Below are 57,671 nucleotides of genomic sequence, written 5' to 3'. Positions count from 1 at the left end.
AGCAAGAAACTTCTGGTAGAGCAACTCATTAAGCGGGCAGAAAAATTACCTTTAATTATTGAGGTAAATACTGAGCGCGAGAAATATATTATCGCTCATGCTGATTATCCTTCAGATGAATACGTCTATGGTAAACCTGTCAGCGAGCAATTAGTGTTGTGGAGCCGTAAGCGGCTTAACGCGGCGATGGAAGGGGATAGTCGCAAAATTGCAGGGGCAGATAAATTTATCTTCGGACATACGCCGTTGGTGAAACCGTTACTGTTTAAAAATCAGCTTTATATTGATACTGGCGCGGTATTTGGTAATACGCTGACCGTGATTCAAATCCAATAGCCTGTGTTCGGGTTGTCGTTTTTTGCCTACTGTTGTGGTTTAACCGCTTTAAGTCGAGTGACGAACAGCCAGGGTTGCAGTGAGGACTTTTGGTAAAGCTATCGGCTGGCCTTGTGTACTGATCTGTCGGCCAGCCGCTATCAATTAAAATGAGATAAAACGGGACGTATACTTATTCAGTAATAGAATACGCGACAATAATACAGAGGCAGCGAATACTGATAGTAGCAATGTAAATCTTAGTGTGACGTCTGACAGATTATATGCGCTGGCAATGAAATAGAAAATACCATCATGCAGTATGTACACCCCGATCATTGAGGGGCTGATATAGGCCAATGTTTTCTTTATCCATTCATGTTTAGTGTCAAAGTTATCAAATATGACAAATAAACATAAACTGAGTATTAAAACGTGCAAGTTATCGAGGAAATAACCGGCATTAACGGTTTTATACACATGTATCGACATAAAACTTTCGTAAAAATACATTGAGATCGCGGTTGGCAGCAGTAGCACCTTAGCGGCGAAACGTATTCTTGGTAACTTTGTTATTTTCTGGCATATCTTCGAGCAAAGGAACCTACCAGCCATATAATAGAAAACCCAAGTCCATAATCTAAAATATTGTGGGAAATCAATTAAATATGGTCTTTCAGTGAAGGCACTGATCAGGTCAATCGTGACAGAGAAAATAACCAGACACGAAAGCGTTATTATGGCCGTTCGGTTACTTTTCAAAACCTTCGAGATTATCGGATTCAGCAGGTAAATAATGGCAATGCTGAACAAAAGCCAACTTTGTAGGAAGTATCCTCGTTTGAAACCATCCTCATTGATAAAATAGAAAAGGACGTTCCAGAAGATAATAATAGTTATTATAGACTTCAGCTTACGCAGGATATCCTGTTGATCTATCTCATCATTAGAGTCGATATAGCCAATGATCATGAAAAATAATGGAGTGGCAATAATTGATAAAAAGTACAGAACACTCATTACTTCTCCGCCAAGAAAACACTGGTCAGTACAGGTTTTACTTGCAGAGTAGAAAGTAACAGCAGAAAAGCAGCTTAACGTTTTTAGGGCATGTAAACCGACGTTTCTCATAAAGTAGTTTGACTTAAAATAAGGTTAACTGAGGGATGCAGCTTCATAGGGCGTATGGTTTGCATCGGGACCTTCCTATTCAGACTACTAATATATCTATATTTTTGCATACAATCCTGATGCTGTCACGTTTGTAAAACTTAAACAAAAATGAATAATAAGGAAATATTTCACAGAGAAAAAGACGTTTCCTACACCTTCCGGTGTTGACATCCTATATATATCTACACCCCCCTATGTTCTACTAACAAGTAGGGAAAAGTGCCGTGTTATCTATTTGTTTTGTAACGATATTAAATCGTATTCCAAACAGATATGAGTTAATTATTCATGGGATGCTGAAGCGCTAACGGGTGTGGCCAATATGATAAGCTGTATGATAGTCGATAACGATAAATATCAAACACTGGGTATGGTAACTGTCGTAAAAAAAATATTTGCATCGTTAGGTTTTAAAAAAGAGATTAAATTCTATCGAAAAGCATTTTATTCAGCAGATGCTATTTTTATTGGTGTTGATGAATTCAGTTTTTTCGAAGCGCTAAAGCGTTTGGATAAGGCCCCTTCTGAAGCAGATGTTTTTTTGATTTGTGATGCCAGACTGAATAGCTTTTTACAAGGTATCCCCAGATTCAGTAATGTAACTATGATTTTCAGAGAGGATTCGGTTGATACAGTGATCAACAAGATTACCGCTGTATTTAAACGAAAATTTCGTGGGCTTAAAGATAATTTAGTTGAACGGAAGGCCACTGCGGTGTTGGGGGTGGCGTCATCCGAGCGGCAGTATTTAACGCCGAATGAAAATATTGTGTTGAAGCTATTTAATGAAGGTTTTTCAGGCGGTGATATTGCCAGAATTTTGAAAAAGAGTGAGAAAACAGTTAGCGGACAAAAACGTTCTGCTATGAAGAAGCTAGGTGCTCGTACTGACGTTGAGTTGATTAAAATGTTTATGTTCAAATAGTTAATGAAAGTAACTTAATTCTTTATTATTTTGGCGTCGACACCAGAGAATATCAAAAGGATGTTCTTACGTTAGCGGGCAGGGATGCCAGCACCTAACTTTCCGGGTAGGCCGGACAGCCCCAAAGGCATTTGGGGCTGCTTGATGGTGTTGATATTTATCAGTTTTAATAAAAATAGAATCGGTATTAAATACTCTTCAACTTAGCAACCGTACTCTCGATATCAACTTCATGCTCAGAAAATGTATAAGTGACATTTTGGAATGTTATTATTGATAACATTTGCAATGGCACGGTTTTCTCTGAAATATCTTCTTCCTGCGGCCGGATTTTGTTCATCAGTAAATTTACTGAAAGTATGGTATTGGCTTTATCTACCTCGGCCTGTGCCGGGACTTCTTTAGTAAAAGTATTGAATGACTTGATGCTGGTGAGTTTGATTCTCTCGTTAGCAATGAATATGTATTTACTCTCAATTGCTACTTTTACAGCAAATGCTGACAACCCTTTGGTATTGGTTGTTGGCTCAAAGGTAACTTCAGCCCCTTTTTTGATCATCTCGGGATTAGCAACTTTAATAACGTGAAAATAACGGTTATCTCCGTTCTCATCGGTGATAAAACCAAAGCCTTTATCTTCAAAAAAAGTTGTTATTCTACCGTTCATCATGCATCTCATATTAGCGTATCCAATGGATAAGTATAATACAGGTGAATAGCTTTCAGATACAGTCTGTCAGTTCGCTAAGGCGCTTTTCAGCCCCATTATAGTGAGCTATAAAAGCAAAAAAATGTGGCTTTCTGTGCTGATAATAGAGCAATAAATCGGCGTTTTTCACTTTTTCTCTTCTTTTTGTGATCTCTGCTGTGGACAAAAAACAGTTCTATTGCTGTACTGTAGTTGACACACGATTTGTGTCCAACATTCACGTAAAGGTAAGTTTGATGTCTAAGATTAAAGGTAGCGTTAAGTGGTTCAATGAGTCCAAAGGTTTCGGCTTCATTACCCCAGAAGATGGCAGCAAGGACGTTTTCGTTCATTTCTCAGCCATCGCTAGCAATGGTTTCAAAACTCTTGCTGAAGGCCAGCGTGTAGAATTTGAAATCACGAACGGTGCCAAAGGCCCATCTGCTGCTAATGTTATCGCTATCTAAGTAGCCCATATTTATTAAAACCCGCCTCAATAGGCGGGTTTTTTATTGGCGGTATCAGTAAGGTAAAAACGGCTTTGTTGAATGATATGGCTTGAGTGGCTGTCTCGCCATCAACAAAAATAGCAATGAGGGGAGTGAGTCGTCTTAATTTAGTAGAGATAGATTTTGAGAAAAATCACTGTGATGGCCAGACAAAAAAGGGTTGCTAGCCACTCGCCCCGTTTCTTAGGTAATCCAAACATAGCGCTATCCGGTACGTCAGTCACCACCAGTGGCGAACTGTTCTCAACCAAGTGATTATCCAGTTCATAGATTAAGAAAACATTAAGATGATATCCGCAGAGATATGACTTTCTAGCCAGTGCACGTTTCCGGGTAATATTACGGACTACCTGGAAAGCTAAACTGGCTTATAGTTACGGTTCTTATAGTTGATAGCTATTATTTTTATAGTTAATAGTTATTATTGCCCCGCAAAGTGATTGACCAATATAAAGGCCAGCATCGTCATCGCAAGTGAACCCGCCAGGTTAAGCAAAACAGTTCCTGCCGCCCATGCCAGCTTGCCATCTTGGATTAGGTAAACCACTTCCACCGAGAAGGTGGAAAACGTTGTCAGGCCACCACAAAAACCTGTCGTGACCAGTAGCTTCCATACCGGGTCAATATGTGTAACGCGGGTAAACAGGGATAATGCCAGCCCGATGATAAAGGCACCAATCAGGTTTACCAACAGTGTTCCTACGGGGACATGGCTTGATAGGCTGTTTAGCTTCAGGCTTATCAGCCAGCGGGTGACGCTGCCCACACCACCACCAATAAATACTGCGAGTAATGTATTAAACATAAATACCTTTCATTATGGATACCGCATCGTGCGGGTAGTTTGTTGTTATTCGCGGGCTTTTCAGAAAGGCTTAGGCGCAATACTACGCACCTTAATGAAAAGGTTACGTAGACATCATCAGCCTTGAAGGGCGGTTATGGAGGAATGTCATCTCCAGATCTTGCGGTTAATAATACACTGACTTCCTGCATCTTGAAATCTATTGGGAATAGTTTTTAACTGGCTAGCTCAATACGGTTACGCCCATTATCTTTAGCCAGGTACAGTGCGGAGTCAGCAGCTTTCAACCATTGCTGATAATTAATCATATCGTGCCTGTAATCAGCAATGCCAGCACTCACTCTAAGTTGTAGGGTAGGGGCTTGAGTAAAGACTAACGCGGCCAGTTTTTCTTGAATTCGCGTTAATACTTCGCGGGTTTGTTCGGCAGTGGTATTGGGTAAAATAGCGCCAAATTCATCTCCACCATAGCGGCCGACAATATCAATGGCTCGCAGCCCCAGCAATAACTCCTCGGCAAGAATCGTAATAGCTTCATCACCAACCGCATGACCAAAGGTGTCATTTATGGCTTTGAAATTATCAATATCAAGTAAAATGAGTGTTGCGCCGTGCTGATAGCGCCGGCAACTGTCAAACTGATTATGCAACTGGTGTTCCCAATGCCTGCGGTTGTACAAACCAGTTAACCCATCTCTTACACTAATACGTAATAACTCTTCTTTGCTTTCGGCCAGACGCTTGGCGGTGCGATAGGTTACTAATCCGAGCAGGGAAGGGTAGATAATTATCATCGGCAAACAGGCATAAACCTGAAGTGGAGACGTTTCAGGTTTAAAGGGCAAATTAAATATCCATGCGGTCAATAAACTACAGGAGATTTGCAAGGCCAATCCTTTGCAAAAAATGTTCTTACCCCCCGAAGCAATATTATTCATACTCATCATGGATAGAATAACAACAGAGGGTAACGCATTGAATGACATGATTGCTACCCAGACACCACCCAGTGCTGAGTCTATTTTCATGTTGATTATTTCTTGATCAAACGGTTGTTCAGAGCGCAATGCCAGCAAGAATGCAATATGTGGCCATACCAAGCCATTAATAGCTAACATCAGCCATAGCCATAGTGGTGAGTTCTGTGTGTAGAGCACTGAACTTACACAAAACATACCAACACCCAAGCCAAATACTCGAGGTAAATAAGTCCTTTTAGCAAAGCTTAACCCTGATCGACGGGTATTTATTCTACTTGAATAAGGCAATTGGCGGCTCCCTCTTTCTTTTTGCTCTGGGGGGGATGTTAACGACAATGTCTCATCCTGAATAAGTCAAAATAAGTGCTCATAGACCCTGAGTAAATCATAGTTCACTAACGAAATCTGTTACATATTACTGTCGTTTTAATCGGTAATTTTTTCGTAAATAGGCCATTATTTAACGATATCCAGCGTCATTGGTGTTGTCGACCGCGAGTGAATCTCATCATTCTGATTCATGTTAGTGATTCAGGGGGGCAGGGAGTACTCATATCGGCGCAATATCCAGTAAGAAGGATATATTCATTGTTTAATGAACAGAACTAATCAAGAAGGTGAGTATGGAAGGTATCAGCATTACCAAACTGTTGGTAGTCGGCATATTGATTGTATTGTTATTCGGAACCAGCAAATTGCGCACGTTGGGCGCGGATTTGGGGGCTGCCCTGAAAGGTTTTAAAAAGGCCATGGGTAATGACGATGCATCTACGGCGACGCCTGTAACTGCAGCTAAAACGGCAGATGAAGCCAAAACAATACCTCCAATCGAGCATAAGGACTGATTGCCCTCGCTTGATGTCGCCGGTATCCGGTCATAGCAGAAGCATAATAGTTCTATAGCTTAGCTATTATCAGCTAGCTTTTTATGTCTGGTAACAGGAAACGGATCTCCAATGGAAATCCGTTTTTGCTTATCTGGCATTTAAGGTGTAACTAAGTGTTTCAGTAAATTGGCCTGAAAATCTCATCAGGCCAATTTATTTATTTTACTTCTAACCCTTTTGCTTGCAGATCGGCATGATAAGAAGAGCGAACAAACGGGCCACAAGCCGCATGAGTAAAGCCCATTGCCATGGCTTCTGCTTTCATTTCATCAAACTCAGCCGGGCTGACGTAGCGCTGTACGGGTAAATGGTGGCGGCTTGGTTGCAAATACTGCCCCAATGTCAGCATGGTGACCCCATGGCGGCGCAAATCATGCATAACCTCAACGATTTCAGCATTGGTTTCACCCAAACCAACCATCAACCCTGATTTAGTCGGAATATCAGGATGGGCTTCTTTAAAGCGCTCAAGTAATTTAAGCGACCACTCATAGTTAGCCCCTGGTCGCACTTGACGATACACGCGTGGTACGTTTTCCAGATTATGGTTGAACACATCCGGTGGTGTGACAGTCAAAATATCTAACGCACGATCCATGCGACCACGGAAGTCAGGTACCAGTGTCTCAATTTTTATGGTCGGATTTTTGGCACGAATGGCTGAGATACAATCGGCAAAGTGCTGAGCACCACCATCGCGTAAGTCATCACGGTCAACTGAGGTGATCACCACATAGCGCAATCCCATATCTTTAATAGTTTGCGCCAGCTTTTCTGGTTCATTGGCATCAGGTGTAACCGGACGACCATGGGCAACGTCACAGAATGGGCAACGGCGGGTACAAATTGCGCCGAGGATCATAAAGGTCGCCGTTCCGTGGTTGAAGCACTCTGACAAGTTAGGGCAGGATGCCTCTTCGCAAACCGAGTGCAGACCGTTTTTACGCATTGCTGCCTTGATACCCTGAATGCGGCTGGAGTCAGCAGGTAGCTTGATTTTCATCCATTCGGGTTTACGTAGCAGTTCCTGACGTTCGGTAACCACGGTTTTAATCGGGATTAACGCCATTTTATCTGCGTCGCGATATTTTACGCCGCGTTCCATCTGAATCGGTTTACTCATAATCGTGCAGGTTCCAGTTCTGAATCTCTCAATTCGAGATTTTTCATTAAATTCAACGTGATATGGCGTTCGTTAAAAATTTTTTGAAAATTGTTTAAAAATTATATCATCATTCCCCTATCCTATTCAGCCCCCAATTTTGTAGGCGTTAAGGTATAGCGTTCCAATTCCCCTGCCAGTAGATTTGTCATTCGCTTATTGCTTTGCTGCCACTCCAATTATGTTGGCTATGCTGAAAGAGCCAAGGCATTCACGATTTCAATTAGCTAACTTAGGGTTTGTCTGATGATAAATAGTCTGCCTGCGACCATGGCTGCTGCTCTGCTTGCGGATAGCCTAATTGGCGGGTAAATTCGCGCACCAAAATTGGCTGGATATCAGCAACAGTTGTACCTGCTTTTAATGCACTGACCTGGGTCATTTGCATACCGGCATAACCGCATGGGTTTATGCGTTGGAACGGCTCCAGGTCCATATCGATATTCAAAGCCAGCCCGTGAAACGAGCAACCTCTACGGATACGCAATCCCAACGAGCATATTTTTTGCTGACCGACATAGACACCGGGTGCATCTGGGCGGGCTTGTGAATCAATAGCAAAATGAGCCAAGGTGTGAATCACAGTATTCTCTATCGCGGTAACCAATTGCCGCACGCCAACTTTGGCACGCTTGAGGTCAATCATGACATACATAACTTGCTGACCGGGTCCATGATAAGTGACCTGCCCGCCTCGATCGCTCTGGATAACTGGAATGTCACCGGGCATCAGCACATGTTCGGCTTTCCCTGCCTGGCCCTGAGTGAAGACATGCTGATGCTCAACCAGCCAGATTTCATCAGGAGTGGCGTCAGTACGGAACTCAGTGAAATTATGCATAGCTTGAGATACGGGGCCATAGGGTTGTAGCCCTAGCTGACGTAAAATGATCTTATGTTGTTGCAAGCGAGGCATCATCTGGTTACAGAAATGGTGGCGTCAGTATACCAGCCCAGCAGTGTGGGGCTACTATTTTGACATTTAAAAAAGCAGGTTTACGGTTCAACCATGGGGTTAAAAGGTAAAATAAGGCCCAGAGCGGGAATATCCGGTCCAGGCCATAATAAGGTGGGCTTGGTACAAATTAGGTATCTTGCTCGTCGGCAATAAGGCTTAACTCTATAGCCTTAATTACAGCACCATCCGCACCAGTTCAAGGTCTGCCAGTTCTTTATACAGGATTTCCACTTGATCAATATGGGTGGCTGTAATGGTGATGGAGACGGAGTGAAAGTTGCCTTTGCTGCTCGGTTTTACCTGCGGGGTATAATCACCCGGAGCATGGCGCTGTACCACTTCCACCACCTGGTTTACCAACTGTGGTTCAGCAATGCCCATTACCTTGTAGGTAAAAGAACAAGGGAACTCAAGCAGTTCGTTCAGTTTAGTTTTCATGTGCGCTCCTGGGTGTTGATGGACAGATTACTGCCGGATAGGTGTTAGGATAATGAAAAAATCATCCGACCCTAAAATTATAACTCCCGCCGGGGCGGGAGTTTCATATTATTTATAATATGGGGATAGTCTGCTGGTTTTCAAGCCCACCAACTAACCGAACCAGCGGTGAAACATCAGTTTGATGTAGTCCACCATGCGGCTAAAGAACCCACCTTCTTTAACTTCGTTCATCACCACTAATGGGCGCTGGTCGATGGTTTTGCCATCTAACTGGAAGTTAATCATGCCAACAACCTGATTCTTCGCCAGTGGCGCATGAATCTCAGGTGTATTCAGCACGTAGCTGGCTTTCAAATCTTTCATGCGGCCGCGTGGAATAGTCAGGTATGCGTCTTTATCAACACCCAACTGCACACGATCACTGTCGCCGAACCAGACTGGCTCTGAAGCGAACTCTTTACCTACTTTTAGCGGTGCGACGGTTTCAAAGAAACGGAAGCCCCAAGTCAGTAATTTTTTACTTTCAGTTTCACGGCCTTTGTAGGTGTGACCACCCAGTACGGCTGAGATCAATCGCATTTGACCATCGGTCGCAGAGGCAACCAAGTTATAGCCAGCAGCTTCGGTATGGCCGGTTTTAATACCATCAACATTCAGACTGGTATCCCACAGTAAACCGTTACGGTTCATCTGACGGATATTGTTGAAGGTAAACTCTTTCTCTTTGTAAATGGCATACTCATCCGGCACATCGCGAATCAGTGCTTGACCAATCAGCGCCATATCGCGCGCAGAGCTGTACTGGCCTTCAGCATCTAAACCGTGAACTGTTTTGAACTGGGTGTTTTGCAGGCCCAGTGCTTTAACGTAGTTGTTCATCAGGTTGACGAATGAGTCTTGGCTGCCAGCAACATAATCAGCCATCGCGACACAGGCGTCATTACCGGATTGCAGGTTGATACCCCGAGTCAGTTTAGAAACCGGTACACGGTCGCCGGGTTTCAAAAACATCAACGAAGAGCCTTTGAATTCTGGATTGCCAGTTGCCCAGGCATCTTTCCCCACGGTAACCATATCTTCTGGCCCGATTTTGCCTGCTTTGATTGCCTGACCGATAACATAACTGGTCATCATTTTGGTCAAGCTGGCCGGATTACGACGCGCATCAGCATTCATTTCTGCCAATACTTTGCCGGAGTTGTAATCAATCAGCACATACGCTTCTGAGTCGATCTGTGGCACGCCGGGGATCATGGTTTTTAGATTTACGTCATCAGCGTTTGCAGCAGAAGCTGCGCTCATAACAATAACAGTGCCGAGCGCCAGGCTCTTGATAATACGAGAAGTAGTTACATATTTCATGATCAGGACAACAACATCCGTGGGAGTAAGTTAAGAAAGTGCCACACTATACCATACCCTTACTTACTTGACGTTGTAGCGGCGTTAGCGGCACTTACTCATCTGAATCACTTGAATTGTGCAAGCTCATCGGGATGCATTTATTTGCGGCCTTGCTGCAACGCCAATAAATTTGGCTATACACTTGTGTGGCGTTTATTCGTTTCACCGTAACATCCTGTTTGCACAGGAGGTTACGGTTATTTTTATCTGACAGACCTTAAATTGCTACAAGGTATGTATGTTTTAAGGTGCCGCGACCACAAATGACTGCTGCTGAGCTTCGCTCGACAGGCGTTGTTGCAGTTCTACGGCCTGTTGGCGGCTACTGAACGGCCCAAGTTGGACACGATGCACACTGCCATTGGTATCTACTTTGCCCGGCACCCCAAAACGTTGGCTCAGACTTTGCTGCCAGGTTTGCGCCCGCTGAGCATCGCTCAACGCACCGACCTGAACCACATAACCACCAGAGCTGGCAGCACCTGTTGTTGCTACTGATGATGTTACTGGACCAGGGTTGGCAACAACTGGTGGTGTCACCGGCCCAGCACCCAGGGTGGATGCAGAATTAACTGCGGGTTCTGAGCTTTCCAATACGCCAGCCGGCACCGGGGTCGATGCCCGCAGGAAACCGCTACTTTGTGGTGCAACCGGTTGAGAGGCATCTGCACCAGACAAATTACTGTTAGCGATAGGGCGCACGGGGGCACTTACTGCGGGCGCATCCTGTTGCATTGGCGTCCCCATCCCGCTGGAGGTCAAATCTGGGCGGTTTGGTAATGCATAACTTTGTTTGGCAATGGTGGTACCTACCATGCCTGGGCCAGACAGCGAACCATCAGGTGCGACATTGATAAAATCAATCTTCACCTTGGTGTTATTCGAAATATTCAGGCGATCAGCGGCCGCTTTAGATAAATCAATCACTCGCCCTGGGGTATACGGGCCACGGTCATTCACGCGCACCACAATCTGGCGGCCATTACTGACATTGGTAACGCGCACATAACTTGGAATTGGCAGCGTAGGGTGGGCGGCGGTCAACGCATTAGGGTCGAACGTTTCGCCAGTTGAGGTTGTGTTGCCGTTAGCTTCTTCGCCATACCAAGCGGCAAGGCCCACCTGAGTAAAGTTTTGTGGATCCTTGATAATGCTGTACGACTGGCCATTGGCTTTATAATCCTGATTAAAATTAGGATTAAAGGGTTCATAGCGCGGCTCTGCCCCACCAATCTCTTCAACCGGGCCGTTGTACGTCTGTTGCACCTGTTGCTGGGGTGCCGGGGGCTGACTGGTACATGCTGATAACAGCACGCCTGCGATGCCTATCCAAAGCCATTCCTTACGCATTGCTCACCTCTATAAATTCTTCGATAACATTTTGCGATGAGTATGTATCGACATCACGATACCAAACCCGGCCATCAGAACTATCAGCGCCGAGCCTCCATAGCTGACCAAAGGCAAAGGTACGCCAACCACAGGTAAAATTCCACTGACCATACCTATGTTAACAAATACATATACAAACAGTATCAGCATTAATCCTCCGACCATCACTCGGCCGAAGGTGGTTTGTGCGTGGGCGGCAATCACCAAACCACGCATAATGAGACAGAGATAAAGGGCTAATAATACCAGCACGCCAATTAAACCTAGCTCCTCTGCCAGTACGGCAAAGATAAAATCAGTATGGCGCTCCGGTAAAAACTCCAGTTGTGACTGGGTCCCGTGTAGCCAGCCTTTACCTGATAAGCCCCCTGAACCGATGGCGATTTTTGATTGGATAATATGATAACCCGCGCCGAGTGGATCACTTTCCGGGTCCAGCAGCATCATCACGCGGTCCCGCTGATAACCGTGCATCAGGAAGAACCACAATATAGGGATAAACGCAGCGACCAATACGGCGGCAATAGCGATTAAACGCCAACTCATACCGGAGAGAAACAAGACGAACAGGCCAGAGGCCGCAATTAGGATCGAGGTACCCAGATCGGGTTGAGCGGCCACCAATAAGGTCGGCATAAAGATTAAAATCAGCGCAATACCGGTATTTTTTAATGAGGGTGGACAGACGTCACGGTTCATAAAGCGTGCTACCATCAGCGGAACCGCAATTTTAGCAATTTCAGAGGGTTGGAAGCGGATAAAACCCAAGTCCAGCCAGCGCTGTGCACCTTTACTGATTTGACCAAAGGCATCAACCAATACCAACAAAATTACGCAAACGAAATAGAGGTAGGGTGCCCAGTTTTCATAGACGCGCGGCGGTATCTGCGCCATAACCAGCATGACAATCAGGCCCATAGCGATTTGACCAACTTTGCGTTCCATCATGCCGATATCTTGCCCGCTGGCGCTCCACATCACAAAGGCGCTATAAGCCAACAGCGCCAGGATGCAAATCAAAAACGGCAGATCGATGTGCATTTTGTACCACAAAGAGCCTTTTTGTTGATTATCAGTCATGAGTTACCTTCGTCCGCTTCAATTAATCTGCTTCAACACCTGGAGGCAGAGGGGCCGCATCCGGTAATTCAGTATTATTATCACCCAACAAAATGTGGTCGAGTATTTGGCGGGTAATAGTCCCCACCGCAGGCCCGGCACCTCCATTTTCTAAAATCATGGCGACAGATACCGTTGGATTTTCGTAAGGCGCAAACGCAACCATCAATTTATGGTCACGTAAGTGTTCCGCCACTTTATGGGCATTATAGGTTTCATAGCTATAAACCTGCGCGGTACCGGATTTTGCCGCTGCTTTATAAGGTGTACCTTCAAAAAACTTACGCCCCGTACCGTTCGGGCGGTTGGCTACACCATACATGCCATCTTTAGCTATTTCCCAATAACCGGAGTGAATATCACCAATTTGCGTGCGATCTTCTTGTTGATAAGGCACTAACACGCCATCAATCCGGGTACTTTGTAGCAGATGTGGCGTTTTAACCGCCCCATCATTAATCAGCGTCATTAACGCTTTTGCCATTTGGATCGGGGTGGCGGTCCAATACCCTTGGCCGATACCTACTGGAATGGTATCCCCTTGGTACCACGGTTTTTTGTGGCGTTTTTGTTTCCACTCACGAGTTGGCATTAGGCCCGCGCGCTCTTCGGATAGATCGATACCGGTATATTCACCGTAGCCGAATTTACTCATCCATGAGGACAAGCGATCGATCCCCATGTCATAGGAGACCTGATAGAAGAAGGTATCCGCCGACTCCTCCAGCGCCTTGGTGACATTCAGCCGACCATGGCCCCATTTTTTCCAGTCGCGAAAGCGTTTTTCTGAGCCAGGCAGTTGCCACCAACCAGGGTCAAACAAGCTGGTGTTCTTGGTGATAACCCCAGCACTCAGGGCGGAAACGGCAATATAGGGTTTTACTGTAGACGCAGGGGGGTAGACGCCCTGAGTGGCACGGTTAATCAGCGGACGGTCAGGATCGTTCAGTAACCCCTGATAATCTTTGTTGGAGATCCCATCAACAAATAGGTTCGGGTCATAACTTGGGTTCGATACCAACGCTAAGATTGCACCTGTACGTGGATCGGTGACCACCACTGCGGCGCGGCTGCCACTCAGGAGTTTTTCAATATAAGTTTGCAGATTTAAATCGAGCGTCAGGTAAATATCTTTACCTGCCTGCGGCGGCTGCTCATGTAGTTGGCGGATCACCCGGCCACGGTTATTGACTTCAACTTCTTCATAACCGGTTTTGCCGTGCAATACGGATTCATAATAGCGCTCAATACCCAGCTTGCCGATATCGTGGGTTGCGGCATAGTTAGCCAAAATGCCGTCTTTATCCAACCGTTCGACATCTTTATCGTTAATTTTCGATACATAGCCGATAACGTGAGTCAGGGCTGAGCCATAGGGATAGAAGCGGCGTTGATAGCCTTTGACTTCGATACCAGGGAAGCGGAATTGGTTAACGGCGAAACGGGCAACCTGCACCTCAGTAAGAGGGGTCTTAACGGCAATGGAGGTAAAGCGGCGTGAGCGCTTACGCTCTTTTTCAAAATTAGCGATATCCTCATCCGTCAGATCCACTATCGGGCGTAGTGCATTGAGTGTTGTGGGGAGGTCTTCGATTTTTTCCGGCATTAATTCTAATTGATAAATGGTCCGATTCATCGCCAACGGGGTACCGTTGCGATCAAATATCATGCCACGGCTTGGGGCGATAGGGACCAGCTTAATGCGGTTTTCATTGGAACGGGTGCGATAGTCTTCGAAACGCACTATCTGCAAATTGTACAAGTTTACGATCAATATTCCGCTTAGCAGCAGGATACCGAGGAAAGCCACAAGGGCGCGGCGGACAAACAAGGCTGATTCAGCCGAATAGTCGCGAAAAGGGTTAGGTTCTTTTTTCATCCCGCAGCTACTTCATCTTGTCCAAAACCAGCACTTTACTTAAAGCCATCACTTTACTCAGGTTCATCGCCCGCTTATTCCCGATGATAAGGGTGATTGGTCGTAATACTCCAGGCGCGATAGAGGCTTTCAGCCACTATAACACGCACTAAAGGATGGGGTAGCGTAAGCACAGAGAGCGACCAGCTCTGCTCTGCCGCAGCTTTACAGGCTGGGGCTAACCCCTCAGGCCCGCCAATCAGCAGGCTGACATCACGGCCGTCCTGCTTCCAGCGTTCTAATTGCTGAGCCAGTTGCGGGGTTTCCCAGGGAGTACCTGGGATATCCAGCGTGACAATGCGGTTATTTTTGCCAACCGCCGCCAGCATCAGTTCGCCTTCTTTTTCCAAAATGCGTTTAATATCCGCATTTTTGCCCCGCTTACCGGCCGGTATCTCTACCAGCTCGAAGGGCATATCTTTGGGAAAGCGGCGCAGGTAATCCATAAAACCTGTCTGCACCCAGTCTGGCATTTTGGTGCCGACGGCTACCAGTTGCAGTTTCACCGCTTAGCTCCAGAGTTTTTCCAGTTCATACAGACGGCGGCTTTCTTCTTGCATGACATGCACAATGACTTCGCCTAAATCCACAACAACCCAGTCAGACACACCCTGGCCTTCTACGCCTAGCGGTATCATGCCTGCCACACGGGATTCCTGCACCAGATTGTCTGCCAGCGCCATAACATGGCGGGTCGAGGTCCCGGTACAGATGATCATGTAATCAGTAATGCTGGACTTACCCTGAACATCCAAAGTGATAATGTCCTGGCCTTTCAAGTCATCGAGCTTGTCGATAACAAATTCTTGGAGCGCTTTACCTTGCAAAGGTTCCCCCTCGGGTGATTTCTGTCCATACCCTTCGTCCTTGAAGTTGCCGGGGTGTTAGCTGCACTTTCTCACCCGAATCACTTACTCATGTAAGCTCATCGGGATTCGTGCGCTGCCTACTTACCTGCAACGTCAAGTTCTTTGGGTATTAACGTTCTTCCGTATTGTTTGCAGGAGTTCCCACGAACAGTTACCGGTATGAACAGTTAGAATGTAACGGTTTTTCAGCGAATACCTGAAATTTAGCGGCGGAGTATAACATGGGTGAATGCGTCGCGATATAAACCCTCAGCCGCGAATCGCTTTCATACTTGAAGTCGCAGGGGTGTTCGCTACGTTCACTCACCCGAATCACTTACCTGAGTAAGCTCATCGGGATTTATTCTCTTGCTGCCTACCTGCAACTTCAATTCTTTTGGCGATATAAACCTTGTAACTCAATATATCGTTGGACAGCACGTGGCAGCAGGTCATCACAACTTTCACCATTATGACGCCGATGGCGAATATCGGTAGCTGAAATATCCAATAAAGGTGTATCAGCCAGATAGATTAACCCTTGTGGTTGCAGGTTTAATGCTTGCGGATCCAAGACCCGTCGCTCATCAAGCCATTGCTGTAACTCAGGTGTTTCCAGCGTTTGTGAGTAACCAGGGCGGGCGCAAACCAGCAAATGGCACACATCTAATATTGATTGCCAGCGATGCCATTTATGCAGCGATAATAATGAATCTTGCCCAATGATAAAGGCTAAGGGCAATTCGGCACCACGTTCTTTACGTAGATTTTCCAAGGTGTCGATGGTGAACGATGGGCTGTCACGTAATAATTCCCGCGCATCGATGCTGAACAGCGGATTATCGGCGACAGCTAACTCTACCATTTTCAGCCGTTGCTGTGCATTGGCCTCGGGTTGTGGGCGGTGAGGTGGGACATTATTGGGTAATAAAATAATATGTTGCAAACCCACTTGTTGAGCCAATGCTTCAACCGGCGTTAAGTGGCCGTAATGAATGGGGTCAAAGGTACCGCCGAACAGGGCATGTAGGGCGCGAGTCGGGGATTTATTGGGCATCAAAAAAGCTCTCAGGTAATATTTTGCCGCACATCAGCATAGACAGTGTTTCTAATTCCGGCCAGATTGACTGACCATAATCTTGTTTCAGGCGAACCTCAATTTGTGCCAGCAAATGAACGGCTTGTTGCAATTGTGGCAGGGAAAGGCGTTGTAGAGCCTGCGTCATCATGGGCCGGCGATTTTGCCATACTTTTAACTGATCAAATAGTGTGCGCAGTGGCACCTGATTCATTCGCCGCTTTAACGTTAACAGCAATAGCAGTTCTCGCTGCAAGGTGCGCAGCAAAATAATCGGTTCACTCTCTTCCTGCTGCAATTGTTGCAGGATATGCCAGGCGCGTTTGCTTTTCCCTGCTATTAGGGCATCGAGCCAGTGGTAAGGGGTGAAATGCGCGGCATCGTTGACGGCTTGCTCAACTTTAGGCAGCGTCAGTTTACCGTCAGGATAGAGTAACGATAAACGCTCCAAAGCTTGTGATAGCGCCAGTAGATTGCCTTCGTAGCAGTAACAAAGCAACTGAATGGCGGGGTCATCGACCTCCAGATTCAGGCTTTTAGCGCGCGTACTGACCCAACGTGGCAGTTGTGCCTGTTCCGGTGTTTGGCAACTGACAAATACGCCATTGCTCCCAAGTGCTTTAAACCAGGCACTGTTTTCTTGTGCTTTGGTGAGTTTATTTGCGCGTAAAATCAATAGAATATCTGGATGTAACAGACTTGATAACTTGACCAACTGTTCGTTCATTGGCGCTGTTAAACCACTGTCAGGGAAACTCAGTGTCAATGTTTGGCGGCTGGCAAATAGGCTGAGTGCCTGACAAAGACTAAAGATACTGTCCCACTCGGTGTGAGCATCTAGCGCAAAACTGAAATGTTCGGTGAAATCATGTTCTATTGCCACCCGACGAATGTGGTCCTGACTTTCTTGTAACAGCAATGGCTCATTACCGCACAACAGATAGCAAGCGCGCAGCCCCTCATGGAGCTGCGCGACAAGTTGTTCAGGATAGACTCGGATCATTGGGCGGGGGTACTGACTGCAGGTTTGCCGATATTGATTTCTTTAACTTCTGCCATCTTGGCGGTGCCTGTTGTCGTATTATTGCCAACTGACTTGTCACCATTTTCTTGCGCGTTTTTGACTTCAGCAGCATGTACGGTCAGAAGCTGACGCACTAACTGCTGAGCGGCTTGTTCACGCATTTCCTGACGGAGAACCTCAGCTTCGGCATCTTTGGCGAGTGCTGTTAACGGGTTATCGAACAATGTGCGGAAGATATTCACCCGTAATGGGTAAATATCATGGCCCGGTATCAATACCTGCGCCTGCACACGCAACACTAATTGATACTCCGCCGTTACCCCGTTGCGAAAGATTGACACGGTATCCTGACTCTCTGATGAACCAAGGATCCGCAAGGCAGGTAAGTCTTTACGCATCGGGTCATTAACAATGGTGACATTGCTTAAACGCAACTGTTGACGTATAGCTCGGGTTAACGGGCCATAAGGGTCACTACTTTCCAGCAACAGTTTTTGCAGCTCAGGTGGCACCTGAGTGGTGCCTCGCAAATTAAAGCCACAGCCAGCGGTGACCAGCACCGCTAACCCCAGCAACAACGTCAGAATACGATGTCGCACAACTCCTCCTTGTCTTAACCTACAACCAGGTTAAGCAGTTTGCCAGGGACGTAGATTACTTTACGCACAGTAACCCCATCCAGGTATTTAGCCACCAGGTGCTCTTGACCAGCGCGTTCGCGAACTTGCTGTTCAGTGGCATCGGCAGGCACAGTAATTCTGCCACGCACTTTACCATTAACCTGTACGACTACTAATTTAGAGTCTTCAACCATCGCCTGTTCATCAGCAATTGGCCATGGTGCGGTATCGATATCACCTTCACCACCCAGTGCTTGCCACAAACTGAAGCAAACGTGCGGGGTGAATGGATAAAGCATCCGCACCACTGCCAGTAATGCTTCTTGCAGCAGAGCACGATCTTGTTCAGTTTCCTGAGGTGCGCGGCCCAGCTTATTCATCAACTCCATCACTGCAGCGATAGCGGTGTTGAAGGTTTGACGGCGGCCCACGTCATCAGTGACTTTGGTAATTGTTTTGTGCAGGTCGCGACGCAGTGATTTTTGCTCTTCCGTCAGGCTGGCGATGTCCAGCGGCGCAGTCGCACCTTTGGCGGTGCTTTCAAACACCAGACGCCAGACACGTTTTAAGAAGCGGTTAGCCCCTTCAACGCCGGACTCTTGCCATTCCAACGTCATTTCAGCGGGGGAAGCAAACATCATAAACAGGCGCACAGTATCGGCACCGTATTTTTCTACCATAACTTGCGGGTCGATACCGTTGTTTTTCGATTTCGACATTTTGCTCATACCGGCATACACCAGTTCATGGCCGTCAGGGTCGGTCGCTTTAACAATCCGCCCTTTTTCATCACGCTCGACAATCGCATCAGCTGGTGAAACCCAGATACGTTCACCGCTGGCACCGGTGTAGTAGAAGGCGTCAGCCAATACCATGCCTTGGCACAACAGGCGTTTGGCTGGTTCGTCGGAGTTCACCAGACCGGCATCACGCAGTAGTTTGTGGAAGAAACGGAAGTACATCAGGTGCATGATGGCATGTTCAATACCGCCTACATACTGATCAACGGGCAGCCAGTAGTTCGCAGCGGTAGGATCCAACATGCCTTCGTCAAATTGTGGGCAGGTGTAGCGCGCGTAATACCAAGATGATTCCATAAAGGTATCGAAAGTATCGGTTTCACGCAGGCCCGGCATCCCGTTAACGGTGGTTTTCGCCCACTCAGGGTCAGCCTTGATAGGACTGGTAATACCGTCCATCACGACATCTTCTGGCAGAATTACCGGCAGTTGGTCTTCTGGTGTTGGCACAACGGTGCCATCTTCCAATGTCACCATTGGGATAGGTGCACCCCAATAACGCTGACGTGATACACCCCAATCACGCAGGCGATAATTCACTTTACGCTGGCCAACACCAAGAGCGACTAGCTTGTCGGCGATGGCATTAAAGCCTGCTTCATAATCCAGACCGTCGAACTCGCCGGAGTTGAACAGGGTGCCTTTTTCGGTCATCGCTTCCTGACTCAAATCAGGTTCGCTGCCGTCAGCGGCTAAAATAACCGGCTTGATTGGCAGGTGGTATTTGGTGGCAAATTCCCAGTCACGGGCATCGTGGCCTGGAACTGCCATTACTGCGCCGGTACCGTAATCCATCAAGACAAAGTTAGCTGCCCAAATAGCCAGCTTTTCACCTGTCAGTGGATGGATGGCGTATAGACCGGTCGCCATGCCTTTTTTCTCCATCGTTGCCATTTCAGCTTCAGCAACTTTGGTATTACGACATTCCGCCACAAAATCAGCCAGCGCTGGGTTGGTGGCAGCCGCTTGCAGTGACAATGGGTGACCGGCAGCAACCGCCACATAGGTCACGCCCATAAAGGTGTCTGGACGGGTAGTATAAACTGACAGTTTTTCTTCGCTATCCTGCACGTCGAAAACGATATCAACCCCTTCGGAGCGGCCAATCCAGTTGCGTTGCATGGTTTTCACCTGCTCCGGCCAGCTTTCCAGCGTGTCCAGATCATTAAGCAACTGATCAGCGTAATCGGTGATTTTAATAAACCACTGCGGGATCTCTTTGCGTTCAACCTTGGTATCACAACGCCAACAGCAGCCGTCGATCACCTGTTCGTTGGCTAACACGGTCATGTCGTGTGGACACCAGTTAACCGCAGAGGTCTTTTTGTAGACCATGCCTTTTTCATACAACTTGGTGAAGAACCACTGTTCCCAACGGTAGTAGTCAGGTTTACAGGTGGCAATCTCGCGATCCCAGTCGTAACCGAAGCCCAGTAGTTTCAACTGGTTCTTCATATATTCGATGTTGTCGTAAGTCCATGGGGCAGGTGCGGTGTTATTTTTAACGGCGGCACCTTCTGCCGGCAGGCCAAACGCATCCCAGCCAATCGGCTGTAGGACGTTCTTGCCCAGCATACGTTGGTAGCGTGAGATAACATCACCAATGGTGTAGTTACGAACGTGCCCCATATGCAGGCGTCCTGAAGGGTATGGCAGCATAGATAGGCAGTAATATTTTTCTTTGCTGGTATCTTCAGTGACTTTAAATGTTTGCTTCTCTTGCCAGTGAAGCTGTACTTGCGTTTCGATATCTTCTGGGCGGTATTGCTCTTGCATGGCGGCCAGTGGTCCTATAGTGAAAAACAGCTACGCCTGTAGCATCATCTGTTTCATATCATAAAGAGAGATCCGCATAGCATAGCTGATAAGCGGCAGGCGCAACAACACTCAGCATACTGCAGAAGGGTTTTTCTGCGCGGTGAATGGCAGAAATCATCAAAGTGGGGGAGTAACAACCTTACGATGACGTGACTTCAGTCATTTACGACTAAAATAATAAACGTTAGCTTTAATATCAGAGTAAGTACCAGCAGACAATAGGAACGAGGCAACCACAAACAGGCGAGAGATTAGCTTTATCACTATTTTCTTTGTAACAACCTTTGCTGTATCACAATCGCGGATCGAGGAGACAGTATGAACAAGGTAGCTCAATATTATCGTGAGTTGGTGGCATCACTGACTGAACGCTTGAAAAATGGTGAACGTGATATCGATAAGCTGGTGGAAAGCGCCGAGCAGCGGTTAGACGCAGTAGAAGAGTTGAGCCGGAGTGAGGTTGAGCAAATCATTCAGGCGGTGCGCCGCGATCTGGAGGAGTTTGCCCGTAGTTATGAAGAGAGTAAGGATGAATTCACTGACAGCGTATTTATGCGGGTGATTAAAGAGAGCTTGTGGCAGGAGCTGGCGGACATCACTGACAAAACACAGCTAGAGTGGCGTGAGGTGTTTAAAGATGTCAGTCACCATGGGGTGTATCACAGTGGTGAGGTGGTTGGATTAGGGAATTTGGTGTGTGAGAAATGCCACTATCATCTGGCTTTCTATACCCCTGAAGTGTTGCCGCTCTGCCCTAAGTGTGGACATGACCAATTTAATCGCCGGCCATTCCAGCCCTAACGTTAATTTGGGCTAAAAAGAGACACTCCGCAGTGGCGGAGTGTCATTCGATTATTCGCTGTAGCGGGCAACCCGTTCAACCAGCAAATCAATAAACCCTTTCCTATCGATGCCCATCAAGACTTCTGCATTAGGCACATTATCTGTGAGCTGGTAGTAATCGACCACCGTCATGCCTTGGGTGTATTCACCTCGGGTTTCGATGCCAACCCAGCGTTCAATGCTGGTGAATAACTCGGGGGCCAATAACCAGGCAATGGTGCAAGGATCATGTAGTGGGGCACCTTGAAAACCCCAGCGCTCCTGGCGGTGATACAGCATGAAGAAATCCAATAAGCCCGCGACCACGTCGGCTACCGGATTATTTAACTGACGAATGCGATCAATATCTTCATCCATCACCTGTGCTTGATGGGTCACATCTAACCCCGCCATGGTGATTGGAATGCCTGATTTAAATACCCGATCAGCGGCCTCAGGATCGACAAAAATATTAAATTCAGCAGCGGCGGTCCAGTTTCCTAACATCACGGCTCCCCCCATGATGACGATACGCTCTATTTTGGCCGCCAGAGCACCATGACCGGCCAGCAGCAAGGCAACGTTAGTCAATGGGCCAGTGGCCACAATAGTCACCGGATGAGGGCTGGTACGTAATATTCTCGCCATTAGCTCCACCGCATTATCTGCTTGCGGGGCAAAGTCTGGATCCGGCAATGAGGGGCCATCTAATCCGCTTTCACCGTGAACATTGTCGGCAATAATTAATTCGCGCAGTAATGGTTTGAGTGCACCCCCGGCCACCGGGATATCCTGACGCTTGAGTAGTGTCAGAATGCGCAGAGCATTACGCAAGGTTTTGTCTGGAGTTTGGTTACCGGCACAGGTGGTAACCGCTGCTACGTTGAGTTCGGGGGAGGCCAACGCCAGAATCAACGCAATAGCATCGTCATGGCCAGGATCGCAATCAATGATAATAGAGCGGGGCATCACTTTTCCTCTTGTTAGTCACAGTGTTAACCAGAGGATGCGCACAAAAAAACGGATAAGCAATCACACAGGGCGTAAAAAGAGAACAGACGCAAATTTCCTCCCCTACGGGCGCAGGGGAGGTGGTGTGATTAATGCAGGATTTTTGCCAGGAAGTCTTTGGCGCGATCCGACTTAGGATTGTTAAAGAAATCATCTTTGTTGCTGTCTTCGACGATTTTCCCTTCATCCATAAAAATAACGCGGTTAGCCACTTTGCGGGCGAAGCCCATTTCGTGGGTAACCACCATCATGGTCATCCCTTCCAATGCCAGTTTGACCATCACGTCCAACACTTCGTTAATCATTTCCGGGTCAAGTGCGGAGGTGGGTTCATCAAACAGCATGGCAATTGGGTCCATACAAAGTGCACGGGCAATGGCCACGCGCTGTTGCTGACCACCCGATAATTGAGAAGGAAACTTATCTGCATGGGTAGAAAGGCCCACGCGATCTAACAGTTTCAACCCCTTTTCACGCGCTTCTGCTTTATCGCGTTTGAGCACTTTGATTTGCGCCAGCGTCAGGTTTTCAATGATAGACAGGTGTGGGAACAGCTCGAAATGCTGGAATACCATACCCACTTTGGAACGCAGTTGGGCCAGATTAGTGCCTTTATCATTCACAGCAATACCATTAACTGTAATGCTGCCTTTTTGAATAGGTTCCAGCCCATTAACGGTTTTGATTAAGGTCGATTTGCCTGAGCCTGAAGGACCACAGACCACCACAACCTCACCTTTTTTAACTTCGGTGGTGCAGTCAGCCAGCACCTGAAAGTGGCCGTACCACTTAGAAACATTTTTCAGGGAAATCATCAAACAGTCCTTTTCTTCAAATAGTTAACCAGCATCGACGCGGCAATACTGATAACGAAATAAACCAAACCGGCAAACAGCACCATTTCGACCTGAGTACCGTCCCGCTCGCCAATGGTGGTGGCGGTGCGGAAGAAATCGGCCAGGCTAAGCACATACACCAGTGAAGTATCCTGAAATAACACGATCCCCTGAGTTAACAGCAGCGGCACCATGGCGCGGAAAGCCTGAGGCAGGATAACCAGTCGCATTGACTGCCCATGGGTCATGCCCAATGCCAGCGCCGCAGAGGATTGCCCACGGGAAATACTCATGATCCCGGCGCGGATAATTTCTGAGTAATAGGCCGCTTCAAACAGCGAAAAGGCTACCATGGCTGAGATTAACCGAATATCAGTTTTTGGTGATAAGCCCAGCACATTTTGTAATAAGCTCGGGACAACCAAATAAAACCACAACAGCACCATCACCAACGGGATAGAGCGGAACACGTTGACATAGGCAGTTGCAAACCAACTGATGGCTTTAATCGGTGACAAGCGCATGACTGCCAGCACCGTTCCCCAGATAATGCCAAATACGATAGCGGTAATGGTTATCTTGGCGGTGACTACTAACCCTTGCAGCAGATAGGGCATGCTGGGGGCGATAGAACTCCAATCAAATTCGTACATTATTTACTCCCCAGATTGCCGGGTAACTGCACTTTCTTCTCAACTAATCGCATCAACAGCATGATCACGGCGTTGATCAGTACATAACCAAGAGTGATGGCGGTGAAGGACTCATAGGCGTGAGCTGAATAATCCAGCAATTTACCTGCTTGAGCGGCCATATCGACCAATCCGATTGTTGAAGCAATGGCGGAGTTTTTTACCAGGTTGAGCATTTCTGAGGTCATCGGGGGAATGATCACCCGATAAGCATTGGGCAGTAACACATAGCGATAGGTTTGTGGCAGGGTCAATCCCATAGCCAAACCCGCTGCTTTCTGGCCTCTAGGCAGTGACTGAATCCCGGCACGGACTTGTTCACAAACACGTGCTGCAGTAAATAAGCCAAGGCAAAGCATCGATGAAAGAAAGAACTGTATGTTTGGGTCCAGTTCGCTTTTAAACCACATGCCAATATCAACTGGCAACAGTTCAGGTACCACCAGATACCAGGTAAAGAATTGCACAATCAAGGGGACGTTACGAAACAGCTCAACGTAGCACGTCCCTATCCCGGAGAGGATTCGATTGGGCACGGTTCTTAAAATACCAAACAGTGAACCGACGAAGAACGCGATCACCCAGGCGCACAGTGACAACGCGACGGTGACTTGAAAGCCGGACCAGATCCAGCCGAGGTAGGTGGTATTGCCGAAGGGGGCAGGTTGCAAGAAGATGCCCCAGTTCCAGTCTATTGACATAACAAACTCCCTTAAAAGGATGGATAAGCCACCCTGATGACTGATGATTTAATGCGTGGCGACCTTCGAGGACTCACAAAAAAATGCGGAGTGGGGAACGGCCACCCCGCATCCTGTCTTTACCCTGCATCTTTCAAATTGCAGATGTGTTGGCTGCCCTTGTTCACCTGAATCACTTATTTGTATAAGCTCATCAGGATTATGAACCTCATCAGAGGCTCACCCTACGGGCCAGCGCTTGCCACCTTCCTGCACTCTGAAATCTATTGGGTATCTCCTATCGGCCCATCATCAATCGAGTCGGGCAGGCAACGCCCACCCTGATTATTATTGTTAGTTCAATGCTTTATCGTTAGGTGCTTTGAACAGCGCCTTCATTTCATCAGACAATGAGAAATTCAGGTTAAGATTTTTAGGTGGAATTGGGTTTTTGAACCAGCGATCGAATGATTTTTCAGCCACACCAGACGTTTGTGCGCTGGCAATGGTTTCATCCAATAAGGCTTTAAAGGCCGGATCATTTTTGCGCAACATACAGCCGTAAGCTTCCTGAGACTGTGGCTTACCGACGATATCCCATTGGTCTGGTTTCTTGGCTTTTGCACGCTCACCGGCCAGCAAAGCATCATCCATCATAAAGGCTACTGCGCGGCCACTTTCCAGGGTGCGGAAAGAGTCACCGTGGTCTTTGGCGCTGATGATGCGCATATCCATTTTGTCTTTTTCATTCAGTTTATTCAGCAGGACTTCAGATGTCGTTCCTGAAGTTACAACCACTGCCTTACCGGCCAAATCTTTGAAATCTTTAACGTCAGACCCTTTTTTAGTCAGTAAGCGGGTACCGACAACAAAAATGGTATTAGAGAACGCGGCTTGTTGCTGACGCTCCAGATTATTGGTGGTGGAACCACATTCAAAGTCAAAGGTGCCGTTTTGCAGTAGTGGAATACGGTTCTGTGAGGTGATTGGGATCAGTTTGACCTGTAAGTCTGGTGCATTAAGTTTTTTCTTAACTGCATCGATGATCAGATTAGAATAATCTTGTGCGTAACCCACAACTTTCTGTTGATTATCGTAATAAGAGAAGGGAACGGAAGACTCACGGTGACCCACCACAATCACGCCGCTGTCTTTAATCTTTTTCAGCGTATCAGCCTGGGCTTCAGCTTTCGCTGCGGGTTGTGCTGCCGCTTCTTCTGCTTGGGCTACGCCACTTGCCATCCCAGCTAACAGTAGCGCTAACGCCAATTTACGCATATGCATGGTCCAACTCCTTTGCTGTTGTTTTATTACTTGATGTTGTGATGCTAAAAGTACGTTGTTGCTAAATCTCGTCAGGCGAGAAATCGTTTTGTTTCGTTTCAGCGGTACAACCACCGATGTTTTGTTGGTTGATACGTGGTTTTCGCTGTTACTTGTATCAGATTATCTTTAAAAAATAGCCAAATGTTATGTAAATGATGAATAAATGTTTGTTTTTTGGGACGCAAATCGCACCAAATAGAGGCAATAAAACAGCAATGCACTTCTATGGTGCGTGGGATGCCCTATAAATGAGCGTGCAAACAATTGGACAAATAATCGTGATCCCGCATTTGAAACCCTGTGTTCCCTACTTGTTGCGGTAATCCCCGACAACGGCTAAAAGGTTGGCGGGTATTGCCCAAGAGTTAACACATAATGGTTAGAAATAATGCAAGGTCTGTGCCAGCCGCGGCGAAGAGATAAGGATTATTGCTCTGCAAATTGAGGATTATAGGAGACAAGTGGGGGATATGAGGTCATTAATCAGCCGCCAAACAGCGGCTTTACTGCCCGTTAGCCTAATTGCTGGTTATTGATAGCCAGATGGGCCTTAAACACATCCAATGCTGTCGGCAGGGTCTCTTTTGCAGCGTGTTTTTCTGGATTCCACAGCTTGGCAAAGGTAATCGCGCGGCCGCAATGAATAAACACTTCCTCAACGTCGATCACTAATACACTGCGGGCGGGGTGGCCATTTTGGCTAAAGCGCTCACACAGTTCAGGATCGACCGAAATCTTCGCCCGACCATTCACCCGGAAACCTTCGTCCCAGTTAGGGATCAGGAACAAGATACCGATAGCGGGGTTATGCAGCAGGTTGCGGATACCATCCAGGCGGTTGTTCCCAGGGCGGTCTGGTAGCATCAGCGTTTTACTGTCCTGTACATGGATAAAACCCGGTTCCCCACCTTTGGGGGAGCAGTCGATCCCATTGGCACCGAGGGTACCCAGTACGGCGAAGGGGGCAGCCGCGATGAGTTTTTTAGCATAATCATCAATGTGATCTATCTGTTTCTTCAACACGGTTTCAAAGGGGGCGGCGTAGTGCTCGCTGAGTTGTGCTTCGCTAGTGAGGATAAATTCAGGCTTCAGTGACATAAGGCTCTCAAGATTAATGGGCATGCAGATAACATGCCCACATATTGCGTTATTTTTTATCAGAACGACGACGGATCGCGTGGAACAGCGTGATGGCGCCAAGTACCAGCGTGATAATCCACATCGGCCATGAACCCATTCGGGCATAAGGGGTGATACCCGTAGTTGGTGTGACTTTGACCTCTAACACCTGTTGGGTAAATTGCGGGATCTGGGCGAGCACTTCACCACTCGGGCCAACCGCCGCAGTGATACCATTATTGGTACTGCGTAGCAGTGGGCGACCCAATTCAAGTGCGCGCATCCGTGCCATCTGGAAATGCTGCCACGGCCCAATCGAGTGGCCAAACCAGGCATCATTTGAGACAGTCAGCAAGAAATTGGTATCAGGGTTGAAATTATCCCGTACCTGCTGGCCTAACACGATTTCATAACAAATAGCCGCAGTCAGGTTATATCCAGCCACCTTGAGCGAGGGTTGAACATAGCCGCCACGGCTGAATGTTGACATGGGTAAATCAAAGAGCGGTGCCAGCGGCCGCAGTAGGGATTCGAGCGGCACAAATTCACCAAATGGGACCAGATGGTGTTTGCTGTAACGGTTTTGGCTCGGATATTGATACGGCTCTTTATCGCCTAACACGATGACACTATTAAAGAAATGATACCCCTTACCTTCAGGGCGGCGCTGGGCATCGACAATCCCAGTGATCAAGCTGCTGTGATTGGCCCGCATCAGATCATCAACCATCGTCAGGAAGCCGGTTTGATCGGTTTCAATATCAGGAATGGCAGATTCTGGCCAGATGATAATCGGTGCTTTGCCCATAAATGGGCGAGTTTCATCCAGATAGACTTGCAGAGTAGAGAGCAGGACTTTAGGGTCCCACTTCATAGACTGAGCAATGTTACCTTGCACCATGGCGATATTGACGGCGCGTTCCGGCTCCGGTGTGAACCAATGCAGTTGGCGCAGTGGCCATGGTAATAATAACAGCGCTATAGCCACTATTGCCGCAGTAACCCGGCGCTGATAGCAGGCGTAGACCAGTAACCCACTGATCGCCATTAGTACAAAGGTGATGCCGTCAACACCGAGTATTGGGGCAATCCCACGCAGCGGGCCATTAATCTGGCTGTAGCCAAATTGTAGCCACGGGAAGCCGGTCAATACCCAGCCGCGCAGGAATTCCGTCAGTTGCCATACCACCGGTGCGGCAATCGCTAGCCGCCACCATGTCGCTTGTGGGCAGAGACGTGCTAACACACCGGCAAAGATTAGGGTGTAGAGCGATAAATAGGCCGCCAGTAACACCACCAGGAAAATATTGATGGCCGTTGGCATCCCGCCAAACTCAGAAATACTGACATAGACCCAGTTGATACCGCTACCGAATAGCCCCATCCCCCAACAAAAGCCAATAAAGGCGGCCTGCCGGGTATTGCGGTTCAGCGTTAGACTGAGTAAGCCAAACAGTGAAACAATGGCTGCGGGCCAGTGATCAAACGGTGAATAGGCCAGCGTACCGCAGGCACCAAAAAATAGCGCCAGTAGGGCGCGAACCCACTGGCGTTGAAGATATGAAGCAATAGGCATCAAGGATTTATTCTTCCAGTTTGGGTTGCGGAGCATCATCCGGGATTTTTACATGAACCTGAATGATACGTCGGCTATCCGCCATGGCAACTTTAAATAAGTAACCTTCAATTTCAATGGTTTCACCCCTGGCAGGTAAATGGCCAAAGGCCTGCATTACCAAGCCGCCAATGGTGTCAACCTCATCGTCGCTGAAATGGGTATTGAACACATCATTGAAATCTTCAATTTGCGTCAGCGCACGAATAGTATAGGTATGCTTGCTGAGTTGACGGACATCTCTGTCTTCTTCATCGTCATACTCATCTTCTATTTCGCCAACGATCAGCTCAAGAATATCTTCAATGGTCACCAGCCCTGAAACGCCACCAAACTCATCAATGACAATCGCCATGTGGTAGCGCTGGGAACGAAACTCCTTCAGCATCCGATCGACACGCTTACTTTCTGGCACTACAACCGCCGTCCGTAATACTTTATCAATACTGAATGGCTCGGAGTCGGTGCGCATAAACGGCAACAAATCCTTGGCCATCAGGATACCTTCGATGTGATCTTTATCTTCGCTAATCACCGGAAAGCGGGAGTGAGCAGATTCAATAATCACATCCAAACACTCATCCAGCGTTTGGTTACGCTTTAATGTGACCATTTGAGAACGGGGGATCATGATGTCCCGCACGCGCTGCTCGGCAATATCCATCACGCCTTCCAGCATGTCACGGGTATCGGGATCGATCAGATCGTTTTGTTCAGAATCACGGATCAGCTCTACCAAATCACCACGGTTTTTAGGTTCACCGTGAAATAACTGGTTAAGGATAAGAGTAAAGAACCCTTTCTTGGGACTGGGGCTATCGTTGTTTTGTGAGTGGTCGTCGCTCATGGCGTTTTAGTTAAGTTTACTCATGTTATACCCTTGGTACTGGAAGGTGCAGGGGGTTAGCTAGGTCCGCTTGCCGCCTACCTGTAATTCCAATGACGTTGGGTAAAGATTATATTTTATCGGCAGTAGTAGACTCACACCGCCGACAGCTTTTTCCCCTGACTAGCTGGGCATTATAACACCCAGTGTTATGGGCTTATACGGGGTCTTTCTCTGAAATATACGGATCTGGATAACCCAGACTTTGCATGATTTCAGTCTCAATTGACTCCATTTCTTCTGCTTCATCGTCCACGATGTGGTCATACCCTAGCAGATGGAGACTGCCGTGAACAACCATATGCGCCCAATGAGCTAATAGTGCTTTCTCTTGTTCGATGGCTTCTTGTTCAACCACTTGACGGCAAATGATTAAATCACCCAATAGTGGCAGTTCAATTTCAGGTGGAGCCTCAAAAGGAAAAGACAACACGTTGGTTGGTTTATCTTTACCACGATAAGTTAGATTCAGCTCATGGCTTTCAGCTTCATCAACCAACCGAACGGTCACTTCTGCCACATCTTGAAACTGCGGTAATACCGCTTCTAGCCAACGTTGAAAATCAGCTTCGGCGGGTAAACCCTGGCTATCGGCGCAGGCAATTTGTAAATCGAGTATAACTTGGCTCACGGAGCCTCCTGCTCAGACGGGGTATGGTTTTCCCGTTTACGTTGTTCGGTAATGGTCTCTTTGCGCTTTTGTTCTGCCGCTTCCCAGGCTTCATAGGCAATAACCACGCGGGCGACCACAGGGTGACGCACCACATCTTCGCTATGGAAGAAGTTGAAGCTCAGTTCTTCTACCTCAGACAGCACTTCAATGGCATGGCTTAAGCCAGATTTTTGGTGGCGGGGTAAGTCGGTTTGTGTCACATCGCCGGTAATAACTGCTTTGGAGTTAAAGCCCATTCGGGTGAGAAACATCTTCATCTGTTCGATGGTGGTGTTTTGGCTCTCGTCCAAAATGATAAAGGCATCATTGAGTGTCCGGCCACGCATATAGGCCAGCGGAGCCACTTCAATCACATTACGCTCAATCAGTTTTTCAACTCGCTCAAAGCCAAGCATTTCAAACAGCGCATCATAAAGTGGGCGCAGGTATGGATCGACTTTCTGACTTAGATCCCCTGGCAGGAAACCCAATTTTTCGCCGGCTTCAACGGCCGGACGGGTCAGTAAGATACGGCGCACATTCTGGCGTTCCAGAGCATCAACTGCCGCTGCTACCGCCAGATAGGTTTTACCCGTCCCTGCAGGACCAATCCCAAAAGTAATATCGTGATCGAGAATATTGGCGATGTATTGCGCCTGATTGGGGGTACGCGGTTTGACCATGCCGCGTTTGGTACGGATATTCACGGCTTTCCCGTAATCGGGCACGCTCTCCGCAGTTTGCTCCAATACATGGCTCTCTTTCACTGCGAGATGGATATCTTCCGGGGATATCTCCGGGGTAACACCACGAATGGAGGCGGTGTCAACATACAGATGGCGCAGGATATCTGCCGCTGCAACAACGCTGATATTCTTACCGACTAACTTGAAGCGATTGTCACGGCGATTAATTTCGATGCCTAATCGGCGCTCCAACTGCTTGATATTGTCATCAAAAGGGCCGCACAGACTCAGCAAACGCTGATTATCGGTAGGCTCTAGCAAGATTTCTTGTGTCACTACGTGCAAACTATTTCTCTGAGTCACTGTGTTCCTCTGGATATATCATTCACGGATATTATTTGTATGATTCACTGTTATACCTTCGTACTTGAAATGACCTTGGGTATATAACGCCAATCATACATGTCATTTAAGAATTATTCATGGTGCATGGTGCTGACGCAAGTTTACTTATCAATCCGTGCTTTCACGCTCTATTCAAGTAGCGGCCATCAAACGGTGCAACTTAAAAAGTCCAAATCTGCGTAGCAGCCCACTGAAATAAAACAGGCACTGACAATGCAGTGCCTGCTAATGCGAGTTAACTCGAACAACGGCGATCAGGGTTGGTACTGCCCCACGCCAATTTCATTTTCTTTTCGGGTTCGCGCAATGACCGATTGTGGCGATTCATGAACCCGTAGCGCCATCTGGTCTTCGGTTCGCTGCAAAATACCGCGCAGTGAACTGGCATAAACGTCTACAATTTCGACATCAACGAATTTGCCAATCATCTCTGGCGTGCCTTCAAAATTCACCACGCGGTTATTTTCAGTGCGCCCGGCTAACTCCACCGCACTTTTGCGGGAGGTGCCTTCTACCAGAATACGTTGCACACTGCCAACCATCTCGCGGCTGATTTCCATGGCCTGTTGAGTGATACGTTGTTGCAAAATATGCAGTCGCTGTTTTTTCTCTTCCTCACTGACATCGTCTGGCAGGTCTGCCGCAGGTGTGCCGGGGCGTGGAGAGTAAATAAAGCTGTAACTGGTATCAAAATGAATATCTGCGACCAGCTTGATAGTTTGCTCAAAATCCTGCTGAGTTTCACCAGGAAAACCGATGATAAAATCGGAACTTATCTGGATATCTGGCCGCGCCTGACGCAGTTTGCGGATGATGGACTTGTATTCCAGTGCGGTGTGGGCGCGTTTCATCATGGTTAAAATTCGGTCAGAACCACTTTGCACTGGCAGATGCAGAAAACTCACCAGTTCTGGCGTATCGCGATAAACATCGATGATATCGTCGGTAAACTCAATTGGATGGCTGGTGGTAAAGCGGATGCGATCGATACCGTCAATGGCGGCAACCAGTCGTAATAACTCGGCAAAACTACAGATATCACCATCATAGGTGGCACCGCGATAGGCATTGACATTCTGGCCGAGCAGATTCACTTCCCGCACCCCTTGGGAGGCTAACTGTGCAATTTCAAACAGAATATCGTCACTTGGGCGGCTGATTTCCTCGCCACGGGTGTAAGGCACTACGCAGAAAGTACAATATTTATTGCATCCTTCCATGATAGAGACGAACGCGGTCGGGCCTTCAGCGCGTGGCTCTGGCAGCCGATCAAACTTTTCAATTTCAGGGAAACTGATGTCTACCACCGGGCTGTGCGAGCCTTGGACGTGGTTAATCATTTCTGGCAGGCGATGCAGCGTTTGCGGCCCAAAAATGACATCAACACAGGGGGCGCGTTGGCGCAGATGTTCACCTTCTTGCGATGCTACACACCCACCGACACCAATAATCAGATTGGGGTTCTTTTCTTTCAGGAGCTTCCAATGGCCCAGCAGGCTGAACACTTTTTCTTGTGCTTTTTCGCGAATTGAACAGGTATTCAGTAGCAGTAAATCGGCTTCTTCGGGAATCTCTGTTAACTGGTAACCATGAGTGCTGGCCAGCAAATCAGCCATTTTAGATGAATCATATTCATTCATCTGGCAGCCCCAGGTTTTAATATGCAGTTTTTTCGTCATGGCTTATCTACCACCAAAAATTCATCATAAATGTCACATCGCGCGGTGCGGTGATCCATGTGTTCGTCAGGCGCAAAGGCTCAGTAGTTGCAGGGTATTGTAGTCATTTGCAGTTGCGATGACCACCGCAGTTCGGCTTAGTTATTCTGTGGGGTGATGAAAAATCCGGTACACTGAGGGCAGATAAAGTATGGATGTTATTTTAACTTTTAAAGAATGGCCAAAATGAATAAATCGCAACCAAATTATGATGTTGTGGTGGTCGGTGGCGGGATGGTCGGTGCCGCCGCCGCGCTTGGACTGGCACAAACAGGCTGGTCAGTCGCGTTACTGGAGCATGAAGCCCCAGCCCCATTTGAAGCTGACAGCGTGCCCGATTTGCGGGTTTCCGCTATCGGTTGTACCTCGGTGTCGTTACTGAAACAACTCGGTGTCTGGGCGCAGGTACAACAGATGCGCTATGCACCTTATCGTCGGTTAGAGACCTGGGAGCAGCCCGGCTCACAGGTGGTATTCGATGCAGCCTCGCTCTCGTTGCCTGAGCTGGGGTTTATGGTTGAGAACCGGATTTTGCAGTTGGCTTTGTGGCAACAGATAACGGAATGCCCTAATTTGACGTTGCTGTGCCCGTCACGGCTGCAAACTATGGTTAGAGTAGATGACTGCTGGCAAATTACGTTAGACGCTCAGCGACAGATACAGGGCCGTTTAGTGATAGGTGCTGATGGTGCAAATTCTCTGGTGCGGCAATTAGCCGGTATTGGCACCAGTGGCTGGCAGTATCGCCAGTCTTGCATGTTAATCACCGTAGAGACGGATACTGCTCAGCAAGACACAACCTGGCAGCAGTTTTTCCCAACGGGGCCGCGCGCTTTTTTACCACTGTTTGGTCAGTGGGCGTCATTGGTCTGGTACGACAGCCCACAACGTATTCGTCAGCTTCAGGCGCTGCCGATGGCACAGTTGAACCAGGAAATTGCTAAGGCTTTCCCATCACGGTTGGGGGCTGTTAAGGCGATTGCTGCTGGCTCTTTCCCGCTAGTGCGTCGCCATGCACAACGTTATGTACAGCCGGGATTGGTCTTACTCGGGGATGCAGCCCATACCATTAATCCGCTGGCTGGGCAGGGGGTTAATCTGGGATATCGCGATGTTGATGCGTTGCTGGAGGTACTTAATCAAGCGCGTGAACGGGCAGAACCGTGGCACAGTGAGCAGGTATTACTGCGTTATCAACGCCGCCGCCGTACTGATAATCTGATTATGCAAAGTGGTATGGATGTGTTTTACACCACATTCAGCAATGATCTGCCACCGGTGAAATTCGTACGGAATCTGGCGTTGATAGCCGCTCAGCGCGCGGGCAAGTTGAAAGAACATGCGTTGAGGTATGCATTGGGGCTGTAGGTGCTTTTGAATAATCGTTGTATGCCCAATTAATTCAAAATACCGGTAGGCAGCAACTTGAACGAGTGACGGCAGCCAACATCCCTCCCTACATCTTGACGGGCGATGAGAATAGCCTGTAAGCAGATACCGGTTCTGCTTACAGGACGCGTAATTCTTCAATAATATTCGGGTTTCTTTCTATCATCATCAATAGCTTTAATGCTGAACCTGAAGGGATCCTCCGATGTTGCTCCCAGCTTTGAACCAATCCCTTGCTAACACCGACGATATCTGCGAACTCTTCTTGTTTCATGCCGGAGGAAAGTCGCAATAATTTTACATCGGGTAAGGGGTGACGGTGAATTTGTTCTGCTTTAGGGCGTGATTCACCTTTTTCAGCCGCGACCATGTAATTCATGCTTTCAACCAGATCATCAAAGAGTTCTTTTTTCATATCGGCACCTCACACAAACTAATGGAATGTTCGCAAACTTATAAATCGAGTTTAGCGGTTATCATTTTCAATACGGTTTTTTCTGATTCAGACAGATCATCTTTTTCATTTTTAGAATAAGCCAACAATAACCAGATGCGACAACGTTGGGCCACAACAAAATAGATAACTCTGATACCACCGCGTTTACCTCGCTGCAAACCACCCCATCGAATTTTTTGATAGCCCCCGGTTTTGCTTATTGTGTCTCCAGACTGAGGATTATTAAGTAGGTAAGTCTGAAATTGTTGAAAGTCATCATCTGACATTAGTTCTGCTCGACGCCGACTAAAAATCGGTGTTTCTACAAACTCAAGGAAATCCATCCTGATAACTCCATGTCATCCTCCATGAATGTAGTACAGGGTACGATTATTTGCTGCTAAAATGAATGCAATTAAGAAGAATTAATTAAATGAAATCCCAGAATGCAAAAAGCCCGCCGAAGCGAGCTTTTCTAAATTTGGCTGGGGTACGAGGATTCGAACCTCGGAATGCTGGAATCAGAATCCAGTGCCTTACCGCTTGGCGATACCCCAAAAGATGGTGGCTACGACGGGAATCGAACCTGTGACCCCAGCATTATGAGTGCTGTGCTCTAACCAGCTGAGCTACGTAGCCATCTTTAAATCTTTAATCTTGAGAAGTTGTATGGCTGGGATACCAGGATTCGAACCTGGGAATGCCAGGATCAAAACCTGGTGCCTTACCGCTTGGCGATATCCCAACTGAAATACAATTCTTTTTTACATGACAACATTCTTGTCTTACAGCTATCCATCAAAAAAAAGATGGCTGGGATACCAGGATTCGAACCTGGGAATGCCAGGATCAAAACCTGGTGCCTTACCGCTTGGCGATATCCCATCCGCTGTGACAAACCGATGAACGAATAATGGTGCGGGAGGCGAGACTTGAACTCGCACACCTTGCGGCGCTAGAACCTAAATCTAGTGCGTCTACCAATTTCGCCACTCCCGCAAAAAGATGGTGGCTACGACGGGAATCGAACCTGTGACCCCAGCATTATGAGTGCTGTGCTCTAACCAGCTGAGCTACGTAGCCATCTTTTTCCGCATTACCTTCATCGGCGTTGCGGGGCGCATTATGCGTATATGGCCGAATTGCGTCAACTAATTTTTTCCCAAAAAAGCGCTGAAAGGGTTCGTTTGTGTGGCTTGTGAACAGTCTGGTGATTAAAGCAGCACTTATGGTGATTAATTGTTGAATTTGCCAGCAAAAAACAAGGCCACCCTAGGGCAGCCTTGAGATTGGACAGTCAATAATAGGCAGACCATCACATTCAATTATTTATAAGCGTCCTGATGCACGCCAACGGCACGGCCAGAAGGGTCATCCATACTTTTGAATGATTCATCCCACTCGATGGCTTTTGCTGATGAACAGGCGACTGATGGGCCACCGGGCACACATTCAGCGGCACTTGGCAGCGGGAACAACTCTTCAAAGATTTCGCGATACAAGTAGCCTTCTTTCGATGATGGCGTGTTGTATGGGAAACGGAAGTGGGCAGTTTCCATCTGTTGATCAGTGACTTGCTCAGCAGCTTTCTCTTTTAGAGTGTCAATCCAGCTATAGCCAACACCATCAGAGAATTGCTCTTTCTGACGCCATGCGACGCTGTGTGGTAGGTAAGATTCAAAACATTCACGCAGGACATGTTTTTCCATTTTGCCATTGCCACACATTTTGTCCTGCGGATTGATACGCATCGCAACATCGAGGAAGTTCTTATCCAGGAAAGGTACGCGGGCCTCAACACCCCAGGCAGACATTGCTTTGTTGGCACGCGCACAGTCATACATGTGCAGGGCCAGCAATTTACGCACGGTCTCTTCATGTAATTCTTTCGCATTTGGCGCTTTGTGGAAATAGAGGTAGCCGCCAAATACTTCGTCTGATCCTTCGCCAGACAGCACCATCTTGATCCCCATCGCTTTGATTTTACGCGACATCAGATACATGGGCGTTGAGGCGCGGATGGTGGTGACATCATAGGTTTCAATGTGATAAATCACATCGCGAATAGCATCCAACCCTTCTTGCACGGTGAAATGAATCTCATGGTGCACGGTACCTAAATGGTTGGCGACTTCTTTCGCAGCACGCAAATCCGGGGAGCCAATCAGACCTACTGCAAAGGAGTGCAGTTGTGGCCACCAGGCTTCACTGCGTTCATCGTCTTCGACACGACGGGCCGCAAATTTTTTGGTGATAGCCGAGATAACGGAAGAGTCCAGACCACCGGACAGCAATACGCCGTAAGGCACGTCAGACATCAAGTGGCTTTTTACCGCTTCTTCTAACGCGTTAGCCAACTGGACTTTGTCAGTTACATTGTCTTTGACGTTGTCGAAATCAAACCAATCGCGATGATAGTATTCGCGAATTTCACCCTCTTTACTCCACAGATAGCTGCCAGCCGGGAACTCTTTAATGGTGCGGCACACTGGCACCAATGCTTTCATCTCTGAAGCCACAAACATGTTGCCGTTTTCATCATGGCCCATATACAGCGGGATAATCCCCAGATGGTCACGGCCAATCAGATAGGCATCTTTCTCTGTGTCGTACAGGACGAAAGCGAACATACCTTGCAGGTCGTCGAGGAATTCAGGCCCTTTCTCCTGATACAACGCCAGAATGACTTCACAGTCTGAGCCTGTTTGGAATGCGTAACGGTCGCCATATTGCTGACGTAATGCCTGATGATTATAGATCTCACCATTAACGGCCAAAATATGCGTGTGGGCCGCATTAAACAGGGGCTGGGCACCGGTATTGACGTCAACGATAGACAAACGTTCGTGGGCGAGAATAGCTTTATCACTTGCCCACACACCAGACCAATCTGGGCCACGGTGGCGCATTAAACGTGACATTTCCAGCGCTTTTTTGCGTAACTCAATGGGGTCGGTTTTAAGGTCGAGGACCCCGAAAATAGAACACATAATAATCTCCCTAACTTCTCTGCTTTGGCGGTGATGATGTTGAATTTGAGTCGTTCATCGCTGGATCTATTTTTTCACACTTGCTTATGAGTGATGCAAGTTATGCCCCATGACGATGCAGTCATCCAAATTATTTCTAAACTAGATGTGAGAAATACATGCAATTTATACGCCAATTCACAGCGCTATTATTTTGGTGCACTGGCGGGTATGGCAATGGGTACCTATACCCAAAGCACTCGACGTTGCAGGTAGGCTGCCAGCGGGTGAGTCACGATGAGCTTACTCAGTCAAGTGATTAGGGTGAGTGACCCCCAGCTAATACCCCTACAGCATCAAGGACGAAGGCTATAAAAGAAAATGCGCCAAAATGGGGCGTAATGGCAAGAAACTTTGGTGCACTGCACTAAAAAAAGGCATAGCGCTAAAAGGGAGGGGGCAAAAAAGAGGCTGGCGGCCATGGCATGACCGCCAACAGAGATTAGATAATATTGATATCAACCACGGAAGAGAAAACATAGTTCGGGCGGAATGGCATGGCTTCAATATCTGTTAGCGTTGAGACACCGGACAGAACTAAAATCGTTTTCAACCCAGCCTGGAAACCGGCCAAAATATCGGTACGCAGGTTATCACCCACAATCACCGTGCTTTCTGAATGGGCATGCATTTTATTCAGCGCCGCGCGAATGATCCACGGGCTGGGCTTACCCACATAAAACGGCTTACGACCGGAGATTTTCTCAATAGGTGCGCACAATGCACCACACGCCGGAGCAAACCCATGACCGTGGCTATCGGGGTTGGTGGCAATAAAACGTGCACCATTGGCGACAAAATAGGCAGCTTTATGCATCATATCCCAGTTATAGGAACGGGTTTCACCGACAATCACAAAATCAGGATTGATATCGGTGATGGTAAAGCCAGCTTTATAGAGTTCGTGCACTAATGCACCTTCACCCACAACATAGGCCTTTTTACCTTCCTGATTGCGCAGGAAGTCGGCAGTTGCCATCGCCGAGGTATAAAAGGCGCTTTCGGGTACGTCCAACCCGGCAGAACTGAAGCGGTTAGCCAGATCCTGCGCGGTTTGTGACGGATAGTTGGTCAGAATAACCAGCGGCATTCCAGCATTTTGAATCCGGGCTAGAAAGTCGTTAGCGCCCGGTATCGCTTTATTATCATGTAACAACACACCATCGATATCACAAATAACGCTTTTAATTGTCATGGTTAAACCCAAATTAATTGGAGTTACAGTTAGGCAGCAAATGAGTGCATCCCGATGTGCTGACGCTGGTCAGTATTCGGGTAAGTGAGAGCAGCAGCCTCAAGTCAGAAGGGTATTATATTACTCATTTTTGCACGGCAATGGTCCACTATAACATGAGCGATAAGGGGTTTACCCCTGCCATAGCCTTATTTGCATCTACGCGTTAGTTTTCCAGCAGGCGTTGCAATAATACGCCGTTCAACATGGCGCGCTTAGCCAGAGCAAAAGCACCGATTGCAGACTGATGATCAAGCTGCGACGTGACGACTGGCAGATTCAGGCGGAAGTTTTTCAATACTTGAGTATTGATGCAGCTCTGAATAGCGGGTAGCAGGATTTTATCGGCTTCAATGATTTCACCCGCAATAACGACTTTTTGCGGATTAAATAAGTTGATGGCGATAGAAATGGCTTTGCCCAGATAGCGGCCCACATGCTCAATCACTTCGCTTGCCAGCAAGTCACCCCGGTTAGCCGCTTTACAGATAGCGCCAATATGGCAATCATCCAGCGTTAATTTGCTTGGGTAGCCCTGAGCGAGCAGGTGGCGCACCCGATTTTCAATTGCTGCATTGGAGGCCACTGTTTCCAGACAGCCAAAGTTACCGCAATAACAGCGCTCACCCAGTGGGTCAATTTGGATATGGCCGATCTCACCCACGTTGCCATTGCTGCCTAAGAATATCTGGCTATTTACGATGATACCCGCACCGGTACCACGGTGCAGACGAACCAAGATGGAGTCTTCGCAGTCACGTGTTGCACCAAAATAGTGCTCTGCCAATGCCAAACTCCGAATATCGTGGCCGACAAAACTGGTGACATTAAAACGATTTTGCAGATTCTCAACTAATGGCCAGTCGCTGACATTGATATGGGGCATATAGCGCACGATACCTTTGCGCGGTTCAACCAAGCCTGGGAGGATAACGGCAATGGCAATCAGCTCACGTAATTTGCGCTGATAGGCTTCAATAAATTGGCTGATAATAGTAAATAGCGCGTGCTCAAGCGTTTCTTGCGTGCGCTCAGGCAGCGAATAATGCTCTTCGCCCAGCGATTTACCACTCATATCAAACAGGGTGATAGTCGCATCATGGCGGCCAAGACGCACCGCAATAGTATGGAACTGGCGGTTTTCTGTCACGATAGAGATAGCACGGCGACCGCCGGTGGAGGCTTGCTGATCAACTTCCTTGATAAGCCCCCGCTCCAGCAGTTGACGCGTAATTTTGGTGACACTGGCGGGGGCGAGCTGGCTGAGATCGGCAATCTGAATGCGCGAAATCGGGCCTTGCTGATCAATAAGCCGGTAAACAACGGCACCATTGAGTTGCTTCACAAGATCCACATTACCAATTTGTGACTGTCCGCCGGTGCTCATCAATAAAATTACTCGCTTATTTTAAAACCTCGTTGCCGTTAACGATGGTTTTAGTGATTTTATAATCGCGGGTAAAGGCAGTCAGGTTGGCTACTTTGCCGACTTCGATACTCCCTAACTGCTTATCCACGCCAATAGCGCGGGCCGCATACAGTGTCGCCATACGCAATGTTTCGTCCAGTGCGATGCCAACGTGTTCAACACTATTTTGTACCGCTTCGATCATCGTCAGTGCTGAACCGCTTAATGTGCCATTCTCATCCACACATAAGCCGTTACGATAGTATATTGTTTTGCCAGCAAAAATAAATTGATCAATTTCAGCACCCGCCGGAGCGGTGGCATCGGTTACCAGTACCAGTTTGTCACCTTTCAGGCGTTTTGCGTTGCGGATATTGGCCCAGTCGACATGCAGGCCATCCGCTATTACCCCGGTGTAGACTTCTGGGGTATCAAAAATAGCCCCGATCAGGCCAGGTTCACGCCCGGTGATGTATGGCATGGCATTATACAGGTGTGTCGCAAAGCGAATACCAGCAGCAAAGCCTTGGCGGGCTTGCTGATAGGTAGCGTTGGAGTGGCCGGCTGAAACCAGAATACCGGCTTCAGTCAACTGGCGGATGTATTTGTCATCGACCATTTCTGGTGCCAGAGTGAATTGGCTAATCACGTCCGCATTTGCGCACAGATAATCAATCATTTCAGCGGTGGGTTTACGAATAAACGCCGGATTATGGGTGCCTTTCTTGAGCGGGCTAAGATATGGCCCCTCCAGATGCAGACCCAACGCTTTATGCTGGTTTTTTTGTAGATATGAACGCATGACATGAACGCCGTGCTTCATAAACTCATCACTGCATGTAATGAGTGTTGGCAGGAAGCTGGTGCAACCTGACTTTTCATTAGCGCGCTGCATGATATCCAACGTCTCTTCGGAGATAGCCTCAAGAGAGTCATTGAATTGCACACCGCCGCAGCCATTTAACTGCACATCAATAAATCCGGGGGCTAGAATGGCGCCGCCCAAATCGCGCACCTCAATATCAGCCGGAAGTTCAGCGGCAGGACAGATACGTTCAATCAATCCATCAGCCACGACAACAGCATGATTATCCAGTACTTCGTGGCTGGTATAAATACGGCCGTGAGTTAAAGCGTACATCTTAGCCCCCTGATGACTATTACAGACCTTTGATATTTTCAGCTTCCAATTCATGGAAGTATTTTACAGTTTTAACCTTCAATTCCATAGTGGAAGGCTCATCACACACCATGATGGCTTTGGCATGCAGTTGCAGGCAACTGATGGTCCACATGTGATTGATGCTCCCTTCAACTGCCGCTTGCAAGGCTTGTGCTTTGCCGTGGCCAGTGACCAGAATCATCACTTCTTCTGCATCCAGCAATGTACCCACACCTACTGTAAGTGCATATTTCGGCACGAGGTTTGCATCACCACCAAAGAAGCGGGAGTTAGCAATGCGGGTTTCTTGGGTCAGGGTTTTGATGCGGGTACGGGATGCCAAAGATGATGCCGGTTCATTAAATGCGATGTGACCGTCAACGCCCACGCCACCCATAAACAGGTTAATTTTGCCGTAAGACTTAATTTTTGCTTCGTAACGACGGCATTCTTCATCGATATCTGGCGCGTTGCCATTTAACAGGTTGATGTTCTCGGCTGGGATATCAACATGATCGAAGAAATTGGAGTGCATGAAGGTGTAGTAGCTTTCAGGATGTTCCTGTGGCAAACCGACATATTCGTCCATGTTGAACGTAACCACGTTTTGAAAACTGACGTCACCGGCTTTGTGCATCGCGACCAGATGTTTGTATGCTTCCATCGGTGTGCCACCGGTTGGCAGACCCAGTACAAACGGGCGCTCAGCGGTTGGTTTAAACGAATTGATACGGCTAACGATATGACGCGCTGCCCATTTACCAACTTCTGTGGTGTTTTTCAGTGGGATAAGTCTCATCTTGCACCTCTTGGATTGCTAATAGTGGCTATACTCTACGCGGTTCGAATCATCCAGCTAAGCGTAACTCAGATTTTGACTCATGCGTTGGTACAATACTTCGTTCATTTTTCGAATGATAAAATAAGTTTTGTATCATGGCTAGTGCATTGGTGCTTTTTCACTAGTTTTTGGTGACATTTATCACAAAATAGGGGGTTTTAATTTGCGTTACGAAATAATTTTTTTACACTCCGCAATGAGTAATACGTACCGTGAATAAATAAAAAGTGTGCCATGCGTTTTTCTAAAAGGTAGTGAGTCAATTAAATAAACTACTTAAAGGGTCCGATAACGGACGAATAGGGGGAAAGGTGAATATTCTTAGTTACTTACAAAAAGTGGGCCGGGCCTTGATGGTCCCAGTGGCCACACTACCAGCCGCCGCGATACTGATGGGCGTAGGCTATTGGATCGACCCGGTAAGCTGGGGGGGTGATAATGCACTGGCGGCATTATTTATCAAATCCGGTGCGGCTATTATCGACAACATGTCCGTGCTGTTCGCAATTGGTGTTGCTTACGGTATGTCAAAAGACAAAGACGGTGCGGCTGCACTGACCGGCTTTGTAGGTTTCCTGGTATTAACCACGCTGTGCTCGCCTGCTGCGGTGTCGATGATTCAAAAGATCCCGGTTGATCAGGTTCCGGCAGCTTTTGGTAAAATCAACAACCAGTTCGTGGGTATCCTGGTGGGTATTATCTCTGCTGAACTGTACAACCGCTTCAGCAGTGTTGAATTGCCAAAAGCACTCTCTTTCTTCAGTGGCCGCCGTCTGGTTCCGATTCTGACGTCCTTCCTGATGATCGTGGTTGCCTTCATTCTGATGTACGTCTGGCCGCTGATTTATAACGCACTGGTGACCTTCGGCGAATACATCAAAGATATGGGGTCAGTAGGGGCGGGTATCTATGCCTTCTTCAACCGCTTGTTGATCCCAGTCGGCCTGCATCATGCTTTGAACTCAGTGTTCTGGTTTGACGTTGCCGGTATTAACGATATTCCTAACTTCCTCGGTGGCCAGCAGTCTATTGATTCTGGTAAAGCCATTGTGGGTATCACTGGTCGTTATCAGGCTGGCTTCTTCCCAATCATGATGTTTGGTTTACCAGGTGCGGCGTTGGCGATTTATCACTGCGCGCGTCCTGAAAATAGAGCGAAAGTGGCAGGTATCATGTTGGCGGGTGCATTCGCAGCCTTCTTCACCGGTATCACCGAACCACTTGAATTCTCCTTCATGTTTGTTGCCCCTGTGCTGTACTTCTTGCACGCCGTGCTGACCGGTATTTCAGTATTCATTGCAGCCAGCATGCATTGGATCGCCGGTTTTGGTTTCAGCGCCGGTTTAGTGGATATGGTGCTCTCTTCTCGCAACCCGCTCGCCACACATTGGTACATGCTGATCCCACAAGGTTTGGTGTTCTTCGCCATTTACTACGTGGTGTTCCGTTTCACCATCCAGAAATTCAACTTGCTGACACCTGGGCGTGAATTGGCCGTTGAAGGCAGTGAAGAAGATGGTTATGACGTCAATGTTGATAACACCCCTGCAGTGAACGAAAGTGAAATCAACGGTCTGGCGCGTCGCTATATTGGTGCTATCGGTGGTTCAGATAACCTGACTGCCATTGATGCCTGCATCACCCGCCTGCGTCTGAACGTAAAAGATTCTGCGCAGGTTAATGACAGTGTTGCCAAGCGCTTAGGTGCGTCAGGTGTCATTCGTCTGAATAAACAAAGTGTGCAAATCATTGTCGGTACCCGCGCAGAATTGATTGCTTCGGCCATGCGTACTGTGCTGGCTGGTGGTTCGGTTCCTGCCGCCAGCAGTTCTGTGGCACCCGCAGACGTTAAGCCTCAGGCGGTTATTAACACCACTAAAACAGCTTCTCTGGTACTGGTTTCGCCTATTACCGGTGATGTTGTCGCACTGGATCAAGTTCCTGATGAAGCTTTTGCCAGCAAAGCAGTGGGTGAGGGTGTTGCCATCCGTCCTACTGATAAAATGGTGGTTTCTCCGGCGAACGGGACTATCGTAAAAATCTTCAATACTGACCATGCATTCTGTCTGGAAACTGAAACCGGTGCAGAAATTGTGGTTCATATCGGGATTGATACGGTAAAACTGAACGGTCAGGGCTTTGCTCGTCTGGTTGACGAAGGGGCCACTGTCGTTGCCGGCCAACCGATATTGGAACTGGACCTGGCTTATCTGAACGCCAATGCGCGCTCAATGATTAGCCCGGTTGTGGTAAGCAATATTGATGATTATGCCGGTATCTCGGTATTGGCAGGCAGCTCTGTTGTGGCCGGTCAAAGCCCGTTGTTTGAGATCCGTGGCAAATAATTGGCTTAAGGCTAATGGTGAAAAGGGACTGCTGTCCTGAATAACCGATTTAACTTTTAGCTGAACCAACGGGAAGAGAGCAATCTCTTCCCGTTTTTTTGTTTTATTTCCTGTAACAAACGGTTGTTTCCAAGTCGGGCTTGTTGGATTATACCTGTCATCTTTCAAGTTGCAGGTGTGTTGGCCGCTCTCATTCACCCGAATCACTTACTTGTGTAAGCTCATCGGGATGAATGAGCCTCATCCTTGAGGCTCACCCTGCGGGCTAGCATAGATGCTATTCAAATCGGTTCCCGACCGATTTGTCTCTCGTTTGCCGCCTTCCTGCATCCTTGAAATCTATTAGGTAAATATGCGGTTATATTTGTTGCGTTTGCATTGAGGAATAGAACAATGAGTGAGGCAGAAGCCCGCCCGAGTAATTTTATCCGTCAGATAATTGACGAAGATTTAGCCAGCGGCAAGCACACGTCGGTTCATACCCGCTTTCCGCCAGAGCCAAATGGCTACCTGCATATTGGTCATGCAAAATCTATTTGCCTGAACTTTGGCATCGCACAAGATTATCAGGGTCAGTGTAATTTGCGTTTCGACGACACCAACCCAGTGAAAGAAGACGTCGAGTTCGTAGAGTCGATTAAACACGACGTAGAGTGGCTAGGCTTCACCTGGAGCGGTGATGTACGTTACTCCTCAGACTATTTCGATCAACTGTACCAATACGCTGTAGAGCTGATTAATAAGGGCCTGGCGTATGTCGATGAGTTAACTGCTGAGCAGATGCGCGAATATCGTGGCACCCTGACGGCTCCGGGGAAAAACAGCCCGTACCGTGATCGCAGTGTGGAAGAGAATCTGGCGCTGTTTGAAAAGATGCGTGCCGGTGGTTTTGCTGAAGGTACAGCTTGTCTGCGTGCCAAAATCGATATGGCGTCACCGTTTATCGTGATGCGTGACCCCGTGCTGTATCGTATTAAGTTTGCCGAACACCATCAGTCAGGTAACAAGTGGTGCATCTACCCGATGTATGACTTTACCCATTGTATTTCTGATGCGATCGAAGGGATCACCCATTCACTCTGTACGCTGGAGTTCCAGGATAACCGCCGCTTGTACGATTGGGTGCTGGATAATATCTCTATCGAATGCCATCCGCGCCAGTATGAATTCTCTCGCCTGAATCTAGAATACGCCATTATGTCTAAGCGTAAGCTGAATCAATTGGTGACCGAGAAAGTCGTGGAAGGTTGGGATGATCCACGTATGCCAACGATTTCTGGTTTGCGTCGCCGTGGTTACACCGCAGGTTCCATTCGTGAGTTCTGCCGCCGTATTGGGGTGACCAAGCAGGATAACAACGTTGAAATGATGTCACTGGAGTCTTGCATCCGTGATGACCTCAACGAACATGCCCCACGAGCCATGGCGGTTCTTGACCCAATCAAGGTGATTATTGAAAATCGGGTGGCCGGGGAAGAGTGGCTGACCATGCCAAATCACCCGAATAACCCGGATATGGGCACTCGTCAGGTTCCTTTCGATAGTGAGCTTTACATCGATCGCGCTGATTTTCGTGAAGAAGCCAATAAACAGTACAAGCGTTTGGTGCTAGGCAAAGAAGTACGTTTGCGTAATGCCTATGTTATCAAAGCTGAACGTGTCGAAAAGGACGCTGAAGGCAATGTGACTACACTTTATTGTAGTTATGACGCAGAAACTTTAAACAAAGACCCGGCTGATGGTCGTAAAGTTAAAGGGGTTATTCATTGGGTTTCTGTTAAACACGCATTGCCAGCAGAAATTCGTCTGTATGACCGTTTGTTTAGCGTACCAAACCCGGCTGCGGCGGAAGACTTCTTGTCTACCATCAATCCTGAGTCGTTGATTATCCGTCAGGGTTTTGTTGAGCCAGGTTTGGCTGCTGCGGTTCCAGAGAAAACCTATCAATTTGAACGTGAAGGTTATTTCTGTGCCGATAGCCGCTATTCACGCCCTGATGCCTTAGTATTTAACCGCACGGTAGGTCTGCGTGATACCTGGGCGGCGAAAGCGTCCAACTAAGTTGTAGCCGCTCACACCAAACAGTATATAGCGTGGCTTAGTCCACGCTTTTTTATGCCCTTAACGCCTTCAAATTTGCTCCTATCGAAGGGTATGCACCAAAATCACATAACCGCGTAAGCTTATCAGGATGGGTCTGGCTATCGGGATGCAATGCCAAATTCTTTGGATATAAAACCGCGTTTGTTTATTTTACTAAACAATCATTAATTCTCTCCTCTTTGCTCCTTCTACATTTTATCCACGGGTCAATGTCGACATATTGCTTCCTTTTTTGGCGATAACGTGGCTGTCTGTAAGTCTTTCTTAAATATTCGCTTTGCAAAATAACCCAGTAATTAACCCTATTTGTTTAGGATAAATCTCGTATTTGCTGAAACCATTCAATATGTCAACGAGAGACGATTTTTGATTAAAAATACGATCTTATTCATTGTTTTTAAAGCTTTTGTGAGCTGTGTAATATTTTTTCACAGTTATGTGCACGTTGTCATACTTTGAATAATTAGCTTTTTTTTTAATTGATAATTCGCGTCGCGAAAAATAGTCTGTGTGGCAGCAGCAATCTACAGAGCGGTTGTTTTTTGCAAGAGAAGTTTTTAGCAGTAACGGCTGGTGGCTATTTCTCCCCAGCAAAAATTTTACCCACTAGGGTTTTTTTTGAGGCTAAACCTGTGAGCTGTGGTGGACACAGGCAACGCACTTTAAATGTGATGTCAAAGAGGAATTTTTTCATATGGTTACGCACGGTGCTAAACGTAAAACGCTGGCGCTCGCAGTCGCGGGTGCATTGTTAGGAACGGGGTTCATAGTAGCCCCTGAGGCCAAGGCTGAAGGTTTTATTGATGATTCGTCACTGACCGGTGGGATTTATTATTGGCAGCGTCAGCGTGACCGTAAAGATTTAACGCCAGGGAGTGCGGAGTACGGCAAGTATGTCGCCAACCTGCATCACTCGACTTTTAATGCCAATCTGGATTTCTCTTCCGGTTATGCGGCTGACATGTTTGGTATTGATCTGGCAGCTTTCGGCGCAGTTGAAATGACCAACAGTGGCCCGGCGGCTCCTAACGAAATTGGTTTCAGTGATGCTAAAACCCGTTGGGATGAGAAATGGACCGGTGATAAGAGTGGCGTCAGTGTTTATAAAGCGGCGGCCAAATTTAAGTTAGGCGATTTCTGGGCGCGTGGTGGTTATATCCAGCCAACAGGTCAGACACTGCTTGCCCCACACTGGAGCTTTATGCCAGGCACTTATCGGGGGGCTGAAGGTGGTGCAAAATTCGATTTTGATACGGCCGGTGCCTTGTCCATGTCTTACATGTGGACCGATGAATATAAAGCACCTTGGTATCAAAATATGTACAACTTCCGTCAGGCTGATGGCAAGACTGGCGTAAGTTACCTGCATTCAATCGGTGCTAAATACGACTTCAAAAACAAACTGGTGATGGAAGCGGCATTCGGCCAGGCGAAAGATTACATGGATCAGTATTTTGCCAAGGCTTCTTACGCCTTCCCGGTGGCGGGCAATGATCTTCGTACTTCTTATCAGTTCTACGGCGCAAAAGATAAAGTTGATGGCGGTGCCAGCAATGTGAACGACGTCTATGACGGATTAGCCTGGTTACAAGCACTGACATTGGGCTACACCACCGGGCCATTTGACTTGCGCCTTGAAGGTACTTGGGCCAAAGCTGACGGTAACCAAGGTTACTTCCTGCAACGTATGACGCCAGGCTACGCGAGCTCTAATGGCCGTTTGGATGTTTGGTGGGATTCCCGCTCTGACTTCAACGCCAACGGCGAAAAAGCGCTGTTTGGTGGCGTAATGTATGACCTGAAAAACTGGAATCTGGCGGGCTGGTCAGTGGGAACCTCCTATGCATATGGCTGGGATGCAAAACCAAGTACTAACCCAATTTATGACCAGAATACGCGCCTGAAAGAATCAGCATGGAACTTTGACGTTCTCTACACCCTGCAAGAAGGCCGGGCGAAAGGCACGCTCTTCAAACTGCATTACACCATGTATGACAACCACACCAATATTCCAAGCTATGGCGGCGGTTTCGGCAACGTATTCCAGGATGAAAAAGACGTTAAATTCATCGTGATTGCACCATTTACCATCTTCTGATGTTAACCACTTTCTGATTGCCATCCCCGGTAACTATACCGGGGAAATACTGGAGCATCCGCCATGAAGAAAACGCTTTTTATCATTGCCACTGTATTGGGACTAAGTGCCTGTGCACCACAAACCCCGGTTCAACCGGAAGATAGCAAACTCAAGCAAGCCTACAGCGCGTGCATCAATGCCAGCGAAGGTTCGCCAGAAAGATTGATACCCTGCAAGGCAGTGTTGAATGTGCTGAAACAAGAGAAAGCACATCAAGCTTTTACGGAGAAAGAGACCGTTCGAGTATTGGATTATCAGCGTTGTATTGACGCGGCACATACCGGTAATGGTCAAGCCTATGACGCACAATGCGGAAAGCTGTGGCAAGAAATACGCAGTAATAATAAGCCAGATAAATAACATCCCAGATAAAAATTATTAGGATAACGGTAATTGAGCTAACAATAACGCTGCTAGCAGCAATACTGTCAATAACCGTTCTGGCAGCAGTTATTAATTACGGATGAGGTTAGTGATGAATAAATTCAAATTAAATACTTTAGCGGCGATAACCGCAACCTTTGGCTTGATGGGATATGCCAATGCTGATACCAACAATCAACAACTTGTAGATCAACTCAGCACATTGAAAGTTAATTATAAATTGTTAGATAACCGTGCTGCTGACAATGGTGTTGATTGTGCCAAATTGGGTGCTGACTGGGCATCCTGTAATAAAGTCATGATTACTCTGACTAACACCGGGGATAAGATAGTCGGTCAGGACTGGGCCATTTATTTCCATAGCATCCGCCAGATTCTAGCGGTTGATAACAGCCAGTTTAAAATTACTCACCTGACGGGTGATCTACATAAAATTGAACCTACCGCCAAATTCACCGGATTCCCCGCCAATCAGGTGGTTGAAATCCCCATTACAGGTGAATACTGGCAGTTGTTTGCCACTGATTTTATGCCGCGCTGGTATGCCACTGCTGGCGATGCAAAACCAAAAGTACTGAAAAATACTGATACCGAAGATATCAATGAATATCTGACACAGTTTACTGGCGATCAGTGGAAACGCACCAAAGATGACCATAACGTGTTGATGACACCGGAATCACGTTTTGTGAAAAATGAAGCGGTTAAGACGTTATCTGCCGCTAGTTTGCGTGGGCAGATAATTCCCACGCCAATGGAGATTAAGGTTCACAAGCAGGATGTGGACCTGAGTAAAGGTGTTGCGCTGGATCTGAGTGTATTGCCAAAACCGGCCGCAGAGGCGGCCCGGCAACGCTTTGAATTACTGGGTCTGAAGGCCAATTCAGCCGGTTTCCCGATAAAAACCGTGATTCAACCGGCTGCTTTTAAGGGGGACTTAGCGGTTTCCGGTGCTTACGAGTTGAACATTGGCGAGAAAGGGGCGCAGGTTATTGGTTTTGATCCGACAGGCGTGTTCTATGGCCTGCAATCTATCCTGTCATTGGTTCCGACTGACGGCACTAAGACTATTGCCACTCTTGAGGCGAAAGATGCGCCACGTTTCGAATACCGTGGTGTCTTCCTCGATGTTGGCCGTAACTTCAAAACCAAAGATGCGGTGCTGCGCTTACTCGATCAGATGTCAGCTTATAAGCTCAACAAATTCCACTTCCATCTGAGTGATGATGAAGGCTGGCGTATTGAAATCCCAGGCTTGCCGGAATTGACTGATGTTGGCAGCAAACGTTGTCACGATTTGACGGAAAATACCTGTTTGTTGCCGCAATTAGGCTCTGGCCCAGACAGCAATAATATGGGTAGCGGCCATTTCACGCGTGATGATTATATTGAGATTCTGAAATATGCCAAAGCACGCCAGATTGATGTGATCCCTGAAATCGACATGCCAGCACACGCCCGTGCAGCCGTAGTGTCGATGGAAGCCCGTTACAACAATCTGATGAAACAGGGCAAAGAAAAAGAAGCTAACGAATTCCGTCTACTTGACCCGACTGATGATTCCAACACCACGTCAGTTCAGTTCTATGAGCGTAAAAGCTATCTCAACCCATGCCTCGATTCCTCTAAGCGTTTTGTCGATAAAGTGATTGGCGAAATGGCGCAGATGCATAAAGAGGCCGGTATGCCACTGACTACCTGGCACTTTGGTGGTGATGAGGCGAAAAACATTCGTTTGGGCGCGGGTTATCAGGACAAAAACGGCCCGATTGAAGCGGGTAAGGGCATTATTGATAAGAGTGTTGAAGATAAACCTTGGGCCAAATCACAGGTTTGTCAGGATATGGTCAAACAAGGCAAGGTGCAGGATGTTGAACATCTTTCCAGCTATTTTGCCATTGAAGTCAGCAAGCTGGTTAATGCGCACGGCATCGAGAAGATGCAGGCGTGGCAGGATGGGCTGAAAGATGCCAAAGACGCCAAAGCTTTTGCGACTAAACGTGTTGGAGTCAACTTCTGGGATACTCTCTTCTGGGGGGGGGCCGACTCAATTAACGATTGGGCTAATAAAGGCTATGAAGTGGTCGCATCAAATCCCGATTATGTCTACTTCGATATGCCATATGAAGTTAACCCGAATGAACGCGGTTACTACTGGGCAACCCGCTTTAATGACGAAGCAAAAGTATTCAGTTTCGCGCCAGACAACATGCCACAGAATGCCGAGACCTCGGTGGACCGCGATGGCAATCACTTCAGCGCCAAAAGTGATAAACCTTGGCCGGGTGTACATGGCATCTCAGGTCAGTCATGGAATGAAACCGTCCGTACTGATGAGCAGATGGAATACATGATCTTCCCTCGCGTGTTGCCATTGGCCGAGCGTGCCTGGCACCGCGCTTCGTGGGAGCAAGATTACAAAGCGGGCCGCGAATACAAAGGTGGTGAGACGCATATGGTTGACACCAAGGCGTTGGACACTGATTGGCAGCGCTTTGCCAATATCATGGGGCAGCGTGAGCTGGCGAAGCTGGATAAAGCCGGTGTGTCATATCGCTTACCAGTCCCAGGTGCTCGGGTTGTGGCAGGGCAGTTGGAAGCCAATATCTCACTGCCGGGCCTGATTATCGAGTATTCAACGGATGGCGGTAAGCAGTGGCAAAAGTATGATGCCAAGGTACAACCTACCGTGAGTGGTGAGGTGATGATTCGCTCCACCAGCCCAGATGGTAAACGTAGTAGTCGTGCTGAGCCGGTTAAAGTCTGACCATTGGTACTATTGAGCTGTGTCTAATGTTATCTCCTGTTTGCTTGATTTTTAGCTAAACAAATTTAAGTGAAGTTGAGTTGATGGTTCTTTCCCCGGCTAGCCCGGGGTTTTTTTTGCTGAAAAATTGATACGGCTCGTTAAATGAGGGGGAGAGGATAAACAGTAAATTTGTCACTACAAAAGGGATACAGATTTTAATAACGGGGTAGACGCCCAAGTCATTGGCGTTGCGGATGGCAGCAGGTGAAGGCACCCAGAGAGTTCGAACACTCTAGCGGCGTTAAGTACGAAGGGCACAAATAAGAACGACCACCTGACTCCCAACCGAGAGATACTCGGGTATAAAATGGGAAAGGTGGCCATCTTGCTGATAGCTTATGTTAGCCAGACAGTGGAACTTATCAATCTGGATTAAACATAAGCGTAATGTATTCAGTGCTTAAAATCTTTATCACATCAATGCGATAACGCGACATTATCTTTTATCGTGTGCCGACTCGTTTTCACGGCAATCGCCGGTCTCACAGTGGCCGTACAGATACAGGCTGTGATTGGTCAGTTTGATACCATGCTGCTTAGCAATTTCACGTTGAAGCGATTCAATGGATTCATTGCTAAACTCAATCACTTTGCCGCAATCCAGGCAGATCAAGTGATCATGATGATGTTGCTGCGTCAGCTCAAAGACTGATTTACCCCCTTCGAAATTGTGGCGGGTAACAATACCGGCATCGTCAAACTGGTTCAGTACGCGGTAAACCGTGGCTAAACCGATCTCTTCACCGATATCGATCAGCTTTTTATAAAGATCTTCCGCGCTGACGTGATGGCACGACGGGTCTTGCAACACTTCCAGAATTTTAAGCCGGGGCAGCGTTACTTTAAGACCTGCATTTTTTAAGGCTTTGTTGTTGTCAGTCATGCGGATTCAGTCCTGTTACTATCGATTCAAATTAAGGCTGTTCAGCCTATGACATCCGTGGCGCAATAATTACAATTGCGTCTCATTATAGAACTGCTAGCCCCAAATGAAAACCGTGGTTGTTAACAAAGATATAATTGCACACTTTGTAAGATTAATCATGCAGTGTATTGATGAATGGGGATAACACATCATTTAAGTGTACAGTGCCGAGGGATAAAGTTACAAACTTGTAGCATTTTATTTTCATTTTGCGCGAATGACGGTGTGGATCTGTGGGCCGCTTAACAAAGCACAATCGGATAGCCAAACGGGTTGTTCACATTGAGTGGGTTACTGAGAGAGAGAAAGCAACGTTATAATAAAGAGTGCAGGTCAAAAGGATAAAAGGCAGCGGAAACGCCCGGCAGTGTTGCACACGACCATCGCGTTTCCGACTCGTTAGCTTAACTGACGATTGTCAGATCAACCCACAATCTCAGAAAGGCTCAGTTCTTCAGTGATCTGTTTTACCCATGCCTCGACACGTTCATTAGTCAGTTCTGGCTGACGGTCTTCATCAATTGCCAGACCAATAAAGTGCTCGTCATCGGCCAGGCCTTTGGACGCTTCGAAGTGGTAGCCAGCCGTTGGCCAGTGACCTACGATTGCCGCACCACGTGGTTCAATAATATCGCGCACGGTACCCATCGCATCACAGAAATACTCAGCGTAGTCTTCCTGATCACCACAACCGAACAGTGCCACTAGCTTGCCGTTGAAATCGATCTCTTCCAGTGTTGGGAAGAAATCATCCCAATCACATTGCGCTTCGCCGTAATACCAGGTTGGGATCCCGATCAGCAGAATATCGAAGCCTTCTAAATCTTCTTTACTGCTTTTGGCAATGTCGTGAACCTCAGCAACATCTTTGCCCAGTTGCTTTTGGATCATCTTGGCAATGTTTTCAGTATTGCCAGTATCGCTGCCAAAGAAAATGCCTACAGTTGCCATATAGCTTAATACCTTTTGAATTCAAATAGTTATGCAAATTACTGAGCGCTTCGCCCAGTATTATAACACATGTATAGGGCGACATAATGCCAGAGAACGCCGTCAGACTTTTATCAAGTTTATGCGATATTTAATTTTTGCCAGTCGCTCAACCTTAGAACGCCATTGCCGATAACCATTGTGTAACTGAATGGTTGCAACTTGCGGTGCCAGGGGGAAAACCGTCAGATGCAAGTCTGGTGGCAAAGGAGTTGTCGTTAGCTGTATGAACGTCCTTTATTGCTTTTCGGTCATCAAATAACACCTAAGTTTCTAACGGTAACTATCCGATATATAAGGGGAACGAACATGCAGTTTTTAAAAAATATTACTATCAGGGTGGCGTTGCTTTGGGTACTTGGCGCATTTTGCCTGCTCTGGGGGGGCGTATCAGCCTATACATTGTTGTCACTCAATCAACTGACACAATCCTCCAACGCAAATAGTGTGTTGGTTGAAAACATGAATCTGGTTAATCAGGGGACGGATCAATATTTCCGTATGGTGACACGCCTTTCTCGGTCAGTAGATTACCGCCAGAACGGTAACATTGCGGATGCAGATAAAGAGTTGAAATCATCCGATGTTGCATTGGAGAACCTCAAGCAAAAGCTGGCAGAATTTAAAGCTATCGATCATGCACAGCTAGATCCCGCTTTAGTCAGCGGCGTGATTGATGGATGGAGTGGATTAATTGAACAAGGCGTTACGCCGCTGTATCAGGCTGCAATGGACAATAACAGCGCCGCTTATCAGGATTTAGCCAAGAAAACGGTACCCGCATTGAGTCGCCAGTATGGTTCAGTCGCTGAAAAGTTTAATCAGGCGGCATCAAAAGCCATTGGGGTGGCTAAAGATCAATTCTCTCATTTGACCAAAGTGAGCAGCATTACACTGATCTCTGCGCTGGTCATCGGTCTATTGATTTTGCTGGCAACGGATCGTTACCTGGTTGCCAATCTGGTGCGCCCATTGGACGATATTCGTAAGCATTTTCTAGTGATTGCTTCTGGCCAACTTGGCCATCCTATTACCGATTTTGGTCGCAACTGTGTTGGGCGATTATTTCCGCTGTTGCGCGATGTACAAACCAGTTTAGTGAATACTGTTCAGGCAATTCGTAGTAGCACCGATGGGATCTATCATGGTGCAGCCGAGATTTCAGCCGGTAATACAGATTTGTCATCTCGTACTGAACAGCAGGCTGCGGCGCTTGAAGAAACGGCGGCTAGCATGGAGCAGTTAACCGCAACGGTAAAACACAATGCTGATAATGCACATCATGCCAGTCAACTGGCGGCCAATGCCTCCGCCACCGCGAAAAAGGGCGGAGTATTGGTAGCCGATGTGGTTAACACCATGAATGAGATTTCAGCCAGTTCGCGGAAAATAGCTGATATTACTACGGTAATTAACAGCATCGCTTTTCAGACTAACATTTTGGCCCTTAACGCGGCCGTTGAAGCTGCCCGTGCCGGTGAGCAAGGTCGTGGCTTTGCCGTGGTCGCCAGTGAGGTGCGTAATCTTGCACAACGCAGTGCACAGGCGGCGAAAGAGATTGATGGTTTGATTAATGAGTCGGTCAGTCGTGTCAGTAGTGGCTCGGCATTAGTAGAAAGTGCCGGTATTACTATGGATGAGATTGTTCGTTCTATCACTAATGTAACGGATTTAATGGGTGAGATAGCCTCTGCGTCCGATGAACAGAGTAAAGGTATTAGCCAGGTCGGGCAGGCGGTGGCAGAAATGGATAGCGTGACACAGCAAAATGCTGCGTTGGTACAGCAAGCCTCCCGTGCGGCAGCCTCGCTAGAAGAACAGGCTACTCAATTAAACCAAGCGGTGGCCGTGTTTAAATTAAAGGCAGATGACGAACGAGCAAAACCGGTGGTGAAAATGCGGGCAAATCAGCGAACCACAGCACCTGCCACCGCCAAAGCGGACAGTAACGCAAACTGGGAAACATTCTAAAAATAGCTAACAGCCGTGTGGCTTCAAGTACGACGGGGATAAAGTAAAAACGGCGTGGCGTAAGTGATTACGCCACGCCGTCGTGGTAACCGATAGGGTTAAAACCCGTCTTGTGAGTGAGCTAATTGAGCCAACAACATTTGTTCAATCAGTTCACTGCGGCTGATGTTACGCTGCTCAGCAAGGCTGTTGAGAGCATCGACGGCATCGGCATTAATCTTCAGTTCCACGCGTCGTAAGCCACGCACTTTGTCGCGCCGTAGTTGATTTCGCTTATTAATCCTAAGCTGCTCATCACGGGATAATGGATTTGTTTTCGGACGCCCAGGGCGGCGTTCATCTGCGAACAGATCCAGCGTTGTGCGGTCCGTTTGTTCTTTTGCCATAGGTAGCGGTACTACAAGGGATTTACATCAGAAAGCGTAACGGAGCCTTGTCTGACGATTCGGTTTACATGTTTCAGGTTGAGAACATAGCTTGAGCGCATTGAATAACCTATATACCAGCAGCCTGAATTTGCATTTGCACCGGTTACGATCCGTGAACAGCGACCGAAGCCCGCAGCAAAATTAGAGCGCGCCATAATACCCCAGCCAACTGAGCAACGACAATGCTTTACTGTGATTAGATTGTGCTAATTCGTTCTTTTTTGCACAATTTTTCCACAGGAAATACATTTTTTTTCCCCAGGGGATGATTTTTAATCAATCCCCATCGTGAGCTGTACTTTTTTTACTCAGTCTCTTTTTCATCAGTGCTGTTTGCATCAATAAAGCGGTGGATCGCCCGCAAGACAGAATCTGGTTTTTCCGCATGAACCCAATGGCCTGTCCCTGCGACTACATAGGCGCGGGCTTGTGGGAATTGACGGGCAATTTCATCACGGTGGCTATCTTGAATATACGGCGACAATTCACCACGAATAAACAAGATCGGATGCGGCCACGGTGGAATGGGTTGCCAACCAACAATATTTTCGTATTGATCCCATAGTGCGGGCACATTAAACCGCCATTCGCCGTTTTGGAATGACTTTAATAAGAACTGAATGACACCTTCTTCTTTTATGTATTCACGCATCAATTGAGCGGCTTCTTGTCGCTGGGTTATACCTGCATTACTCACGGCATTAAGGGCAGTAAAGATCTGGTCGTGGCGGCGGACTTGATAATTAACAGGGGCGACATCAATCG

General features: G+C 47.5%; 51 protein-coding genes, 6 tRNA genes and 1 riboswitch (2 of these 58 only partly in view). Of the genes, 12 read left to right on the top strand and 45 right to left on the bottom strand.

Annotation, left to right across the window (positions count from 1 at the left end; genetic code table 11):
- A protein-coding gene (locus A6J67_RS19300; protein ID WP_005182690.1) for a metallophosphoesterase crosses the window boundary here: on the top strand, positions 1-336 show its 3' portion. Its footprint begins 309 nt before the window's first position; the window shows 336 of its 645 coding nt (coding positions 310-645); its start codon lies beyond the left edge, outside the window; the stop codon is at positions 334-336.
- A 144-nt stretch (positions 337-480) separates the two neighbouring features.
- On the opposite strand, the gene A6J67_RS19295 is transcribed toward A6J67_RS19300, so the two are convergent.
- On the bottom strand, positions 481-1,446 hold the full coding sequence (locus tag A6J67_RS19295) for an acyltransferase (protein ID WP_050074544.1): 966 nt from the start codon (positions 1,444-1,446) through the stop codon (positions 481-483).
- A 376-nt stretch (positions 1,447-1,822) separates the two neighbouring features.
- Here A6J67_RS19295 and A6J67_RS19290 point away from each other — a divergent pair, with 376 nt between their 5' ends.
- Positions 1,823-2,413: a helix-turn-helix transcriptional regulator gene (locus tag A6J67_RS19290; RefSeq protein WP_032905730.1), complete on the top strand. Its 591-nt coding sequence runs from the start codon at positions 1,823-1,825 to the stop codon at positions 2,411-2,413.
- Positions 2,414-2,600: 187 nt separating this feature from the next.
- Here the strand turns inward: A6J67_RS19290 and A6J67_RS19285 are convergent, their stop codons facing one another.
- Positions 2,601-3,080 carry a cold-shock protein gene (locus A6J67_RS19285; RefSeq protein ID WP_032905761.1) on the bottom strand — a complete coding sequence of 160 codons (480 nt, stop codon included), beginning with the start codon at positions 3,078-3,080 and terminating at the stop codon, positions 2,601-2,603.
- 278 nt (positions 3,081-3,358) lie between these two features.
- Here A6J67_RS19285 and cspE point away from each other — a divergent pair, with 278 nt between their 5' ends.
- Complete coding sequence (cspE, locus tag A6J67_RS19280; RefSeq protein WP_002210315.1) at positions 3,359-3,568, top strand: transcription antiterminator/RNA stability regulator CspE; 210 nt, start codon at positions 3,359-3,361, stop codon at positions 3,566-3,568.
- A gap of 463 nt (positions 3,569-4,031) precedes the next feature.
- Here the strand turns inward: cspE and crcB are convergent, their stop codons facing one another.
- Together crcB and A6J67_RS19270 are read right to left on the bottom strand one after the other, a co-directional pair.
- Complete coding sequence (gene crcB, locus A6J67_RS19275) at positions 4,032-4,415, bottom strand: fluoride efflux transporter CrcB (protein WP_005182699.1); 384 nt, start codon at positions 4,413-4,415, stop codon at positions 4,032-4,034.
- A 101-nt stretch (positions 4,416-4,516) separates the two neighbouring features.
- Positions 4,517-4,579, bottom strand: a riboswitch (Fluoride riboswitch).
- Between the two features lie 51 nt (positions 4,580-4,630).
- Entirely contained in the window at positions 4,631-5,683 is a 1,053-nt protein-coding gene (locus tag A6J67_RS19270) for a diguanylate cyclase (RefSeq protein ID WP_071843523.1), read from the bottom strand.
- A 335-nt stretch (positions 5,684-6,018) separates the two neighbouring features.
- Here A6J67_RS19270 and tatA point away from each other — a divergent pair, with 335 nt between their 5' ends.
- Entirely contained in the window at positions 6,019-6,240 is a 222-nt protein-coding gene (gene tatA, locus A6J67_RS19265; RefSeq protein ID WP_005182703.1) for a Sec-independent protein translocase subunit TatA, read from the top strand.
- Between the two features lie 199 nt (positions 6,241-6,439).
- Here the strand turns inward: tatA and lipA are convergent, their stop codons facing one another.
- The 13 genes from lipA to leuS all read right to left on the bottom strand — a co-directional run bounded on the left by lipA (position 6,440) and on the right by leuS (position 20,822).
- The gene (gene lipA / locus A6J67_RS19260; RefSeq protein ID WP_005182711.1) at positions 6,440-7,405 is read right to left on the bottom strand and encodes a lipoyl synthase; all 966 of its coding nucleotides are present in this window, start codon (positions 7,403-7,405) and stop codon (positions 6,440-6,442) included.
- A gap of 271 nt (positions 7,406-7,676) precedes the next feature.
- The gene (gene lipB, locus A6J67_RS19255) at positions 7,677-8,363 is read right to left on the bottom strand and encodes a lipoyl(octanoyl) transferase LipB (RefSeq protein WP_005182712.1); all 687 of its coding nucleotides are present in this window, start codon (positions 8,361-8,363) and stop codon (positions 7,677-7,679) included.
- 213 nt (positions 8,364-8,576) lie between these two features.
- Positions 8,577-8,840 carry a DUF493 family protein YbeD gene (gene ybeD, locus A6J67_RS19250; protein ID WP_032905731.1) on the bottom strand — a complete coding sequence of 88 codons (264 nt, stop codon included), beginning with the start codon at positions 8,838-8,840 and terminating at the stop codon, positions 8,577-8,579.
- Between the two features lie 153 nt (positions 8,841-8,993).
- Positions 8,994-10,205 carry a D-alanyl-D-alanine carboxypeptidase DacA gene (gene dacA, locus A6J67_RS19245; protein WP_005182716.1) on the bottom strand — a complete coding sequence of 404 codons (1,212 nt, stop codon included), beginning with the start codon at positions 10,203-10,205 and terminating at the stop codon, positions 8,994-8,996.
- Between the two features lie 285 nt (positions 10,206-10,490).
- Positions 10,491-11,597 (bottom strand): endolytic peptidoglycan transglycosylase RlpA, encoded by a 1,107-nt coding sequence (gene rlpA / locus A6J67_RS19240; RefSeq protein ID WP_050074548.1) that lies wholly within the window; start codon positions 11,595-11,597, stop codon positions 10,491-10,493.
- A 9-nt stretch (positions 11,598-11,606) separates the two neighbouring features.
- Entirely contained in the window at positions 11,607-12,719 is a 1,113-nt protein-coding gene (mrdB, locus tag A6J67_RS19235; RefSeq protein ID WP_005182719.1) for a peptidoglycan glycosyltransferase MrdB, read from the bottom strand.
- A gap of 22 nt (positions 12,720-12,741) precedes the next feature.
- On the bottom strand, positions 12,742-14,637 hold the full coding sequence (mrdA, locus tag A6J67_RS19230; RefSeq protein ID WP_005182721.1) for a peptidoglycan DD-transpeptidase MrdA: 1,896 nt from the start codon (positions 14,635-14,637) through the stop codon (positions 12,742-12,744).
- Positions 14,638-14,711: 74 nt separating this feature from the next.
- A complete protein-coding gene (rlmH, locus tag A6J67_RS19225; protein WP_005182723.1) occupies positions 14,712-15,182 on the bottom strand; it encodes a 23S rRNA (pseudouridine(1915)-N(3))-methyltransferase RlmH in 471 nt (156 codons plus the stop codon).
- Positions 15,183-15,185: 3 nt separating this feature from the next.
- Positions 15,186-15,503, bottom strand: coding sequence for a ribosome silencing factor (gene rsfS, locus A6J67_RS19220; protein ID WP_005182734.1), 318 nt, complete (start codon positions 15,501-15,503; stop codon positions 15,186-15,188).
- 409 nt (positions 15,504-15,912) lie between these two features.
- Entirely contained in the window at positions 15,913-16,581 is a 669-nt protein-coding gene (nadD, locus tag A6J67_RS19215) for a nicotinate-nucleotide adenylyltransferase (protein WP_042569379.1), read from the bottom strand.
- Complete coding sequence (gene holA / locus A6J67_RS19210; protein WP_050297774.1) at positions 16,571-17,605, bottom strand: DNA polymerase III subunit delta; 1,035 nt, start codon at positions 17,603-17,605, stop codon at positions 16,571-16,573. Before holA ends, nadD begins: the two co-directional genes overlap by 11 nt.
- The gene (gene lptE / locus A6J67_RS19205) at positions 17,602-18,225 is read right to left on the bottom strand and encodes an LPS assembly lipoprotein LptE (RefSeq protein WP_050297773.1); all 624 of its coding nucleotides are present in this window, start codon (positions 18,223-18,225) and stop codon (positions 17,602-17,604) included. Before lptE ends, holA begins: the two co-directional genes overlap by 4 nt.
- A 14-nt stretch (positions 18,226-18,239) precedes the next feature.
- Positions 18,240-20,822 (bottom strand): leucine--tRNA ligase, encoded by a 2,583-nt coding sequence (leuS, locus tag A6J67_RS19200; protein ID WP_042569381.1) that lies wholly within the window; start codon positions 20,820-20,822, stop codon positions 18,240-18,242.
- A gap of 360 nt (positions 20,823-21,182) precedes the next feature.
- On the opposite strand from leuS, the gene A6J67_RS19195 reads away from it, so the two are divergent.
- Complete coding sequence (locus tag A6J67_RS19195; RefSeq protein ID WP_005182743.1) at positions 21,183-21,665, top strand: zinc ribbon-containing protein; 483 nt, start codon at positions 21,183-21,185, stop codon at positions 21,663-21,665.
- A gap of 51 nt (positions 21,666-21,716) precedes the next feature.
- Here A6J67_RS19195 and rihA read toward each other — a convergent pair whose 3' ends face one another.
- The 11 genes from rihA to miaB all read right to left on the bottom strand — a co-directional run bounded on the left by rihA (position 21,717) and on the right by miaB (position 33,273).
- Positions 21,717-22,655 (bottom strand): pyrimidine-specific ribonucleoside hydrolase RihA, encoded by a 939-nt coding sequence (rihA, locus tag A6J67_RS19190; RefSeq protein WP_042569382.1) that lies wholly within the window; start codon positions 22,653-22,655, stop codon positions 21,717-21,719.
- Positions 22,656-22,786: 131 nt separating this feature from the next.
- Positions 22,787-23,512, bottom strand: coding sequence for an amino acid ABC transporter ATP-binding protein (locus A6J67_RS19185; protein WP_005182750.1), 726 nt, complete (start codon positions 23,510-23,512; stop codon positions 22,787-22,789).
- Positions 23,512-24,186: a glutamate/aspartate ABC transporter permease GltK gene (gltK, locus tag A6J67_RS19180; protein WP_032905734.1), complete on the bottom strand. Its 675-nt coding sequence runs from the start codon at positions 24,184-24,186 to the stop codon at positions 23,512-23,514. The genes A6J67_RS19185 and gltK overlap by 1 nt, the downstream gene beginning before the upstream one ends.
- On the bottom strand, positions 24,186-24,926 hold the full coding sequence (locus A6J67_RS19175; RefSeq protein ID WP_005182751.1) for an amino acid ABC transporter permease: 741 nt from the start codon (positions 24,924-24,926) through the stop codon (positions 24,186-24,188). Before A6J67_RS19175 ends, gltK begins: the two co-directional genes overlap by 1 nt.
- A gap of 333 nt (positions 24,927-25,259) precedes the next feature.
- Positions 25,260-26,189, bottom strand: a complete 930-nt coding sequence (locus A6J67_RS19170) for an amino acid ABC transporter substrate-binding protein (RefSeq protein ID WP_005182752.1) — start codon at positions 26,187-26,189, stop codon at positions 25,260-25,262.
- A gap of 555 nt (positions 26,190-26,744) precedes the next feature.
- A complete protein-coding gene (locus A6J67_RS19165; RefSeq protein WP_005182753.1) occupies positions 26,745-27,329 on the bottom strand; it encodes an MSMEG_1061 family FMN-dependent PPOX-type flavoprotein in 585 nt (194 codons plus the stop codon).
- Positions 27,330-27,378: 49 nt separating this feature from the next.
- Positions 27,379-28,926 (bottom strand): apolipoprotein N-acyltransferase, encoded by a 1,548-nt coding sequence (gene lnt / locus A6J67_RS19160; protein WP_050297772.1) that lies wholly within the window; start codon positions 28,924-28,926, stop codon positions 27,379-27,381.
- A gap of 7 nt (positions 28,927-28,933) precedes the next feature.
- Positions 28,934-29,812 carry a CNNM family magnesium/cobalt transport protein CorC gene (gene corC / locus A6J67_RS19155; RefSeq protein WP_005182755.1) on the bottom strand — a complete coding sequence of 293 codons (879 nt, stop codon included), beginning with the start codon at positions 29,810-29,812 and terminating at the stop codon, positions 28,934-28,936.
- A gap of 196 nt (positions 29,813-30,008) precedes the next feature.
- The gene (gene ybeY, locus A6J67_RS19150; RefSeq protein ID WP_032905735.1) at positions 30,009-30,482 is read right to left on the bottom strand and encodes an rRNA maturation RNase YbeY; all 474 of its coding nucleotides are present in this window, start codon (positions 30,480-30,482) and stop codon (positions 30,009-30,011) included.
- On the bottom strand, positions 30,479-31,552 hold the full coding sequence (locus A6J67_RS19145) for a PhoH family protein (protein WP_172668594.1): 1,074 nt from the start codon (positions 31,550-31,552) through the stop codon (positions 30,479-30,481). Before A6J67_RS19145 ends, ybeY begins: the two co-directional genes overlap by 4 nt.
- 296 nt (positions 31,553-31,848) lie before the next feature.
- Positions 31,849-33,273: a tRNA (N6-isopentenyl adenosine(37)-C2)-methylthiotransferase MiaB gene (gene miaB / locus A6J67_RS19140; RefSeq protein WP_042569384.1), complete on the bottom strand. Its 1,425-nt coding sequence runs from the start codon at positions 33,271-33,273 to the stop codon at positions 31,849-31,851.
- Positions 33,274-33,498: 225 nt separating this feature from the next.
- Here miaB and ubiF point away from each other — a divergent pair, with 225 nt between their 5' ends.
- On the top strand, positions 33,499-34,680 hold the full coding sequence (gene ubiF / locus A6J67_RS19135) for a 3-demethoxyubiquinol 3-hydroxylase (RefSeq protein ID WP_050074553.1): 1,182 nt from the start codon (positions 33,499-33,501) through the stop codon (positions 34,678-34,680).
- A 139-nt stretch (positions 34,681-34,819) separates the two neighbouring features.
- Here ubiF and A6J67_RS19130 read toward each other — a convergent pair whose 3' ends face one another.
- The 13 genes from A6J67_RS19130 to nagB form a co-directional block, all read right to left on the bottom strand.
- Positions 34,820-35,116, bottom strand: coding sequence for a helix-turn-helix domain-containing protein (locus tag A6J67_RS19130; RefSeq protein WP_042569385.1), 297 nt, complete (start codon positions 35,114-35,116; stop codon positions 34,820-34,822).
- A gap of 38 nt (positions 35,117-35,154) precedes the next feature.
- Entirely contained in the window at positions 35,155-35,481 is a 327-nt protein-coding gene (locus tag A6J67_RS19125; protein ID WP_050297771.1) for a type II toxin-antitoxin system RelE/ParE family toxin, read from the bottom strand.
- Positions 35,482-35,619: 138 nt separating this feature from the next.
- Positions 35,620-35,694 (bottom strand) — tRNA-Gln (locus A6J67_RS19120).
- A gap of 5 nt (positions 35,695-35,699) precedes the next feature.
- Positions 35,700-35,776 (bottom strand) — tRNA-Met (locus tag A6J67_RS19115).
- 31 nt (positions 35,777-35,807) lie between these two features.
- Positions 35,808-35,882, bottom strand: a tRNA-Gln gene (locus A6J67_RS19110).
- Between the two features lie 65 nt (positions 35,883-35,947).
- Positions 35,948-36,022: transfer RNA gene (locus A6J67_RS19105), tRNA-Gln, on the bottom strand.
- Between the two features lie 29 nt (positions 36,023-36,051).
- A tRNA-Leu gene (locus tag A6J67_RS19100) sits at positions 36,052-36,136 on the bottom strand.
- A gap of 7 nt (positions 36,137-36,143) precedes the next feature.
- Positions 36,144-36,220, bottom strand: a tRNA-Met gene (locus A6J67_RS19095).
- 242 nt (positions 36,221-36,462) lie between these two features.
- A complete protein-coding gene (gene asnB / locus A6J67_RS19090) occupies positions 36,463-38,127 on the bottom strand; it encodes an asparagine synthase B (protein ID WP_050297770.1) in 1,665 nt (554 codons plus the stop codon).
- Between the two features lie 481 nt (positions 38,128-38,608).
- Positions 38,609-39,361: an HAD-IIA family hydrolase gene (locus A6J67_RS19080; protein WP_032908027.1), complete on the bottom strand. Its 753-nt coding sequence runs from the start codon at positions 39,359-39,361 to the stop codon at positions 38,609-38,611.
- Positions 39,362-39,566: 205 nt separating this feature from the next.
- The gene (gene nagC, locus A6J67_RS19075) at positions 39,567-40,787 is read right to left on the bottom strand and encodes a DNA-binding transcriptional regulator NagC (RefSeq protein ID WP_005193279.1); all 1,221 of its coding nucleotides are present in this window, start codon (positions 40,785-40,787) and stop codon (positions 39,567-39,569) included.
- Positions 40,788-40,803: 16 nt separating this feature from the next.
- Positions 40,804-41,949, bottom strand: a complete 1,146-nt coding sequence (gene nagA, locus A6J67_RS19070; protein ID WP_042569387.1) for an N-acetylglucosamine-6-phosphate deacetylase — start codon at positions 41,947-41,949, stop codon at positions 40,804-40,806.
- 19 nt (positions 41,950-41,968) lie between these two features.
- On the bottom strand, positions 41,969-42,769 hold the full coding sequence (gene nagB / locus A6J67_RS19065) for a glucosamine-6-phosphate deaminase (RefSeq protein ID WP_005193281.1): 801 nt from the start codon (positions 42,767-42,769) through the stop codon (positions 41,969-41,971).
- A 353-nt stretch (positions 42,770-43,122) separates the two neighbouring features.
- On the opposite strand from nagB, the gene nagE reads away from it, so the two are divergent.
- From nagE to A6J67_RS19040, 5 genes are all read left to right on the top strand, one after another.
- A complete protein-coding gene (gene nagE, locus A6J67_RS19060) occupies positions 43,123-45,156 on the top strand; it encodes an N-acetylglucosamine-specific PTS transporter subunit IIBC (protein ID WP_005193282.1) in 2,034 nt (677 codons plus the stop codon).
- 393 nt (positions 45,157-45,549) lie between these two features.
- Positions 45,550-47,217: a glutamine--tRNA ligase gene (gene glnS, locus A6J67_RS19055; protein WP_005193231.1), complete on the top strand. Its 1,668-nt coding sequence runs from the start codon at positions 45,550-45,552 to the stop codon at positions 47,215-47,217.
- A 736-nt stretch (positions 47,218-47,953) separates the two neighbouring features.
- Positions 47,954-49,357: a chitoporin ChiP gene (gene chiP / locus A6J67_RS19050; protein WP_042569388.1), complete on the top strand. Its 1,404-nt coding sequence runs from the start codon at positions 47,954-47,956 to the stop codon at positions 49,355-49,357.
- A gap of 63 nt (positions 49,358-49,420) precedes the next feature.
- Complete coding sequence (chiQ, locus tag A6J67_RS19045; RefSeq protein ID WP_005193237.1) at positions 49,421-49,759, top strand: ChiQ/YbfN family lipoprotein; 339 nt, start codon at positions 49,421-49,423, stop codon at positions 49,757-49,759.
- A 115-nt stretch (positions 49,760-49,874) separates the two neighbouring features.
- A complete protein-coding gene (locus tag A6J67_RS19040; protein WP_050297769.1) occupies positions 49,875-52,550 on the top strand; it encodes a family 20 glycosylhydrolase in 2,676 nt (891 codons plus the stop codon).
- A gap of 478 nt (positions 52,551-53,028) precedes the next feature.
- Here the strand turns inward: A6J67_RS19040 and fur are convergent, their stop codons facing one another.
- Together fur and fldA are read right to left on the bottom strand one after the other, a co-directional pair.
- Positions 53,029-53,475, bottom strand: a complete 447-nt coding sequence (fur, locus tag A6J67_RS19035; protein ID WP_005193245.1) for a ferric iron uptake transcriptional regulator — start codon at positions 53,473-53,475, stop codon at positions 53,029-53,031.
- 465 nt (positions 53,476-53,940) lie between these two features.
- Positions 53,941-54,468, bottom strand: coding sequence for a flavodoxin FldA (gene fldA / locus A6J67_RS19030; RefSeq protein ID WP_005193246.1), 528 nt, complete (start codon positions 54,466-54,468; stop codon positions 53,941-53,943).
- Positions 54,469-54,816: 348 nt separating this feature from the next.
- On the opposite strand from fldA, the gene A6J67_RS19025 reads away from it, so the two are divergent.
- Entirely contained in the window at positions 54,817-56,478 is a 1,662-nt protein-coding gene (locus tag A6J67_RS19025) for a methyl-accepting chemotaxis protein (RefSeq protein WP_005193248.1), read from the top strand.
- 98 nt (positions 56,479-56,576) lie between these two features.
- Here A6J67_RS19025 and ybfE read toward each other — a convergent pair whose 3' ends face one another.
- Complete coding sequence (gene ybfE, locus A6J67_RS19020; protein ID WP_005193249.1) at positions 56,577-56,864, bottom strand: LexA regulated protein; 288 nt, start codon at positions 56,862-56,864, stop codon at positions 56,577-56,579.
- Between the two features lie 346 nt (positions 56,865-57,210).
- Positions 57,211-57,671: the 3' portion of an esterase gene (gene ybfF, locus A6J67_RS19010; protein WP_005193250.1), read on the bottom strand. Its footprint extends 331 nt past the window's final position; the window shows 461 of its 792 coding nt (coding positions 332-792); its start codon lies off the right edge, out of view; its stop codon occupies positions 57,211-57,213.

The sequence above is a fragment of the Yersinia sp. FDAARGOS_228 genome, assembly GCF_002073315.2.
Lineage (GTDB): Bacteria > Pseudomonadota > Gammaproteobacteria > Enterobacterales > Enterobacteriaceae > Yersinia > Yersinia intermedia.
Note: the sequence above shows the minus strand (reverse complement) of the source record. Positions and strands in the feature narration are given on the sequence as shown.

Excerpts from the sequence above, each read along its gene's own strand:
- A6J67_RS19295 (WP_050074544.1), bottom strand. The coding sequence starts at position 1,446 with ATGAGAAACGTCGGTTTACATGCCCTAAAAACGTTAAGCTGCTTTTCT.
- A6J67_RS19290 (WP_032905730.1), top strand. The coding sequence starts at position 1,823 with ATGATAGTCGATAACGATAAATATCAAACACTGGGTATGGTAACTGTC.
- A6J67_RS19285 (WP_032905761.1), bottom strand. The coding sequence starts at position 3,080 with ATGAACGGTAGAATAACAACTTTTTTTGAAGATAAAGGCTTTGGTTTT.
- cspE (WP_002210315.1), top strand. The coding sequence starts at position 3,359 with ATGTCTAAGATTAAAGGTAGCGTTAAGTGGTTCAATGAGTCCAAAGGT.
- crcB (WP_005182699.1), bottom strand. The coding sequence starts at position 4,415 with ATGTTTAATACATTACTCGCAGTATTTATTGGTGGTGGTGTGGGCAGC.
- tatA (WP_005182703.1), top strand. The coding sequence starts at position 6,019 with ATGGAAGGTATCAGCATTACCAAACTGTTGGTAGTCGGCATATTGATT.
- lipA (WP_005182711.1), bottom strand. The coding sequence starts at position 7,405 with ATGAGTAAACCGATTCAGATGGAACGCGGCGTAAAATATCGCGACGCA.
- lipB (WP_005182712.1), bottom strand. The coding sequence starts at position 8,363 with ATGATGCCTCGCTTGCAACAACATAAGATCATTTTACGTCAGCTAGGG.
- ybeD (WP_032905731.1), bottom strand. The coding sequence starts at position 8,840 with ATGAAAACTAAACTGAACGAACTGCTTGAGTTCCCTTGTTCTTTTACC.
- dacA (WP_005182716.1), bottom strand. The coding sequence starts at position 10,205 with ATGAAATATGTAACTACTTCTCGTATTATCAAGAGCCTGGCGCTCGGC.
- rlpA (WP_050074548.1), bottom strand. The coding sequence starts at position 11,597 with ATGCGTAAGGAATGGCTTTGGATAGGCATCGCAGGCGTGCTGTTATCA.
- mrdB (WP_005182719.1), bottom strand. The coding sequence starts at position 12,719 with ATGACTGATAATCAACAAAAAGGCTCTTTGTGGTACAAAATGCACATC.
- mrdA (WP_005182721.1), bottom strand. The coding sequence starts at position 14,637 with ATGAAAAAAGAACCTAACCCTTTTCGCGACTATTCGGCTGAATCAGCC.
- nadD (WP_042569379.1), bottom strand. The coding sequence starts at position 16,581 with ATGCCCAATAAATCCCCGACTCGCGCCCTACATGCCCTGTTCGGCGGT.
- holA (WP_050297774.1), bottom strand. The coding sequence starts at position 17,605 with ATGATCCGAGTCTATCCTGAACAACTTGTCGCGCAGCTCCATGAGGGG.
- leuS (WP_042569381.1), bottom strand. The coding sequence starts at position 20,822 with ATGCAAGAGCAATACCGCCCAGAAGATATCGAAACGCAAGTACAGCTT.
- A6J67_RS19195 (WP_005182743.1), top strand. The coding sequence starts at position 21,183 with ATGAACAAGGTAGCTCAATATTATCGTGAGTTGGTGGCATCACTGACT.
- rihA (WP_042569382.1), bottom strand. The coding sequence starts at position 22,655 with ATGCCCCGCTCTATTATCATTGATTGCGATCCTGGCCATGACGATGCT.
- A6J67_RS19185 (WP_005182750.1), bottom strand. The coding sequence starts at position 23,512 with ATGATTTCCCTGAAAAATGTTTCTAAGTGGTACGGCCACTTTCAGGTG.
- gltK (WP_032905734.1), bottom strand. The coding sequence starts at position 24,186 with ATGTACGAATTTGATTGGAGTTCTATCGCCCCCAGCATGCCCTATCTG.
- A6J67_RS19175 (WP_005182751.1), bottom strand. The coding sequence starts at position 24,926 with ATGTCAATAGACTGGAACTGGGGCATCTTCTTGCAACCTGCCCCCTTC.
- A6J67_RS19170 (WP_005182752.1), bottom strand. The coding sequence starts at position 26,189 with ATGCATATGCGTAAATTGGCGTTAGCGCTACTGTTAGCTGGGATGGCA.
- A6J67_RS19165 (WP_005182753.1), bottom strand. The coding sequence starts at position 27,329 with ATGTCACTGAAGCCTGAATTTATCCTCACTAGCGAAGCACAACTCAGC.
- lnt (WP_050297772.1), bottom strand. The coding sequence starts at position 28,926 with ATGCCTATTGCTTCATATCTTCAACGCCAGTGGGTTCGCGCCCTACTG.
- corC (WP_005182755.1), bottom strand. The coding sequence starts at position 29,812 with ATGAGCGACGACCACTCACAAAACAACGATAGCCCCAGTCCCAAGAAA.
- miaB (WP_042569384.1), bottom strand. The coding sequence starts at position 33,273 with ATGACGAAAAAACTGCATATTAAAACCTGGGGCTGCCAGATGAATGAA.
- ubiF (WP_050074553.1), top strand. The coding sequence starts at position 33,499 with ATGAATAAATCGCAACCAAATTATGATGTTGTGGTGGTCGGTGGCGGG.
- A6J67_RS19130 (WP_042569385.1), bottom strand. The coding sequence starts at position 35,116 with ATGAAAAAAGAACTCTTTGATGATCTGGTTGAAAGCATGAATTACATG.
- A6J67_RS19125 (WP_050297771.1), bottom strand. The coding sequence starts at position 35,481 with ATGGATTTCCTTGAGTTTGTAGAAACACCGATTTTTAGTCGGCGTCGA.
- asnB (WP_050297770.1), bottom strand. The coding sequence starts at position 38,127 with ATGTGTTCTATTTTCGGGGTCCTCGACCTTAAAACCGACCCCATTGAG.
- A6J67_RS19080 (WP_032908027.1), bottom strand. The coding sequence starts at position 39,361 with ATGACAATTAAAAGCGTTATTTGTGATATCGATGGTGTGTTGTTACAT.
- nagC (WP_005193279.1), bottom strand. The coding sequence starts at position 40,787 with ATGAGCACCGGCGGACAGTCACAAATTGGTAATGTGGATCTTGTGAAG.
- nagA (WP_042569387.1), bottom strand. The coding sequence starts at position 41,949 with ATGTACGCTTTAACTCACGGCCGTATTTATACCAGCCACGAAGTACTG.
- nagB (WP_005193281.1), bottom strand. The coding sequence starts at position 42,769 with ATGAGACTTATCCCACTGAAAAACACCACAGAAGTTGGTAAATGGGCA.
- glnS (WP_005193231.1), top strand. The coding sequence starts at position 45,550 with ATGAGTGAGGCAGAAGCCCGCCCGAGTAATTTTATCCGTCAGATAATT.
- chiP (WP_042569388.1), top strand. The coding sequence starts at position 47,954 with ATGGTTACGCACGGTGCTAAACGTAAAACGCTGGCGCTCGCAGTCGCG.
- chiQ (WP_005193237.1), top strand. The coding sequence starts at position 49,421 with ATGAAGAAAACGCTTTTTATCATTGCCACTGTATTGGGACTAAGTGCC.
- A6J67_RS19040 (WP_050297769.1), top strand. The coding sequence starts at position 49,875 with ATGAATAAATTCAAATTAAATACTTTAGCGGCGATAACCGCAACCTTT.
- fur (WP_005193245.1), bottom strand. The coding sequence starts at position 53,475 with ATGACTGACAACAACAAAGCCTTAAAAAATGCAGGTCTTAAAGTAACG.
- fldA (WP_005193246.1), bottom strand. The coding sequence starts at position 54,468 with ATGGCAACTGTAGGCATTTTCTTTGGCAGCGATACTGGCAATACTGAA.
- A6J67_RS19025 (WP_005193248.1), top strand. The coding sequence starts at position 54,817 with ATGCAGTTTTTAAAAAATATTACTATCAGGGTGGCGTTGCTTTGGGTA.
- ybfE (WP_005193249.1), bottom strand. The coding sequence starts at position 56,864 with ATGGCAAAAGAACAAACGGACCGCACAACGCTGGATCTGTTCGCAGAT.